Below are 55,596 nucleotides of genomic sequence, written 5' to 3'. Positions count from 1 at the left end.
TAAAGCTCGTTGATTTGGTCGAGTTGGCTTTGTGTCAGAGCCCCGCCATTCACCACCGAATTCTCGAAAACGAGTGCATGCGCCGGTCCGGCGCACATTTCGTTCCGTTCGGACCCTGGAATGAAACCGACGCTGACCAGGGATGTACTGGCAGCGTCGGGCATCGTCCCGGCGGTTCGAGTGGGAATGATACGGAAAGGCGCAGGCGCGCGTTTCCGCGGAAAGCCGCAATTCATGACCAGCCGCACCACACTATCAGTCGTTCGCTTCAGGTCGGCGTTTTCGCTGCCCGGCTTCGATGCGCCGCAACCACCCGGAGAGTATCGCGTCGATCATGACGAGGAAGCCCTCGAAGGGGCTTCCCTGATCGCATGGCGCCGCGTCGCCACCTTCATTCACCTGCCGGCGATCTCCGCCAGCGGAGCCACGCGACAGATGGTGCCGATCGAACCGGCATCGCTCGAAGCCGCACTGGAGCAGGACCAGAGACAATGATGAGAACCACCACCCTGATGCAACGCAACGCACGCCCGGTCCGCCGCGAAGCCGCAACGCATCTCTTTGCCGTCGGACTGGCTGTCCGGCTGAAGGGCGGCTTCGGCACGTTTCCAAAGACCGCGGAAATCTACCGCATCACGGCCACGCTGCCGCCGAGGGGAGACTCGCTGCAATACCGCATCCGCAGCGACGGCGAACTTCATGAACGGGTGGCGACGCAGGACAGTCTCGAACCGGTCGACACGTCGCCCGGTGACACCATAACGCTCATCGAAAGGACGTTCGACCATGTCAAAGGGACAAAAACGCTCGAGCCGGGAGATCAGGAAGCCGAAGCAGGAAAAGGTCCTGCCCAAAGCTGAAAGCGTGTTCGGCACCCAGACCAGGCTTGCCGCCAACATCAGTGCCCCGCGCGGCAAGGGCAAGAACTGACGCGGCGAGACGGGCGATGAAGATCCTGATCGAGTTCTATCGCACCCGGGAAGCGGACGATGCGCATGCCCTGATCGGCCGCGAGACCGTGGAAGCGGCCGACCTCGACGATGCGATCGAAATCGCCAGGCTTCTGGCCAAGACCCTGAACATGCCGCAGCGGCCGGACGCCATGACGATCGCCGACGCGAATGGCGCGGCGCTCTATTCGGGCGCTCTCGCCACGCAAGCGGTCAATGAGGAAAGGCCAGCATCATGAATGCCCGCAACACCGAAACCGATCGGCAGCGCAATGCCGCCGCGCTTCGGATCTGGGAAAACGAGGGTGGCGCGCCGGGACGCGACTTCACGAATCGTCAATATGGCCGCCGCGTCGAAGCGGATCGTTCCTGGACCGTCTATCACGTCTTCACCGGTATTCCGGCGCATGAGGACGGCGTTGCCATGACCGGACTCAACCGGTCGGATGCGACGCGCAGCATGTTGTCCCTCAACCAGCGCAATGCCGAGCGCCGCAGGGCGCGGGTTGCCGCGCCGCCAATTGTCCCGCACGAGACAGCAGCGGGCCAGTCATGACGCTCTCGTTTCCCAACCCCAGCCGCAGCTTTGACGAAACCCGCAACGCCGTCCGCTTCAGTGGCCATGACGGCATGTTCGAAGTGCGCTTCTTCGTCGAGATCGAGGCGCTGGCAAAATCCGACAGCGCCTTGGCCGGGACAGCGGCGTCGGAAACAAAATACCTGTCAGCCTTCGACACCTTGCGATCATCCATCCACAAGGTTGCCGGTAAAGCCTATTCCCGCGACCGCCGCAGTTCCTACACCTTGACTGCCGCCGATTTCCGGTAGGCATGGCACCGTATCAGGAACGTTCTGGTCGTTCAGCGACAACCTCTTTGCCCCTCGACGTGAACTTCGGCGTCTCCTACGATGCCGATCCGCACAAGGTCAGCGAACTGGCGATAGAGGCCGCGATCACAGTCGGCCGGGTCGAGGCCGACCGGAGGCCGGTCTGCTGGCTGACTGACTTCGGCGACTCCTCGCTGAACTTCGTCCTGCGCTCTGGATCCCCGACCCCCAGCAAGGCTGACCAACGCGCGCGGCAAGGTGCTGCTGCGCTGTGGGACACATTCAAGGCAAACGGCATAAGCATCCCTATCCGCATCGCGAGATCATCATGAGAGAGGTGGGCGGGCGCTGAGGGTGCGGGCGCGGTGTTCACGGCCAAGCGGCGGCAGGGACGTCAGGATCGTCGGAGCCGACGGCCTGCCGCCGGTGGCATCGAGGCAGTGGCCAGGGCGGTTGGGCGGCGACCCAATGACTGCTTCGCGCCCACGTCGGTCATTCCGACTGGCTTGACCGCCTACCACAAGCACCACAAGCGGACATTGCTGATGCCACGCTGAGGTCGCGGTTGCGCCAGGTTTAGAACGGGTCGATCAGGTGTTCCGCTAGTCTGCTCCGTCCTTTCTTGCTCGCTCAATGAATTTCCCGGCGACCGCTTTGCCGAGTGCGACACCGGCCTGGTTGTCCATCTCGTAGTGGATGCCGGCCCAGATACGGGAATCTCCGGCCTCTTTGCCCACCTTGCGGATGAAGTCAGCATGGCTGGGAAACAGGTACGCAAGGACCTCGCATCGGGCAGTTGAAAGAGTGGAATGGTTGGACGGATAGCTGGGAAAAGGCGGCACCGCGAACAGAGGACTGATGCTCGGGTCAAGCATGTTCGGGCGCAAGTACCAATATGCGAACTTACCGTCGTTGCTTGCAATGAACGCGTCGAAATGGATTGCTGCGAGCATCGCGTAAGCCCGCGCGGCACGCGGCGGGTTCGAATCTGTCTTGTCCTCGAACATCCACTTGCTGGCATAATCATACCAGTCGGTGAACAGGCCGGATGGGCTCTGCCAATAGAACGCTTTGTAGTTGTTAGGGAATTTTCGCTCAAATTGTCGGACAGCATCCGTCTCGGCCTTTACCGCCTCGGAATGGCAGTCAGGTGGGGCCGGTGGCCTGAATTCATCGGCTGATGCCAACACGATCGGTTTCCAGTTGGGCATCGTTGCATTGCCTGGTTTCTCCCCGACCCACTTGCATGGCCCGGTCGGGACCGTGCCGGTCCAGACTGCGTCGGAGCCATCGGCCTTTGCCCGCGCAATCACCTGTTCAGCCACCCGTCGGCCCAGTTCAAGCCCGGCTGAAGAGTCACTGGGGAACTGAACACCGGCAAGGACACGCGACTGCGCCGCTTCTTCGGCCATTGCTTGGAACGACGACGCCTCGTCCGGAAAGAAATAAGAAAGAACCGTCGCGGCGGCTCCGGCGGCTGCGGCATGCTCCGATGGATAGGAGGGACTCCGCGGCGTAGGCAGCACAACCGACAGTGCCGCATCCGCCTCGCTCGGGCGCGGGCGATTGTAGAAGTACTTCGACTCCCACGCGGCAATGGTGGCGTCGTAGATCGCCATCGTCAAATAGGTATAGACGCGGTGTGCGTTGGGAATCTGCTTGCCTTCGAGAATGCGGTCGTTGACCAGGTCGATCCATCGATAGCCAGGCGAGCCGGCATCCCAGAACGCGATCTTCGCGGCGACCTGCGCATCGTTCTTTGCGATAATATCGCGGAGCTGCTCCAGCTCGGCTGTGGAAGTATCCGGTGGGGGCGGAACTCGGAAGTCCTCGCCCGACGTGATCACCCACGTCTTCCATGTTCCAGCCTTTGGCTCTATCAGATCCGATTGGGCGAAAGCGAAGTTCCCTGACAAAAGGACCACTGCGCAAGCCTTGCATAGGGCGCTAAGCATGTTTGGCCTCCCATGGTTGGTCCCCGGCCCAAAGACGGACGCTTTTCTGGTTTTTACAGCTGCTCCGTCCTAATTTTAGCGATCGCTGATCATAGCGCCGGACACTGCCGGGCAAAAGGGTCAAATATGCGAACAGGGCAGCGTTGTTGGTGACCGCCTTCTTTCTGACTTGAGGCCCGATAGCCGCTGTGACAGCGTCGGCCGGGTCGAGGCCGACCTGCGGCCGGCCTGCTGGCTGACCGACTCCGGCGGTTCCTCGCTGAACTTCGTCCTGCGCTTCTGGATCCACCAGCAAGGCCTGACCAACGTGCGCGGCAAGGTGCTGCTGGCGCTGTGGGACACATTCAAGGCAAACGGCATAAGCATCCCCTATCCGCACCGCGAGATCATCATGAAGGAGGTGGGCGGGCGCTGAGGGTGCGGGGGCGGTGCGAGCCGCCAAGGGGGCAAAGGGCTTCAAGATCATCGGCACCGACGGCCTGCCGGGCCCGGCCGGCGGCATCGAGGCGGTGGCCAAGGGCGGCTGGGCGGGGACCTTCACCTACCCGACCGGCGCCAAGGAAGCGATCGAGATGTCCAAGAAGATCCTGCTCGACTGCGCCACCTCGGTGGAGCCGACAGTGACGGTGGGCACCACGGCGATCACGGCCGAGAATGCCAAGCAGCTGATGGGGAAGTGAGGGGGAAGCAGCGCCCCAGCACTGAGGTTGATACGCAAGGCCCCGGAAGGGGCCTTGTTTTTGGAGACCGCGAAGATAGGCGTCGGACCCGAGCAGCCACGGACTTCTATGGCCATCTCATCGGTATCGGCGGAGCCGCGAATCTGTGTTAAGCCGCCGCTCAACCAACCAAAGGACGACACAGGTGAGCGAACCGACTGTGGCCCAGGCGACCGAAAGCATCTATGCCTCGCTGCGGGCCGACAATGCCGACATCGACGCGCATATCGCGACGCTCAAGGCGGCGCTGGCACGAGAAGGGATGAAACAGGCGGTGTTCGATCCGACCAAATTGGTGCAGAGCAACCGCGCGGGCCGCAAGTTGATGCAGGCCTATTTTCGGCAGCGCGGCGTGAGCGTGACGTTTTCGGATTAGCAGAGCTGCGCCCGTCACGGGCTCGCGCGGCCGGCCGCCTTGCTCGTCAGCGTCAATCACACGTTTCCGCAGCCTCAAGCGCTTCGGCACGGGAAGGTTTGTGCAAATCCGCGATCCGTCGAACGGAAGCGTAGAACCTGGGATAGTCGCCGGAGCACAGATCGAACAAACGAAGGAACGCCGGAACCTGTTCGCCGTAGACAGCAGTCGCGACGAGCTTGGCGTTGTTGATCGCGGCGCTGAACCAGGCGTTGTATCCCCGGTATCCGGCCCATCGCTTGTCGCGCAATTGCCGGTAGCGCGTCCGCAGCCTGTCGATCTCGGCTGCTTTGGCAGCGGCCATCTGCTCCGGGGGACGGGGACTTTCATAGACCTGCCTTAACTCGTCCCGGGTTTTCGACACCAGTCCGAGAAAATCCGCCCTGCGCTTGCGATCGATTTCGTAACTGCGCAATCCGGCGCGATCGCCAACTGCGCGGAGCCATTTCCTTACGCCGGTGGTTTCGACGGCAACCGCGAAAGCCTCGTTGAATGCGGAGTCGTCATCCACATAGATGCGCTGATGCGCCAGTTCGTGAAAGATGAGGCTCGCGAGATAGGTGTCGTCCTGACGGAGCATGGTGCTTAGCAGCGGGTCACTGGACCAGCCCAGCGTGGAATATGCGGTGATGCCCGTGACATAGACGTCTAGCCCCTCTCTATGAAGCTCGACAGCGCTCTCAGTCGCGGATTTCCGAGAAAAGTAACCCCGGTACGGAACGCAGCCGAAGACCGGAAAGCACCATGTTCGTGGCGTCAGGGAGAATTCCGGCGCGGCAAAAACGGCCCAGGTCACAGCGTCCCGACCGACGTCGACATAGCTGCGGTAGCTGTTGTTGTCGGGCAGTGCCAGTTCATCTGTCGCAAACCGGCGTATGGCGCTCGCCGACGTCAACTTGGCGCGCAATGCCTTTGGCGTCGAAGGACCACGGATCAGTTTTCCAACATTTTCGCGCGCCGCCATAATCTGCACATGGCCCCCCAGCGACTGCGCGTAGTAGGAAATGCTTGTGCAACCGGTCGCCACGGACGCCATGATGACAGCGGCAAGCATTCGAAGAACGCGCCTCACTGTTTGCCCACCCCTCGCTCGTCTCCCCATGCAGCAAATGTCTCGATCCCCCGCTCTCAAACAGGCGCACGAATTTTCGTCAAGGTCTGCGGGCGACAGCGGGGCGGAATTTCGACTTTGGCAGGATTGGCAAATGCGGCCATTCGCCTACGATTGACGGAAGTCCACCGCAGGGCGGAGTCGGCGAGATACGGACTGCGGCGTGCCGCCGCCGGGCGCTTACGCTGCGTTTAGCTCCGTCCTGTAAGGATTTTGCAATCCGGGGGGCGCACGCGAATGCTGGACAATTACGAGCTGGACCGGTTTGGCGTGATCCACCAGATCGACGCCACGCCGATCACATACGACAAGCAATACATCTCCTATTACGAGGACTTGAGTGACCGGACCATCAAGCTCGGCTATCAGCGGCTTGGCTGGGTGCTGGGGATTACGGGCGAGATACCGCGGTCGGTGCTGGAGATTGGCTATGGCACCGGCACATTCGTCGAAGCCGCCAAAATTACCGGGGTTGCCGACTGCGCCGGCTGCGACATCACCAAGTTTCCGCTGCCCGAGGGTGTGCGCTTTGTCGATTGGGAGGAGGCGCTTGCCAGCTCCTGGGATCTCGTCGCCATGTTCGACGTGCTCGAGCACATTCCGGATCTGGGTTTCCTCGCCCGCCTTCAGGCACGCCATTTGGCCATCGCCGTCCCTTGCTGCCGCTGGCGTGAGCTCGGCGCCGATGGCGACGCGTGGTTCCGGACGTGGCGGATGCGTCTGCCCAACGAGCATTTGCACCATTTCGACCGTGACTCGCTGGTGGCACTGCTCGCGCATCACGGTTTTGAGTGCGTGACGCTGAATGGATTCGAGGACGGGATCAGGCTGCGGCCGGGCGAAGCGGATCCCAACATTCTGTCCGGCTTTTTCAGAAAGCTATAGGCCGGTTTCCTCCACGGCTGCGGTCAGGCCGTTCGGAAGAGGGGGCTCCGTTCCCGGTCAACCGCGCCAGCGCATCCACAATCAAATCGCAGAACTTGCGATGGTCGAGCTTGATCGACGGCGTCAAGGATAACGCCGAGATTCAGGCCGAGCAGGCGGCCGGCTGGGTGCCGGGCAAAGCCGCCTTTGCCGCCATGCTGCAGGCGCGCCCGGCGCGCCTGAACGCGGGCGGATTTATGGCGTGGTCGTGAACCCGCACTGCTTCTGTTCCATCTCGATCTGCTTCGTGATGCGGATGGCGTTCTGTGCGTAGGCCTCCGTCACGGTGCCGCTGTTCACCGTCTTGTCCTTCAGCGGACTGACGGCTGCGCAGAGGTGGAAAACATGCTCCGTCTCGGACTTCGCGGCTCCGTTTTCCGGCGCGATCCAGTACACGACATCCTGACCAGCGGGGTGTGCCGGATCCTTCGTCGCCGCAGCCACCGCGGCGGAGTCGGTGGCGATCGCCTGCGCCTGGGCGGCAACCTCGGGCGAACAGGCTGTGGTCGGCTGCCCCGCCTTGATCTGGGCCGCGCAGGTGTTCATGTCCTGGGTGTACTGCTCGACCGATGGGGGTTGGAAGCTGACCCCGATCACCGTCGCGAGCACGGCCAGCACAGCGCCGACGCCGCCGGCAACCTTCTTGCTCTTCGGATCCATGTTCTTGTCGGTGAAGATCAGGAGAACCAGCGGCAGGAAGGCAATCAGCGTGATGATCGCGCCGAGCTGGTTCTGGACGAAGAACCTGAACGTCTCGGATGCGCGGGCTGGGTCGTGCCTGTTGGCCGCCTTCCAAAGCAAGTTGCCGGCGATGGCGAAAATGGCGATCCCGACCAGAATGCCGATCAGCAGCGGCAGGTTTCCCTGGTCGAACTTGTGCCGGTAGAGCAAAACAATTCCGGCGATCTCGCCGCCAATGGCAACGATCCACGAGAGCGCGGCGAACAGGCGGAGGCGGGTGGCGCTGGACTTCTGGCCCTGCGTTGCTTGCCAATCCTTGGTAACGTCTGTAGTCGGCTTGTTGTCGGTCATGACCAGGTCCCCCGGTATCGACACTTTTGCAGGACGGCGTCAAATCGAAAAGCGCCCGGCGCAGCGTCATTGAACGAACGTCTTCGTCGCCTGCCTTGGCGACGAAACCGCCACAGCAGACCATATCCCCATCCTTATTGCGCATGAATGGATTCGTCCACACCCACGGCGGCAGGCGCCGATGGCGACGCCGGGTTCCGGACGTGGCGCATGCGTCTTTTGGAAAACTATAGGCCGGTTTCCTCCGCGGTCAGGTCATGCGGAAGAGGGGGTCACACCTTGGCCTTCGTCAGCCTTTCCAGCGCATCCACAATCAAATCGCAAAACTTCGCATGGTCGAGCTTCATCGCCACGGCGTGGACGCTTATCGCCGGCTCGATTTCAAACCGACCGACTACCGTCTTTTCCGTAATGCTTGCATCTGATACCTTCGCTTGGGGGAGCTGTTCCTGCCATGCGCAGCGCTTTTTTTATCCTCATCCTATTGTTTACAGCTGTTTCAGCGGATGCGCTCGCAGATAGACGCGTCGCGCTGGTGATGGGCAATTCCGCGTATCAAAACGTACCCGGACTTCCTAACCCCAAGAACGATGCCAGTGACATGACCGCCAAATTGAAGGATTTGGGTTTCGAGGTAGTGACCGGTCTGGACCTCGACTTGGTCAGGATGCGTGGCACGGTACGTGAATTTATCAAGAAGCTCGATAGGGCCGACATTGCGTTGTTCTACTATTCCGGGCACGGCCTGCAGGTTAACGGCAACAATTACGTCGCACCTGTGGATGCGCACTTGTCGTCTTATGACGACCTCGATTTCGAAACCCTGCCGATGGACCTTGTTCTGGCGGCGATGGAGCGCAGTTCCAAGGTCAATCTTGTCTTCCTCGATGCCTGCCGGGACAACCCGCTCGCCGAGAATCTTGCCCGGTCGATGGGAACACGATCCGGTTCTGTGGGTCGGGGTCTAGCCAAGCTTGGCAGCGGTGTCGGTTCTCTCATCGCATTCGCAACGCAGCCGGGCAACGTGGCATTCGACGGGTCAGGTAGAAACTCTCCCTTCACAACTGCATTGCTCAGGCACCTTGGTACGCCAGGGCAGGATATCACCCGCGACCTCGTCCATGTGCGACGAGATGTGCTCGAAGCGACGTATGGCAAGCAAGTTCCATGGGACAATTCCTCGCTCACGGGCGATGTGGTGTTGAATCCTCTCCCGATTCAGGAGCCGAAGGCGGAATCCGCCCCCACGCCGGTACCCATCGGGCCCGACAATGCGATTGAGATCGCTTATTGGGAAACGATCAAGGACTCGGCGGACAAGAGCTTCTTTCAGGCGTACCTGCAGCAATATCCGAACGGCGCGTTTGCAGCCCTAGCTAAGTTAAAGATCGACGCCATAAACAGTCGTGTCGATGAGCAACGGCAGGCGACTGAAAGACAAAAGGCGGAACAAGATCGCGTGCAAGGCAGACCTGTCGAAAAGTCTTCAGACGACGTCAAGACCGTCGCCAGGCTTGAACATCCCAATCCGGAAGTCCAAGCAGAGAGGTCTTCAGTAGAATCTGAGGGCTCCGGCGAACTTGCTCTTTCCACCCAGAGAGAATTATCCAGAATTGGGTGCCTTACTGGTCAGGTCGACGGGAGGTGGGGGGCCGCCAGCCAGAAAGCTTTGATCAACTATGCGAAGCAGCAAGGGATCAAGCTCGCGTCGGCCGAGCCGACGGGGGACCTACTAAAAAGGCTGAAAGCGATTCGGGCTAGGGTCTGCCCCCTTATTTGTGCTGACGGAATGGAGGCGCGAGAGGGTCGTTGCGAGGGTGCGCGTGCTGCCGGTTTAAATGCTTTCGACGGAAGATGGGCTTTGACGAGACGTGCCACCAATTCGTTGTGCGGGTGGCGGGAGCTTACAGCAGACGTATCGATCAAAAATGGCAGGATTTCTGCCCCATCATGGGAAGGAAAAATCGCGAGCGATGGCACCTTAAGGATAATACATCGCTTTGTTCACGAGGGGAAAAGAGAAAGCAACATTTTGAATGGAAAGATAAAAGGTAATAGCGGTAAGGGGAAATTCTACCACGTAGGAGGGCAGTGTGCGGGTATCCTTGAAATAAGAAAAATGTAAACTACACAGCAAGAATTAATTGTCTCGTGTCCATAAGAGCTTATTGGCGTTGTGCCGCTTCCATTCGACACGGTAGCTCTGGCTCCGGATCCGGCAAGCCCATCCTTGCATGCGGTAGCCCCATCCCTCCCCATCCCATGCACCTCTTGACGTCCCCTCCATCCCGCATGTCCAATACGTCCCATCAGGGAGGATCCCGGTGGAGATCGCCACGGCCGATCAGGTCTTTCACTTCGGCGGCTACACGCTCGACCTCGGCAAGGGCACGCTGCGCCATGCCGACGGGCCGGCGTTCCTGCGGCCGAAAGCCTATGCGGTGCTGACGCTTTTGGCCCGGCATATGGGCCGGGTCGTGCCCAAATCGGAGATCATGGATGCGGTGTGGCCGGGCGTCTACGTCACCGAGGATTCGCTGACGCAGTCGGTCCGCGAGATCCGCAAGGTGCTGGGCGACGACCTCGTGCGCACCGTGTCGAAGCGCGGCTATATGCTGGCGGCCGAGGTCGAGCCGGCGCCCGAGATCGGTTCGCAGCCGATCGTGGCGGTGCTGCGCTTTCGCAACGAGGGTGGCAACCCGGCCGACGATCCGATCGTCGACGGCTTTGCCGAGGATATCATCAACGGCCTGGCGCGCTTCGGCACGGTCACGGTGCTGGCCCGCAATTCCAGCTTCTCCTTCGCCTCCTATGCGCGCTCGGAGTGGCCGCAGATCCGCTCGCGCATCGGCGCCGACTATCTGGTCGAAGGCTCGGTGCGCCGGCAGGGCGATCAGATCCTGGCCGCCGTCAATCTTGTCGACGCGGCCAATGCCAGCCAGCTCTGGGGCGACCGCTACCAGGCCGCCGACAGCGGCTTTTCCGCCATCCAGCAGGATATCGTCGAGGAGATCGTCGGGCGCCTGGCAAGGCGGGTCACCAATGCCGGCCTGCAGCAGGCGTCGCGCAAACCGGTCACCAGCCTTGCCGCCTATGAGCTGGTGCTGCGCGGCGTGGCCCTGGTGCGCGACCCCGCCCAGACCGACATCGAAGGCGCGAGAGCCTTCTTCGAGGCGGCCGTCGCCAAGGACCCGGCCTATGGGCTCGCCCATATCTATGTCGGCCTGACCTGCGCGCTGAAGGGCGAATTCGAAGAGTCCAGCCATGCCGATCTGGTCGAGGCGCGCGAGCATGTCGCCAGGGGGCTGGCGCTGTCGCCCGACCAGGCGACGGGACACCGCATCCAGTCGCTGGTGCGTCTCTACATGCGCGAGCACGATGCGGCCGAGCATCATTTGCGGACCGCGCTCGAGCTCAATCCCTGCGATGCCGACAGCATCGAGCAGATGGGCCTTGTGCTGACCATGCGCGGGCGCCCGTTCGAGGCGCTGGGCTGGCTGGCGCGCTCCATCCGCATCGATCCGATGATCCCGCACTGGTATCAGTTCGACCGCTCGCTGGCGCTCTACATGATGGGCGACTACAAGCCGGCAGCCGAGGCGCTGGAGCTGGCGACACGGCCGACGCCGTGGATCAGGACGCGGCTAGCCGCCTGCTACGCCCAACTCGGCGCAATGGACGAAGCGCGCCGGCAGGCCGCCCTCATCAACGAGGACGACCCCGGTTTCTCGCCGATCGACTATGCGACCAAGGCCATGCCGTTCGAGAGCCCGGCCGACGCCGCTCATCTGGCCGACGGCATCCGGCTGGCGCTTGGCGAGCAGGCGGGTCAATCGACGACCACGACGATATAGCGCCCCTGATAGGCCCGGTAGTAGGTGCCGCCGCAACGCCAGACGGCAAACCCATTGACCTTGGTGCGGACGCAGCCGGTGGGTAACGTGGCGACCCAGGCGGTGGTGTGCCTCAGCACGCGCCATGTGGTGTTGCGCCGCGCGACGCCGGCAGCACTTCGCGGCGTCCAGGGCTGGCCGACTCGGGCCTCGGCCGCGCCGACCAGCGACAGGACCGGCACCGTGCTGCCGATGATCTCGACGGCCGCGAGGCCGATTGCGGCCGCCGCGGCGATCGAGCGGAATTTCTTGATGGATTTCGTAGGCATTTTCTCTCTCCTGATGGTTTTCGAGGTCTAGCGGGATGGCACGGCGAGCCGGGCAGCGCCCGCCAATGCCGCGAGATGGGCGACCACGAACAGGAAATGTGCCGCGGTCGTCGCGTAGCCGACGGCAAGCACGTCGGCGGCGATGAAGAACTGCCAGAACAGAAGGTTTGCGGTTCCGAGCAGCAAATGGACGGCAGCCAGCAAGGCATGCCAGTTGCGCGAATAGGCGACCCGCCACATCGTCACCCCGATGATCAGGGCCAAGCCGTGCGCCTCGATGAAGCCGATGCCGGTGCCGGGTGCATTGGCGAGCAGCGTGGCCTCGGCGCCGACACCGAAGAAGGAGCCGGCGATGTCGGTGGCCAGGCCGCCTGCCGATGCAAGGATCAGGAAGCCGGCGTTGACGCGGATGAGAAGATTTCCAAATGCAGGGGACATTTGTTCAATTCCTTTGAGTTGAGTGGCGGGCAGGGGCCACGGCGGTCGCCCGCCGTGGGTTTGCCGGGATCCCGGCCGCTCAGGCGGCCAGCTTTTGCGGTTCGGCGAGGGCCTCGGCCGGCTCGGCGGTCGCGACGGTTTCCACCGGCGCCTTGATGCGGAACCAGGTGACGTAGAGCGTCGGCAGGAAGACCAGCGTCAGCGCGGTCGCCACCACCAGCCCGCCCATCACCGCATAGGCCATCGGCCCCCAGAACACGGTCGGCGCGATCGGGATCATGCCGAGGATGGCGGCGGCCGCCGTCAGCAGGATCGGCCGCAGCCGGTGCTCGGTGGCGCTGATCACCGCCGCCCACGGCTCCTCGCCGCCGGCGATATGCTCGTCGATCTGCGAGATCAGGATGACCGAGTTGCGGATCACCATGCCGATCAGCGACATCACGCCGAGGATGGCGACGAAGCCCATCGGTGCGCCCGAGATCAGCAGGGCGCCGGCCACGCCGATCAGCGCCAGCGGTGCCGTCAGCAGCACCAGGAACAGGCGCTGGATGCTCATCAGCTGCACCATCAGCACCGTCATCATGATGAACAGCATCAGCGGGAACACCACGAAGATCGAGGCCTGCGCCTTGGCGCTGTCTTCCATCACACCGCCAAGGGCGACATCGTAGCCGGCCGGCAGGTTGGCCTCGAAGGCGGTGATCGGGCTCTCGAGCTGCTTCACCACCGCCGTGGCATCCGCCCCTGGCACCACGTCGGCCTGGACGGTGACCGTCGGCAGGCGGCCGCGGCGCCAGATCAGCGGCGGCTCGGTCTGGTAGGACAGCGTCGCCACCTGTTCGATCGGCACACGCTGTCCGCCGGCAGCGCTGATCGTCAGCGTGCGCAGCGTGTCGATGCTGGCCCGCTCCTCCGGGATGGCCCGCGCCACGACATCGATCAGCCAGGTCCGATCGCGCATCTGCGTGATCCTGGAGCCGGACAGCACCGAGTTGATGGTGTCGGACAGTTGCTGCGAGGAGATGCCCAGCGCCCGCGCCCGGTCCTGGTCGACCTCGACCTTGATGACCTTGGCCGGCTCGTTCCAGTCGTAGTTGATGTTACGCACGCTGGCGTTCTCGCCGATCACTTGCGCGAAGCGCTGCGCGATGTCGCGGGTCTGTTCGGCGTCGGGTCCGCTGACGCGGAACTTCAGCGGCCAGCCGACCGGCGGTCCGAGTTCGAGCGGCGTGACGCGGCTCATGACGTCATCGAAGCCGGTCGACAGCGCCTTTTCCAGCCGCTCGATGACCGCCTGCCTGACGGCATGGCCCTTGGTGACGACCACCGCCTGGGCGAAGAAGTCGTTGGCGAGCTGAGCGTCGAGCGGCAGGTAGAAGCGCACCGCGCCCTGGCCGACATAGAAGCTCCAATGGTCGATGTCGGGATCGGCCTTGAGCAGCGTCTCGACGCGCTCGACGGTCGCCTGCGTTGCCTGCAGCGAGGCGGTGCGCGGCAGCGTCAGGTCGACCATCACTTCCGGCCGGTCCGACTTGGGGAAGAACTCCTGCGGCACCAGGCCCATGGCCAGCACCGACAGCGCGAACAATCCCGCCGTGCCGCCCAGCACCACCCACTTCATGCGCATTGCGAGGTCGAGCATGGCGCGGAAGCCGCGCGAGAAGCGCGAAGTGCCATGGCCGCCATGGCCCTTGAGACGCTCGGGCAGGATCGCCACGCCGGTGAGCGGCGTGAACAGCACCGCGACCACCCACGACACGACCAGCGCGATGCCGACCACCGCAAACAGCGAGAAGCAATATTCGCCGGCGCCGCTCTGGGCAAAGCCGACCGGCACGAAGCCGGCGATGGTGACCAGCGTTCCGGTCAGCATCGGGAAGGCGGTCGACGTGTAGGCATAGGTGGCGGCCGTGATCTTGTCGTGCCCTTCCTCCATCTTCGAGATCATCATCTCGACCGCGATCATGGCATCGTCGACCAGGAGGCCGAGCGCGATGATCAGCGCGCCGAGCGAGATGCGCTGCAGCGAGATGCCGAAATACTGCATCGCGACGAAAGTGATGGCGAGCACCAGCGGGATGGCGACGGCCACCACGATGCCGGGCCGCCAGCCGAGCGCCAGGAAGGAAACGGCGAGCACGATGGCGATCGCCTCGCAGAGGCTCTTGGTGAATTCGCCGACGGATTCTTCCACCACATGCGACTGATCCGCGACCAGCCGCAAATCGACGCCGGCCGGCAATTCACGCTGCATCTCGGCGACCTTGTCCTTGACGTGCTCGCCAAGCGCCAGCGCATCGCCGCCCGATGTCATCGCGATCGCAATGCCGATCGCCGGCTCGCCGTTGAAGCGGAACTGCGGCTGCGCCGGGTCGGAATAGCTGCGCTTGACCTCGGCAACATCGCCCAGGCGGAAGTAGTGACCGTTGGCATAGAAATTGATCGCCTTCAGGCTTTCCTCGGAGGTGAACTCGCCGGTGACGCGGATGGCGATGCGCTCGGGGCCGGCATCGACCGTGCCGCTCGGCGTCAGCGCGTTCTGCGCCTGCAGCGCCTGCGACAGCGAGCCGACATCGAGGCCAAGCGCTGCGACCTTCTGCGTCGAGAATTCCAGATAGATCTTCTCGTCCTGCTGGCCGACCAGATCGACCTTGGCGACATCCGGCACACGCAGGAAGTCGGCGCGCAGGCCGCTTGCCAGATCCTTCAGCTGGCGATGGCTCAAGCCATCCGAACTGAGCGCGTAGATCAGCGAATAGGTGTCGCCGAACTCGTCATTGTAGAACGGGCCCTGGACGCCCGACGGCATGGTCGACTTGATGTCGTCCATCTTCTTGCGGACCTGGTACCAGAGCGGCTGCACCTCGGCGGCGCCGACCGTGTCCTTCAGATTGACGAACACCACGGATTCGCCGGGCTTGGTGTAGCTCTTGACGTAGTCGAGGTTGGGAAGCTCCTCGAGCTTCTTCTCGATGCGGTCGGTGACCTGCTCGACGGTGTCGTCGGTGTCGGCGCCGGGCCACATCGTCTTGATCACCATGGTCTTGATGGTGAAGGGCGGATCTTCCTCCCGCCCCAGCGAGGTGTAGGCCCAAAGCCCGGCAAGTGCTGCCACCACCATCAGATAAAGCACGAAGCTGCGGTGCCGGATGGCCCAGTCGGAGAGGTTGAAAGAGGTCATGGCTCTACTCCCTCAGCCGCAGCGCCTCCGCGCCACGAGCTGTCAAAAAACGATTGGTTGACGAAATGCCGGCCTCAGGCGGCCGACAGCATTCTCAGGTTTTTCGACCGGCTAGCGGCCACTTGCCGCGGTTTGATCGCCAGGGCGGCGACATAGCGTTCGAAGGCCTGCGGGTCCTGCGTGCCGGCGGCCAGCGCGACGTGGCCGTCGGGTCTGACGAGATAGGCGCCGTCGCACTGGAGACCCGCGACCTTCGCCCTGTCCGACCAGGCAAAGACGTGGACGGGAATACCGGTCGCGGCGAGCATCGCCTGGAACGCGGCATTCGCCTCGCCATAGACATGCACCTGCCAGTCGAGCAAATGCAGCGACTCGAAGTTGTCGCCGCTGGCCGTGGCGACATAGGGCAGGCGGTCGCCGCCGTGGATCGCGCCGGCCTTGCCACTGCTGATCGCGCTGGCACGATACTGGATCCGGGTCTGCGAGATCATGCCGAAAAAGGCACGCGATCCGGCAGCCGTCCCAAGAACCACGCGCAGGATCTTCGGCATCAGATAGCGGCGGAACAGGCCGACCAGCCGCGAGCGGCTGGTGGCGACACGGAACACCTTGTCCGTGCTATCGATCAGCAGCCTGGCAAAGGCGATGCGCTCCGGCTCGTAGCTGTCCAGCAGGCGCTTGTCGGCGCGGCCTTGCAGCACCGCCGCCAGCTTCCAGGCGAGGTTGACCGCATCGCCCATGCCGGTATTCATGCCCTGGCCGCCGGCTGGGCTGTGGATGTGGCCGGCGTCGCCGGCAAGGAACACGCGGCCGATGCGGAAGCGCTCGGCGACCCGGTGATGCACGCGATAGGTCGAGAACCAGTTCACCTTGTCCACCGCAATGCCGGTGTCGCGCTCGACATCGGCGCGGATCGCCTCGAAGGTGATCGTCTCGTTCGCTTCGTGCGCCTTCGGCACGACGCCGATCAGCCGCAGCGAGCCGGATTGCCTGACCGGCATGACGATGGCGAAGCCATAGGCGCTGACCGTGGTGTCCATGCCGTTAGGGGTCACCGCGCCGCTGCCATCGACGTCGGCGACGTAGAAGGACTGCTCATAGGTGCCGCCGGGAAAGCCGATGGCCAGCCCATGGCGCACGGCGCTCCGGGCGCCATCGCAGCCGACGAGATAGGCGGCACCGACGGTCTCGGTCGCGCCTTGCTTGTTCAAGGTGGCGACAACCGTGCCGCCCGTGTCCTCGAAGGCGACCAGTTCGGTGTTGCGCTCGACCCTGACACCGGCACGCTCGAGATGCGTGATCAGGATGCGTTCGTGAATGTCCTGCGGCAGCGCGAACGCAAAGGAGTATGGACTGACGCCCTGGCCGAAGTCGCTGAGCGGAAGCCTGGCGGCGACGCCGGCCGGCGTGCGCACGGTGAGCTGCTCGACCCTGACGCCGGCGGCGAGTATGTCGTCGACGATGCCGATCTGGCGGTGGAATTCCAGCGTGCGGGCCTGAACGGCCAACGCGCGCGAGGTTTCGCCCGGGCCTGCATCCTTGTCGAAAATACGCACCTGGACGCCGAGGCGGGTGAGCCACAGCGCAAGCGTCAGTCCGGTTGGCCCGGCGCCGGCAATCAGCACTTGAGTCTGCGAGGCACTCATCTGGTTACTCCTTCGGTGAGGCGAACCTTTTCGTGTTCGCGAAGCCGGTTGACGCCGGCGGTGACGACAATGTCGCCCTCGGCAAGGCCGTCGCTGACGACGACGCGGTCAGTCTCGTAGCGGGCAATGGCGACCGGCTTGAGTTCCACAGTCGAGGACGCGGCCACCACCCAGACGGCGGGCTTGCCGTCCTTGTCGAACAGCGCGCTTCCCGGCAGGACCACGACGGGGGCGCTCATCGTGTTGACGCGGCCGGCGACGCTGCTGCCGAAGCGCATTTCGTCGGGGGTGTCGCGCAGCGAGACCTTGACCTGGAAGGTGCGGGTCGCGACGTCGGCCACCGGTGCGACCTCGCGGATGGCGCCGATTGTCGCGATCGCCGGATTGCTCAGCAGCGAGACCTTGATTTCAAGGGGACGCCTTGCATTTCCGCCGGTCGAGAAGGCTGCCTCGGCGATGGAGAAGACGGCGTCGCGGGCCGCTGGATCGGCGACCCGCGCCACCATCTGCCCGGCGTTGACGACTTGGCCCGCTTCGGCGCCGGTCGCGGTCACCATGCCATCGAAATCGGCATGCAACTCGGTATAGGCGAGCTGGTCCCTGGCCATCTCGAAGCCGATCCTTGCCGATTCAAGCTTGGCCTCGGCCGATCGCAGGCTCTTCAGCGTTGCATCGTGATTGGCCCTTGTTGCAAAGCCCTTGGCGAGAAGTGCCCCGATGCGGGCCTCGGCGGCACTGGCTTCGACCAGAACGGCCTCGGCGGCGGCGACGTCGGCCTTGGCGCTGGCGAGGCGGTTGCGATAGTCCTGGTCTTCGATGCGGGCGAGGACATCGCCCTTCTTCACCATCTGGCCGACCTCTGCTGAGCGCTGCACGAGCTTGCCGGACAGCCGGAAGCCAAGATCGCTTTCGCGCTGCGGCCGGATCTCGCCGATGGCGATGCGCTCGTCGGCCTGCGGGGCAGGCTTCACCGCCATGGCCCGGACAAGCTTGGCTTCGGGCACGTGCGGTTCGACCGCCGCGGCCTCGCCCTTTGCGCCATACCAGACGACTGCGGCGGCGCAGGCAAGTGCTGCCAAGGATGCGGCGACGAGACGATGCTTTCCGCGCCTGTTGTGCAAGAGTGTCATGTTGTCTCCTTACCCGATGTTGCGGCCTGCGCCGGGCAAGGGCGCGTTAGCCGAAGATCCCATTGGCCGGAGAAGAACCGGGGCGATCATTAAGTTTGATCCCAGGGACCGGCGCCCGTCTTGACCAGCACGATCCTATTCGCCTTTTCGGGCCCTGAAATCCCGATCGGGTTCTGAAAGTTTTCCGATGTTTTGGCGCCAGCCCCCCAAGACGCCGGGCCTGTCGATATGCCTGGACATCGAGGGAAAGAGGAAACGTCGGCCGCTGGTGTTGACAGCATATGGCAGCGCTTGTTACGTAATGTTATTACATATGCAGCCTACCGAAGGCGAACCGATGCCTGCAATCAAAAAACCATTGCGGCGCGATCAGGGGAAACCTACGGTAGAAAAATGATGGTCCCCGAGCCGAAAGGCGAGGGGTGAAAAGGGAACACGGTGAGACCCGCTTTCGGGTCGAGGCCGTGGCTGCCCCCGCAACTGTAAGCGGCGAGCAACATCCGCAAATGCCACTGGCCGGCAAGGCTGGGAAGGCAGGATGAAGCCGAGACCCGCGAGCCAGGAGACCTGCCATCAGCACGAGTTGACCGGACGGGGTGTGCCGGGAGGAGACGTAGCCATCGGTCTGTCGTCCGATCGGCCCAGCTTCCTTCCGTCGCCAGTTTTGGAAAGTGACGGAAATTTGGAAGCCTCCATCCATCGCATCATCGTGTGCCCGCTTTGCCGCGATTCAACCGGGCTGGCTCGCATCCCCGCTTCGAGGCCGGGGCTGAGCCGATGATGCTGCTCGAAGCCCGCGACGTGAGCGCGACGGCGAATGGCCGCCGCCTGGTGAATGGGGTAAGCCTGTCGGTTGCGTCAGGCGATCGCCTGGCCATCATCGGTCCCAACGGCGCCGGCAAGACCACGCTTTTGCGCATGCTGTGCGGCGCGCTGCAGCCAAGCACCGGCGAGATGCGTCTGTCGGGGCGCCGTCTCGACCGGATCACGCCGGCCGAGCGGGCGCTCAACATGGCGGCCGTCGGCCAGACCGACCAGCCAGATCCGCGGCTCGCCTTGATCGACTATGTCGAGCTTGGCCGCGTCCCGCATGCCGGCATGAGGCGCCTGCGCGAAGATCGCGACATCGTCGTCGACGCGCTGCGCCGGACGGGGCTGCTGCCGCTGCTCGGCCGCAGCATCGGCTCGCTCTCCGGCGGCGAGCGTCAGCGCGCGCAACTGGCTAGAGCCTTCGCCCAGGAGCCAAAGATACTGTTCCTCGACGAGCCGACCAACCATCTGGATCCGCGCGCCCGCGGCGAGCTGCTCGAACTGGTCGCCGGCTTCGGCATGTGCGTGGTCGCGGTGCTGCACGATCTCGCGCTGGTGGCGCCCTTCGCCACCCGGGTCGCGGTGATGAACGACGCCCGGCTGCATGCGCTGGCGCCGCCGCGCGAGGCGCTGACCCAGCAGCTCATCCGCGACGTGTTCGGCATAGATGTCTTCCGCCTGCGCCATCCGACCGAAGACCGCGAACTCACCGTCTTCGACGTTCCCAACCGCGCCGCCTCGCCATCCTGAACGGACATTTCCTCAACCAAGGAGCCACCTCGTGAAACGCCTCGCCCTCTCTCTTGCCTTTTCGCTCGTCGCTTCGGTGGCCTTTGCCTTCCCGGTCACCGTCGACAGCTGCGGCAAGAAGCTCTCCTTCGATGGGCCGCCGAAGCGCGCCGTCATCCATGATCTCAACATGGCCGAGATGGCCTTCGCGCTGAAGCTGCAGCCATCGATCGTCGGCCTGACCGGCATCACCGGCTGGTACAAGGTCGGTCCCGAATTCAAGCAAGGCTCGATCCCCGAACTGGCGCCAAAGTATCCGACGCTGGAGAACCTCGTTGCCGTCGAGCCCGATTTCTTTTTCGCCGGCTGGTACTACGGCATGAAGCCGGGCGGCGAGGTGACGCCCGACACGCTCGCCCCGCACGGCATCAAGACGCTGGTGCTGACCGAAAGCTGCGTCCATCTCGACAAGGACCGTCCCGCCGCCTCGATGGACCTGCTCTACGGCGACGTCGAAAAGCTGGGCAAGATCTTCGGTAAGGAGGCTGAGGCCGACAAGCTTGTTTCGGGCTGGAAGGCGCAACTGGCAGCGATCATCGCCAAGGTCGGCAGCACCAAGGGCACGCGGGTGTTCCTCTACGATTCCGGCGAGGACAAGCCGTTCACCGCCGGCAAGTTCGCCGTACCGAACGCCATGATCACCGCTGCCGGCGGCGACAACGTCATGGCCGACATGGAGATGAGCTGGGGCACGACGGATTGGGAGACGGTGGCGGCGCGCAATCCGCAATTCCTCATCCTGCTCGATTACCAGGATGGCGGCGGCTACAAGAAATTGCTCGACTTCCTGAAGGCGCATCCGGCGATGAAGGAGACCGACGCGGTCAAGAACGAGCGCTTTGTAGCACTGCGCTATGCCGAACTGACACCAGGACCCGCCAACATCGAGGCGATCGGCAAGATCGCCAAAGCGATGCATCCGGAAGCATTTTGAGCTTGCGGCCGAAGTCCTTTCCTTTCGTGATGATAGCGGGCGCGGCAGCGCTCGCTTTGCTGTCGATCGCCTATGGCTCGACGGTGATCGCGCTGCCCGATGTCATCGGCGCCCTGGCGCATGCAGTCGGTCTCGACGCGCACGCCGTGTCCGGTCCGGTCGGCAAGATCGTCGTCGACCTCCGGCTGCCGCGCACACTGCTGGCGATCGCGATCGGCGCCGGGCTGGGTGTCGTCGGCGTATTGCTGCAGACAGTGACCCGCAACGATCTCGCCGATCCATTCCTGTTCGGTCTCTCCTCTGGCGCTGCCGCCGGCGCCGTCTCCGTCATCACCGTCTTCGGCGACAGTTTCGGCATCTGGACCCTGCCGGTCGCCGCCTTCACCGGCGGCATGCTGGCAGCCGCCGTGGTGCTGTTGCTGGTGTCGCGGGTCAAGGGACAGGGGCCTGAGCGGCTGATCCTTGCCGGGCTTGCTGTCTCCTTCATGTTCACCGCGCTCACCAACTATCTCGTTTTCGCGGGCGACCAGCGCGCCGCCCATTCGGTGCTGTTCTGGACGATGGGTGGGCTCGGTCTGGCGCGCTGGGACAATATCGGGCTGGCAGCACTTGGCGCCGGCATCATCCTTGCCTACGGGCTGTGGAACCACCGCCGGTTCGACGCCTTCCTCGCCGGTGAAAACGCCGCCGAAAGCCTCGGCGTGCCGGTGGCGCGCATGCGCCGCACGACCTTTTTCGTCGCCGCCCTGTCTACCGCGATCCTGGTCTCGGTCGCCGGCGTCATCGGCTTCGTCGGCCTGATGATCCCACATCTCTGCCGTCCATTGGCGGGACCGTTGCATCTGCGCCTGATCGCAAGCTCGGCGCTCTTCGGCGCGGTGCTGCTTTTGGCCAGCGATCTTCTCGCCCGCACGCTGCTGCCGCCGCAGGAACTGCCTATCGGCATCATCACCAGCTCGCTCGGCGCCTTCTTCGTCGTCACCATGCTGATCCGCAACCGCCTGTGACGGGATACCGGGCCACAAGCGATGGTCTCCGCTCTCGATCACGGCGTCGTGACCGTATTGCATGGCTGACCACGTTGAATCGTAAGCACGCTTATTATATATGCCGCTCATGGTTTCCGACGGCATCGACAGATTGGGATTTTTGATCCACGACGTGCAGCGCCTGATGCGCAAGCGCTTCGAGGCGCGCGCCAGCGGCTTCGGCCTGTCCTCGGCGCAATGGCGGCTTCTGGTCCGCGTCGCCAAGGAAGAGGGTGTCGCGCAGGCACGGCTCGCCGAGCTTCTCGAAATCGAGCCGATCAGCGTCTCGCGCCTGGTCGACCGGATGGAGGAGGGCGGCTGGATCGAGCGCCGTTCCGACGCGACCGACCGCCGCGTGCGCATGATCTTCCCGACCACCAAGGCAAGCGAGGCCTATAACCACGTCAAGAGCCTGGCCGGTGAGGTCTACGAGGAATCGCTGGTCGGCGTTTCGCCGGAAGATCGCCGCGTCCTGGTCAGGGCGCTGGACACCATCGTGCAGAATCTTGCGGACGGCGAGGCGTCGTCCCTGGAAAAAGTCAGGAATACGGAAGGCGCAGCAGCATGAACGCGGCAGCCAAGATAGACGAAAAGATCACCGAACTGGAAATGGAGGCGCCGGCGCAGCCGGCGACGGCGCCCGTGGCAGTCGCGCCTCCGGTGCAGCCGGCGCCGGTCGCGCCGCAGAAGAAGCGACGCCTCGGCCGCCCCCTGTTGATGATCGCGCTGCCCGCGGCGCTGATTGCCGGCGGCAGCTATGTCTGGGTGACCGGCGGCCGTTACCAGGAAACCGAGAACGCCAATCTGGAGCAGGCCAAAGTGTCGATCGCCTCGGATACTGCGGGCCGCATCGTGACGGTCGACATAGCCGACAACCAGCTCGTCAAGCAGGGCGACGTGCTGTTCGCCATCGATCCCGAGCCCTACCGGATCGCGCTCGCCCAGGCTGACGCGGCGGTGGCCGGCGCGCGCCTCAACGTCGAGCAGTTGCGCGCCGCCTACAGTCAGTCGATGGCGCAGGAGAAGTCCGACACCAGCGAGGTCGATTTCGCGCAGTCGCAATATGACCGCGCCGCCGATCTCGCCCAGAAGGGCATCAACGCCAAGTCGTCTCTCGATCAGGCCAAGAACGATCTCGACAAGGCCAAGCAGCAGCTGGCGGTCGCCGAACAGGGCATCATCAGCGCCAAGGCAGCACTTGGCGGCAATCCCGACATCGAGACCGACAAGCATCCGACCGTGATGGCCGCACTCGCCGCGCGCGACAAGGCCGCCTATGACCTGGCGCAGACCACCGTCAGGGCACCCGCCGATGGTGTCATCAGCCAGGCCTCGTCGTTCAAAGTCGGCCAATATGTCGGCTCCGGCACGCCGCTGTTCTCGCTGGTCGAGACCGGCGACACCTGGATCGATGCCAATTTCAAGGAAACCCAGCTCACCAACATGAAGCCGGGCCAGAAGGCCGAGATCGTCGTCGACACCTATCCCGGCAAGACCTTCGAGGCGACCGTCAAGGCGATCGGTGCCGGCACAGGCGCCGAGTTCTCGCTGCTGCCGGCCCAGAATGCCACAGGCAACTGGGTCAAGGTCACCCAGCGCATTCCGGTGCGCCTGGAACTGACCGACCCCGACGCCAAGATGGCGCTACGCACCGGCATGAGCGTGACCGCCACCGTCGACACCGGTGTGGCGCGCGGGCTGCCGAAGATCTTCGGCCACGCCACGGCTGGCGAGGCGCAATAGCTGGATTCGTGCGCGGCGGCGGAAGCTGCCTCGCGAATGTTTGTGAAAGGTCTGCCGGGACTGCCGGCATGACAAGCAAAAGACAGGAGACAGGCCGGCGGGGCGAAGGACGAGGATTGCGGCGGCACTGCCAGCCAGCCTCGACATTCGGCATCGGACCCTCGGTCCACAGGGTTCCGGGCGGCTGGCGCCCGCGAAATTCGAGACGCTCTGGTCGATGTAACCCCCACATCGATGGTCGCGTCCCACCGCGATGAGGGTCTCTCGACACGGGAAGGCCTCGCCGCCCGGAAACCTTGTCTAACACGTTTTTGCTACACTGGAAGTTCCGCATCATGAGCACCCCAGAAGCCTTCAAGGAAGTGCCGCACCGCGGTCTGATCACGGTTGCGCTCATGCTGGCGACGGTCATGCAGGCGCTCGACACCACGATCGCCAACGTTGCGCTGCCGACCATGACCGGCGATCTCGGCGCTTCGCCGGACAACATCAACTGGGTGCTGACGTCCTACATCGTGGCCGCCGCGATCATGACGCCGGTCACCGGCTGGCTGGCTGACCGGCTCGGCCGCAAGGAACTGTTCCTGACGGCGGTGGTCGGCTTCACCATCTTCTCCATGCTGTGCGGACTGGCGTGGAGCCTGGAGACGATGGTGTTCTTCCGGCTGATGCAAGGCGTGTTCGGCGCCGCGATCGTGCCGCTGTCGCAGACCTTCCTGCTCGACATCAACCCGAAGGAACGCCACGGTCAGGCGATGGCCATTTGGGGCGCCGGCATCATGCTGGGGCCGATCCTGGGCCCGACGCTCGGCGGCTGGCTGACCGAGAATTTCAACTGGCGCTGGGTGTTCTTCATCAACCTGCCGGTCGGCATCGCCGCCTTCCTTGGCATGGCCGCCTACTTGCCTTCCGTTGCCCGGCGGATACGCAGCTTCGATATCTTTGGTTTCGCCATGATCTCGCTCGGTGTCGGCGCGCTGCAGCTGATGCTCGATCGCGGCGGCGAGGTCGACTGGTTTTCCTCGGTCGAGATCTGGATCGAGCTCGGCCTCTCGCTGACCGGCTTCTGGGTGTTCATCATTCACACGGTGACAGCGGAACATCCCTTCATCGACCCCAAGATCTTCCTCGACCGCAATTTCGTGACCGGGCTGGCGTTCATCTTCGTCATGGGCGTGCTCATCTTGGCCAGCATGTCGCTGCTGCCGCCAATGCTGTCGACCATTTTCGACTATCCGACCATGACCATCGGTGTCGTCATAGGTCCCCGCGGTATCGGCACGATGATTTCGATGCTTTTGGTCGGCCGCATCATGCACATGGTCGATGCCCGCATCCTGGTCGTCATCGGCTTCCTTTTGACCGCGCAGTCGCTCCACACCATGGCGAGTTTCACGCCGCAGATGGACAATTGGCTCATCCTCAGCTCAGGCATCATCCAGGGCCTGGGAATGGGAATGGTGTTCGTGCCGCTGTCGACCGTGGCTTTTGCCACGCTCGATGCACGCTACCGCACCGATGCCACGGCGCTGTTCAGCCTGGTCCGCAATCTCGGTTCGTCGATCGGCGTGTCGGTGGTGACGGTTCTCCTGGTGCGCAACACGCAGGTCAACCACAGCGAGCTCTCGGCCTTCATCAACCCGTTCAATCCCAATCTCTGGACGGCCTCGCCGGCAGCAGCAGGCGGCGATCCGACGGCGCTTTCGGAGATGGACGGACTGGTCAATATACAAGCGATGATGATCTCTTACGTCAATGACTTCAAGCTGCTGATGATGATGACGCTGCTTGCCGTCCCGTTCGTCTTCCTGCTGCGCAAGCCAAAGGCAGGACCGGCCGCCGGCGGCGCACCCGCCGCGCATATGGACTGAGCTCTCAGGTGGCAGCAGTGCGGGAGCGCCTTCGCCCGAAGGTCGTTACTTGCCCAGCACCAGGCTCCAGTAGCGCAGGCTGGAGTCGCGGCCGTCGCGCACATAGGCGAGGCCGAAGCGGGTGAAGCGCGGGTCGAGCATGTTGCGCCGGTGGCCGGGCGAATGCACCCAGATGTCGAACAGTTTCTCAAGGTCGAAGCGGCCTTCGGCGATGTTTTCGGCGGCCGCACCGGCAATGCCGTTGCCCCTGACGCGCGAGGAAAAGCTCTTGCCCCAACCGGTGGTGTGGCTCATGCGGCGCGCCCCTGCCATGTAGCCGGCCTGCTGCAGGGCCGCCTGTTCGAGCTGCGTATCGGGAACCAGCGGACCGAGCCCGGCCGAAGCCCGAATGCCGGCCAGTGTGCCGGTGGCGGAAGAGGAGGCGCCAGCGCCTTCCCCGGTCGGCTGCGAAACGGTGCTGCAGGCCGCGAAGCCGACCAACGCAGCTAGGCCGGCTCCCTTTAGCAGCAGGCGCCTGCTCAGTTTCGATTGGGCTTGGTGATTGTCGATGTTCGCAATGGTCATGCCCGCCTGAGATAAGCGCGATCATGGCTTTTGCCGGGCAGGGTGGTGAAAATCTTGGTTCTAGAGCAATTCCAGGAAATGTGTGAAACGGTTTTCGGTCCGGAGTTGCGTCAAAACAAAGAGATAGAGCGGTTCTGCGTTTCCGTGAACGGTGAACCGCTCTAGGCAGCCGTATCGAGATTTGTTTCCGAGATTGGAGAACGGCCGGTCCGGTCGTCTTCCGTATGCACCCACCACGAGCCAAGCGCATCGATCAGCGGCACGAGCCTGCGGCCAGGCTCCGTAAGGTCGTAGTCGACGCGCAGCGGATAGCCCGGATGCGCTGTCCGCCGCACGATGCCGGCGTCCTCCAGCTTGCGCAGCTCCAACGCCAGGATGCGGTGCGACACGGTCGGATTGTCGCGCCTCAAGTCGCTGAAGCGTTTGGTGCCGTCCTTCAGATAATAGAGCAGCAAGGTCGGCCAGCGGCCGCTGAGCACGCGCATGGTCTCTTCGATCGGGCAGCGCGAGACGACGTCTTTCATGGGGGGCCTGTGGCGGGCTGGTTACAGAATAGTGCGTAATTTACATGGGGCTGCCAGCGTTTAGGGTCAAGTTTCGCTGCGCAGCGAAATCCCCTAAATGATGGAAGAAACAACAATGGAACCTATCCTCCTTTACGGCTTCCCGGCGGGAAGTTCGATGGGGCTCGTCGCTGCGTTTGAACGCGTCGGGCAACCCTACCGGCTGTGTCGCGTCGACATGCTGGCCGAGATGAAAAACGATGCCTACGCCAGCATCAACGGCCGGCAGGAAACGCCGGTCCTGATCACCGACGAAGGCAAGGTGCTCACCGAAACAATGGCCGTTGCCGCATGGCTTGAAGCCCGCGACAGTGAGCGCCGCATCAGCTTCGAGCCGCACACACGCCGGAAGCCGACCGCATGCACCAGCTCATGGCTTTCGTGAACACCGGCTTCACCGCCGCATTCAGCCCGCTCTGGGTGGCGCTGGAAATGGCGTCGCCCGATCCGGTGCTGCAGGCGACCTTGCGCGATTTCGGCCGCAAGGCGGTGACCGAGCGCCACGACCGGCTAGAGGCCATGATCACCGATACCGACTACCTGGTCGGCGACCGGTTGACGCTGGCCGACACCACGCTGATCGGCGTGGCGCGTTGGGCCGAGTACCACGAGGCGATCGACGGTGCCGCCTATCCGAAGCTCGCCGCCTTGCGCCGCCGCATCGAGGCCGATCCGGCCGTACGATACGCTCAAGCCGTCGAGGATGGCGAAAAGCCTGTCGGCTCGGGCGCCTGCCTGGGGCATGTCCCCCTGGCCGAGGTGATCGAACGCTTCGCGGCCTAGAACCGTCAGCCGGGCGGCGTCGGCGCTTGGCGCCGCCCCTCCGACAACCGCCTGTAAGGCGGCATCCGGGCAGCGCGTTGAAATCGCTACCCGCGCGGCGCGAAATATTCGCTCATTTCGCGAGCGTGATGAGGCGGCCGGCATACATCTCGCGATCTCCGAGCAGGGCCGCACAGTCCGTTCTGACGGAGGAGTTTCCCGTCATCTGCACGGTCTTGCCGACAAGCCTCAGACAGTCGCCCTGGCCGCTCATGTCGGAGTTTCCGGCATAGGAAATGGGCGCGTCGGGCGCATAGACGAATCCGCTGATTATGGAATTTGCGGCGCCATTCAGCGTCAGGGCGGAGGTGTTCCCGTGGTCCTGGAAAATGGTGATGCCGGCATAGGGGCCGCTGGTCGGCGGGGAAAGGTTCACCTGCTCATTGGCGTTTATGTAGATCTGCGCGCCCTCCATGAGGAACAGGATCACGCCCTGGCCGGTCAGGCTGCCGTTGCCCCCTGGCTTTATGGTGGTGCCGCGCAGGATGTAGGCGCCCGGGTCCAGCGTGATGTTTCCCGACAATGTCTTGTCGCAATAGGTGCCGGGCGACAGCGTGTAGGTTTTGCCATTCGGGACGGGCAGGCACAATGTGTAGGGGGGAGGGACGACGTCGGCCAGAGGATCGATGGACGCATATTGATCTTCGAGCGGCGTTCCGCAGGTGAGACTGGCGTTGGGCAGCGAAAGCCCGGAAGTGCCGCCGACGGTCGAGACGCAACCCGCAGAAACCAGCGCGGAACCGCCTCTGTTGACGGAATCGGACGCATCCGAGTTTGACGCGATCACGCAGCTGCTCATCGAGACATTGGTCGAGCCCTGCAGGTTCACGGCGGCGGATGCATGCGGATCGAGCGCCAGCACGCAGGCCTGCGCGCCGGGCTCTATCTTGACCGAGGCCGAGCGGTGCGCCTGCCAGGAGGCCGAGCCGCTGATGAAGCCTGGGCGGCTGATGCTGGACGAAAGCGAGATGTAATAAGCGCCCGAGCCCCCGCTGGCGGTTGCTGAAAAGGCCGAGACGCTGCCCGAATATTTCTCCTGGTCGACGTCGCGCAGGTTGGCCGCGAAGAATGTCAGCCCTAGCTCCTGGACTTCGCCAGCCGTCATGTCGGGAGAGTACTTCGTGCCGACGGCAAGCCCAGCCGCGTCCAGCGAGTTCTGCAACTGCGCGGCGTCGTCGCTCGTGCCCACGAGATCGATGGCGCCGGCCACGCCAATCATGACCGGCAGCATCGCTATCGCGGTCGCTATGGCAAAGTTGCCGCGCTCCGATAACCAGAAGCCTCTGAACGTGAACATTGCCCCTTGCCCAAGCTTGCCTGCCTTATGTGGTACGCTAGGGGAATCTACGGTCCATTTAAGAAAACACTAAAATGCCGAATGCTAAAATGCCGCTCAATGGTTGACCAAAAAAGGCCTGCCAGCACGGTCAAGCGACAAGAGCCGAACAGCGCGCTGCCGCTTTTGAGCAGCGGAACCATCCGTTCATCGCTTGGCGGTTTCCGATCTCAGCGTTGTGCGTCGGTCGCCATCCTGAGCGCCAGCGCTGCCAGCACGGTGCCCATCATCCAGCGTTGGACGACCAGCCATAGCGGCCGTCCGGCGAGGAAGGTGGCGATAGAGCCGGCTGTCACCGCGATGATGGCGTTGACGGTGAGGCTGATCGAAATCTGCGTGACGCCGAGCACCAGCAGCTGCGACAGCACATGGCCCTTGCCGGGATTGATGAACTGCGGCAGCAACGACAGGTAAAGCACCGCCACTTTCGGGTTGAGGAGATTGGTCATCAGCCCCATGGCGAACAGCTTGCGCGGCCTGTCCTTCGGCAGTTCGCGCACCTGGAACGGCGAGCGCCCGCCGGGCCTCACCGCCTGCCAGGCAAGCCACAGCAGATAGAGCGCGCCGGCAAGGCGCAGCGCGTCATAGGCGAAGGGCACGGCAAGCAACAGCGCGGTGATGCCGAAGGCGGCGGACAGCACATAGAACAGGAAGCCGAGCGCCACGCCGCCAAGCGAGATCAGCCCGGCCTTTGGTCCTTGCGAGAGCGAGCGCGAGATCAGGTAGATCATATTCGGCCCGGGCGTCAGCACCATGCCGAGGCAGACCAGCGCAAAGGCAAGATGATTGGCGGCGTCGGGCATCAGGGGCGTCTCCGGGTGGTGGCGGGAACACTCACCATGTGCCTTCAACAACCGCAAGGGCATGATGAGAGGGAGTGGTTGCGCCAGCGCTGACAATTGGCGAAAGCGGCGAAGCCGCCTCTAACTGACCACGCGCAGGTTCGACAGCTCGTTGGCGATTTCCTTGAAATTGTCCGACAGCGTGGCGCCGGTCGCATTCCAGAACAGCTTGGCCGGCTTGCTGGCGTCTGTCGGGTCCTTGCGGAAGCGCGAGTCGGACGAGCAGGTCTTCAGCGCTTCCATCGCCTTGACGTCGCCGGCGTCCGTCGACGACATGTCGAGCGCAACCGTCATCACCATGATGTTGGCCGCCTTGGCGTTGTTGCACAGCGTCGCCATCTGCTCGTTGAGCGCTTTGGTGTAATTGCTCGAAGTGTAGTTGAACTGGCCAACGTCGCTCGACGTGCCGCCGAACAGCCGGGTCACCGCCGTGCCGTAATAGGCGAGGCCGGTATAGCCATAGGCGGCATAGGTCGACTTGTTGCCGGCCGGATCGCTGCTTACCGTCGAATAGGTGTTCTCACCGTCGGTGAGCACGATGACGACCTTGTCGTTGCCGCGCTCCGTCTCCAGCCGCCCTTCGGTGAAGGGTTCGGTGCTCGACACGGTGCGCCAGCCCCAGGCCATGCCTTCCGGCACGTTGGTGTTGCCGTTGGGCGCCATCAGGTCGATCGCCGCCTTGATCGCCGTCAGCCCTTCCGGCTTGGTGACGTCGGTCAGCGGCGTGATCGGCGTTGTAGTGCAGCTGTAATTGGGGCCGGCGCCCTTCGACAGCACCGGCGCATCGATCGGCCGCGGCTGGAAATACTTGGCCATGTTGGACTGCCGCGTCTTGCCGGTGGTGCTTGTCGGATCGTCGTTCCACCAGCTGTTTGCAGCGCCATAGGTGACAGGCTTCGCCTCATCCGGATCCTGCGTCAGGTACCAATGGTTGCCCGGCTCGTCCGGAGCGAACATCGGCACGAACATGGTGGCCGGATCGCCGACGCTCGTGCCGGTGTTGTTGGGGCCGCCGGAGGCCGGCTCGTCATTGACATTGTAAGGGTAGGGCCGGACCTCGACGCAGCCCTGCCAGATGGCGAACGGGCCGTAAGTGTCGTTGTAGTCGTATTCATCGTGGCTGCGCTTGCAGGTGTGGTTCGACCGGTACTCGTCGCAGACGACACGCTTGCTGCCGACGACGCGCTCGTGGCTGGTCACCACCTTCATGTCGCGGTAGAGCGAGAACCGGGTCAGCATCTGACCTTCTTCCTCGCCCCAGCCGGCGCCCTTCTTGTACCAGATACCGTTGATCTTCTGGGCATATTTGTCCGCGGCATTGAGCGTCGACCAGTCGAAATTCTCGTTGTGGACCGGCGACAGCCCATAGGCGTCGATCCACGAGGCATTGTCGTTGTCCGGCCCGACATTGACCGAGGCGGCGAAGGGCACGAGACTGAACTGGACCGGCTTGTCGATCTGCTTGATCGCTGCCGCCTGCAAGGCCAGCGTGTCGACGAGCTGCTTTGCGGCCTGCTTGAGCAGATCGATGCGCTTTTGCCCCGAACCGGTGCCGGCCGTGCTCATCGAGCCGGAATTGTCGAGCACCATGGCGACTTCCAGCGTGTTCTTCAGCCGGACCTCCGAGCAGACGGAATAGTCGACATCGGTGGAGGTTTTGCCGATCAGCATCGCCGCCGCCGGAAGAAAATGGGGTTTGTACACCAGCGCCGCGCAGAGCTTCACCAGGCCGCCGCCGGTCGTGCTGCTGGGCAGCGTGACGTCGAGTGTCGTGTTGGCCGGATCGACACTGCCGAGGTTGGCCCTGAAGAAGTCCAGCGCATAAACCTTCAACTGGTCGTCGGTGGCGCCTTCGGCGAGGCGGCGGGCGGTGGCGAAGTTGGCGGCGTCGAGCGCGTTCACCACCCTCTGCTTTTCGTTGGTCATGCCCGCAAAGTCGACGGCCAACGCCACGCCGCCCATCAACGGCACCATGGCGAGCACGGTCATGAGGGCATAGTTGCCGCGCCGGTCGCGGCAGAAGTCACGCCAGAGTTCACGCATTTTATGTAAGGAGCCCTTGCTTTGATGGCCAGCCGATCAGCTGACGATGCGTAGGTTCGACAGTTCGTCGGCGATTTCCTTGAAGCTCTGAGACAAGGTGGCTCCTGTCGCATTCCAATATAGCTTGGCCGGCTTGGTGGTATCGGTCGGGTCTTTGCGGAACCGCGAGTCTGATGCACAGGCCTTGAGCGCCGTAATCGCCTTTTTTTCGCTCGCCTTTGATTCGACGAGGTCGAGCGAGACGGTCATGACGAGAATGTTCGAGGCCTTCGCATTGGCGCAAAGCGTCTGCATCTGCTCGTCCAGGGCTGCCGTATAGTTGGAATCCGTATACGTAGTCTTCCCAACGTCGGTGCTGGTGTTCATGAACAACCGCGTCACGCTTCCCGATCCGGGATATGTTAGCCCGGTGAAGCCGTAAGCGGCATAGGTCGACTCGTTGTTGGCATAAAGACTGTCGCTGATGGCGCTGTATGTGTTGGCGCCGTCAGTCAGCACGATCACCACCTTGTCATTACCTTTTTCGGTGTTTGGCCGGCCTTCCGTAAAGGGCTCGTTGCTCGAAACGGCTCGCCAGCCCCAGGCAAGGCCTTCCGGGACGTTGGTATTGCCGGTCGGCGCCATGGCGTCGATAGCGTCATCAAGTTGCTTTTTCTCGGCGGCTACGGTGACGTCCTTCAGCGGCGTGATCGGATTGGTCGTGCAAGCCGCGTTCGGACCGTCGCCCGACGAAGCAGAGGCAGAACCATAAGGCTTGATCAGGAAATATTTTCGCATGTCCGACTGCCGCTGCCTGGCCGTCGGGTTGGCTGGGTCGTAAGGCCAGTCGGCCCACCAATTGTTGCTGTAGCCGTAAGACACGCTGCTGACATCGTTGGTGTCGTCGCGGTTGAAATCGCGCCAGAGAGTCCCGGCCTCATCCGGCGCGAACATCGGCACGAACAAAGTTGCCGGATTGGCGGTATCCGGCGTCGTATCGTCATCATTGTAAGGATACGGCCTCGCTTCCACGCAGCCTTGCCAACTGGCATAGCGGCTGGTCGTGTAGATATACTGCGGATCGGTCCAATGGCCCTCGGTACATTTGTTTTTCTTGTTGTAAACACCGCATATGTACTGCTGGGAGTTGGGCACCTCCTCGCGGCCAGACTCGACGGTCATGTCGGCGTAGAGGCTGAAACGGGTCAGAGGCTCGTCCTTGCCGTCCCCCCAGCCATCCCCGCGCTTGTACCAGACGCCATTGCTTTTTTCGGCATACTTATTCGAATCGTTGCTGGAGGTCATCTTCGTCCAGTCGAAATCTTCGTGCTGGATTGGCGAGATGCCGTCCTGGTCCATCCAGCTATCCCCATCATGCGTCGGGCCGACATTGACCGAGGCTGAGAAAGGCACCACAGAGAACTGCACAGGTTTCGTGACCTGCTTCATCTGCTGGGCCTGCAGTGCAAGCGAATCGATCAGCTGCTTGGAGGCCGCCTTTAGCAGATCTATGCGTTTCTGCCCGGTGCCGGACCCAAGTGTGCTCATCGAGCCGGAATTGTCGAGCACCAACGCAACCTCTAGCGTGTTTTTGAGTCGAACTTCCGACCTTGCGGTAATGTTGACCTCGGTGTTGCTCGAAGCTTTGCCGATCAGCATCGCGGCCGCAGGCAGGAAGTATGGATGATACTTCAGGGCAGCCTGAAGGACGAGCGTGCCGCCGCCGGTGTTGGTGCTGGGCAGCGTGACGGTCAGCGTCGTATTGGTGGGCTTGACGTGGTTCAGATTGGCTTCGAAGAAGCTCTTGGCGTAGGCCTTGACGGCATCATCGGTCGCGCCGGAGACGATCTGCCGGGCCGTGGCAATACCGGCCGCGTCGAGCGCGTTCATCGTCTCCTGCCGCTGCCGCACCAGTTCCGCATAGTCGACGGCGAGCGCTACGCCGCCCATCAGCGGCACCATGGTGATGACGGTCATCAAGGCATAATTGCCGCGCCTGTCGCGCACAAACCTGCGGAACATTGTCTTTAGCTCCCGCTAATATACGACCATAGTCGCAATCGATCTACGACCATGGTCACAGATCGTTAAATTTCACGTTGCTCGAAAGCATCAAGGTCGCGCCGCCTTTTTGACTGCGCGTTAACCCTGTGGTGCCGGATCAGCCTTCGAGGCGGTGATGCCGCGCCCCTGACCGCCAGCCCCACCGCCGATGGCGAAAGCTGATGACAGGACGGAGCGCTTCCGCTAATGCGGGACCGGCTGCGGCGGACCGTCGGCGGCGGCCATCGCAACGAACGACTGGGAAAACGGCATGGCGGATTCGCCCGACATCATCGGCTCGCTCGCGGATTTGTCGGCGGCCTATGCGGCCATCCTCTGCGACGTCTGGGGCGTGGTGCACAATGGCGAATGGCATTTCCCGGCTGCGGCCGCGGCGCTGGCCGCGGCGCGCGCGGCGAAGCTGCCGGTCGTGCTGATCACCAATTCTCCGCGCCGCAGCGCCGACGTGGTGGCGCAGATGAACGCGATAGGTGTCCCGCAGACCGCCTATGACCGCGTCGTCACCTCCGGCGACGTCACCCGCGACCTGATCGCCGAGGGTCCCAGAAAGATCTTTCATATCGGCGCCGACCGCGATTTCACCCTATATGACGGCCTCGACGTCGATCTTGTCGAGGAGTTCGAGGCCTCCGGCGTGGTCTGCACCGGCCTGTTCGACGACGAGGTGGAGAAGCCCGAGGACTACGCCGAGCTGCTGCGACGGCTGCGGGCCAGGAACCTGCCTTTCATCTGCGCCAATCCCGACATCATGGTCGAGCGCGGCGAGCGCATGATCTGGTGTGCCGGCGCGCTGGCCCGCGACTATGCCCAGCTCGGCGGACGCACGCTGATCGCCGGCAAACCCTACGCGCCGGTCTATGACGTCGCGATGCGCGAGGTCGCCCACATGCTCGGCCATCCCGTCGAGCGCTCCCAGGTGCTGGCCATTGGCGACGGCATGATGACCGACATAAAGGGCGCGGCCGACAACGGTTTCGACGTGCTCTATGTCTCCGGTGGCATCCATGCGCGCGACTATGGCGATCCGCTGCAGCCAGATCCCGCCAGGCTCGCGGCCTTTCTCGAAAAGCATGGCTATCGGCCTGTCGCGGTCATTCCGAGACTGCAGTAGGGGAGAAGGATCGCCCCGATGACGGAAGCCTCAAGATGACCGAAGCCTTCGAACGCGTTTCCGCAACATCGCCGCTGCCGGCTCATTTGCGTGGCGGCGTGGTGGCGATCGGCAATTTCGACGGCGTCCATCGCGGTCACCAGGCGGTGCTTGACCGCGCGCTCGCCGAAGCGCGGCGGCGCGGCGCGCCGCCTTTGGTGCTGAGCTTCGAGCCGCATCCGCGAAAGGTGTTCAGGCCCGATATCCCGCTGTTCGTGCTGACGCCGCCGCCGATGAAGGCGCGGCTCCTGTCGCATCTGGGCTTCGCCGCTCTGGTCGAACAGCCGTTCACGCGCGAGTTTGCTTCGCTGTCGGCAGAAGCCTTCGTGACCGGTATTCTGGAAGAAAACCTCGGCATAACCCATGCCGTCACCGGCTTCGACTTCCACTTCGGCAAGGACCGCCAGGGCGGCCCCGCCTTCCTGATGGCCGCCGGTGAGCGCCATGGTTTTGGCGTTACGCTGGTCGATGCGTTTCGCGACGAGGGCGCCGAGGTGGTGTCGTCGAGCCGCATCCGCGCTCTCCTGTGCGAGGGCGCTGTCGCCGAGGCAGCAGGCCTGCTCGGCTATCGCTTCACCGTCGAGAGCGAAGTGATCGGTGGCCAGCGGCTCGGCCGGACGCTGGGCTTCCCGACAGCCAATATGAGGCTTTCGCCGGAAGCCACTCTGAAGGAAGGCATTTATGCCGTCCGCTTCCGCCGTGCCGACGGTTCGCTGCATGACGGCGTCGCCAGCTTCGGCCGCCGGCCGACTGTCGACGACAATGGCGCGCCGCTGCTGGAAACCTTTGTCTTCGATTTCTCCGGCGATCTCTATGGCGAGACCTGCGAGGTGTCGTTCTTCAGCTTCCTGCGCACAGAGGTGAAGTTCGACGGGCTCGACGCGCTGGTCGTGCAGATGAAGCGCGACGAGGCCGAGGCGAGGGCGCTGCTTGCCGGCGTCAGGCCGCTTTCGGAGCTGGATAGCGCGATCGCTTTTTGACGGTTTTCAAGACTCGCGGTCGAAAACAGCCGAGAAATACGACGGACTGTGAAGCGGTTCATTGAGGGCCGCCGTCAACGCGCCCAATGCTCCTTGATGAAAATCCACACTTTTGTGTGGAGCGCGGTGCTGCTTTGCTCCGGTATGTTCATCCTGTGCGATGGCTTAAGCGCGCATTGGGGCAAGACCGGCAACAACCGCAGCCTGACCATCGTCATGGCGTTGCGCCATTGTCCTACTCGGCCTTCGCTTTCATCGACACGCGCATGAACCTGGCGGTGACGGGAGCACTGGTCAACACCATCGTCGTGGTCGGCGCCCCGCTTGTCGTCGTCCTTATCTTCAAGGAGGAACTCTCCTCGATGCAATATCTTGGGATCGCGCTGGCCGTCATTTCGATGACGCTGCTCAATCTGGCGTGACCTACCTCTTCAGCGCCAGACCGATGGCAATGAAGCTCCAGCCCTGGAAGACGAGATCGATGGCCAGGAACATGCCGAGCACCCAGAGGCTGTTGACCGGCCAGCCCATGGCAATGACCAGACCCGCCAGCGCGCTGATGACGCCGGCCGCGACCAGCCATCCCCAACCTCTCTCCGGCCGGTGGTTGTAGCCGACCCAGGCCCTGAGCACACCCGATGCGACGAGCGCGATCGCCAGCAAGAAGGTCAGCACCGTCGAACCTAAAATCGGATTGTCGAAGGCGAAAAAGCCGGCAACCGCATAGAGCAGGCCGCTGAGCAGCCAGTAGAAGAAACGGCCCCAGGTCTTGACGCCGAACGCATGGATGATCTCGATCGCGCCGCCCAACAGCATCAACCATCCCACGACATAGACCGAAGCAACGGTGGCGATGAACAGATTACCGAAGGCGATGCCGCCGAAGATCAGCAGCAAGACGCCCAGCGCCACGAACCACCCCCATTTGTCCCGCGTCCGGCCAATCGCGTCTTTCAGGGCATCGCCTTGCAAGGTCATGGCTGCATCTCCTCGGGGGACTCGCCGCGCATCAAGCTGCGTGGAGGTTAACGCCGATGACCTTGCCCGTCTAGCGAGCAGGCTGCCGGCGGCCACACCCAACCATGTTGCATGGGGTCGTTTGTCGAGGGGCCGACCGCTCGTAGCTCAACCGGTGGGTTTACATCGGCAGCCGGGCCCCTAGTTTTAGAGTTCCGTACCGCGCACCTTAGTGCGTGGATGTTCGAAAAACGGGACCGTGAAACTCTGGCCGGTCCCTCAAAAACTCCCAAAAGGACGACTGCCATGACACAGGCCAAGAATGGCGACACCGTGCGCATCAATTATACTGGACGTCTGGCCGACGGCACTCAATTCGATGCTTCCGGCGGCGAACCGCTGCAATTCACACTAGGTGAAGGGCAAGTGATCCCCGGCCTTGAAACCCATGTCGAGGGCATGGAGGTCGGCGCGAAAAGCACGGTCACCGTTCCCGCCGAAGCAGCCTATGGCCCCCACCGCCCTGAAGCGGTCATGACCATCGACCGCGCCCGCGTGCCGGACAACATCAATGTCGATATCGGTACTCGATTGCAGGTCAGGACCCGCGAGGGGCGCCCCATGCCGGTAACGGTCGTCGGCGTGAACGACGCCAGCGTCAAGCTCGACGGCAATCATCCGTTGGCCGGAAAGGATCTGGTGTTCGACGTTGAGCTGGTCGAGATCGTTCAGGCGGCGTAGGGCATCCATGCGGCCAAGGCCGTGGTGACTATGATTTCAGGTGACGGCCCGCCGCCGTCCCATGACGAGTAACCGACTATTTGACTTTCAGCGCGTCCAGCCACTGGGTGACGCGCTCGATAGTCTGGCGCTCTTGGGGCGCCTGCATGGAGAACCCTTCCATCAGGCGCGCCTGAGGTGCGTGGCTGGCCAGAACGGCCTGGCTGTTGCCGAGTCCGAAGCCGCCATGCGTGATAAACGGAATGATGGTCTTACCCGCAAGGTCGTGGACTGCCAGGAAAGTGCGGATTACGGGCGGCGCGGTTTCGCCCCAGATGGGGAACCCCAGGAACACCGTCGCATAGGATGCGGTGTTCGGAAGCTGCTCCTTGAGCGGCGGCCGGTCGCCGCGATCGCGCTCCTGCCGCGCCTGCTCGACAGTTTCGAAATAATCGGCCGGGTAGGGTCTCGCCGGCGCGATCTCGAAGAGATCGGCCGGCAGCGCCCGGCTGAGCTGTCCGGCGATGACACGGGTGTTGCCGCTCCGCGAAAAGAACGCCACCAGCGACTTGCCGTCCGAGCGGGGCGCCGCTCCGGTCTGCGTGACCGATGCGCTTCCGGCAGCGAGCGGCAGCAGCAGGGATGACATGAGGATTTTCCGCCTCGTCGGCTTTTGAGCATCGGTCATGGTGCAGATCCCGATCAGAGCCCGGTCATCTTGAGCGCGGCTTCGGGCAGGCGTTCGCCTTGGACCTCGATCTTCGCCAGGGCGTCGGCGAGTTCCTGCAGATCCTGCACGGTCAGCGTCACGTCGACCGCGCCAAGGTTCTCCTCAAGACGGTGACGTTTGGTGGTACCCGGAATCGGCACGATCCAGGGCTTCTGCGCGAGCAGCCAGGCGAGTGCGACCTGGGCGGGCGTCGCGCCTTTGTGCTCGGCCACGCCTTTCACGACATCGACCAGGGCCATGTTGGCCTTGCGCGCCTCCGGCGAGAAGCGTGGCACGTTGCGGAAGTCGGCCGGGTCGAACTTGGTATTCTCGTCGATCTTGCCGGTCAGGAACCCCGCGCCCAATGGGCTGAACGGCACGAAACCGATGCCAAGCTCGTCACAGACCGGCAACAATTCCGCTTCGACGCCCCGGTAGAATAGCGAGTACTCGTTCTGCACCGCTGTGACCGGCTGGACTGCGTGCGCGCGGCGGATGGTCTGGACGCCCGCTTCAGAAAGCCCCCAATTGTTGACCTTGCCCTGGGCGATCAGGTCCTTGATAGCGCCGGCGACGTCCTCGATCGGAACGTTCGGATCGACCCTGTGCTGGTAGAACAGGTCGATACGGTCGGTTTTCAAGCGCTTGAGGCTAGCGTCCGCGACACGCTTGATGTGCTCGGGCCGGCTGTTGGTACCGCCGGTGGGGGCACCGGTCTCAAGATCGATATCAAACCCGAATTTTGTGGCAATGACGACCTGGTCGCGGATCGGCGAGAGCGCCTCGCCGAGGAGCTCCTCATTGGCGAAAGGCCCATAGGCCTCGGCCGTGTCGAACAGCGTCACGCCCCGCTCGTGCGCGAGGCGCACGAGCCCGATCATCTCCGCCTTGTTGGCTGGCGGCCCGTAAGCGGAGGTCATGCTCATGCAACCCAGGCCGACGGCGGAGACCTGCAGGTCTCCAAGTGTTCTAGTTTTCATGACGAACTTCCATGCGATCGTGGTGTGAGACTGTCGGCTCAGCTCTTTTCCGGCGCTTCGACGCCTGAATAGATCAGCACGGCGTCGGGAAGGCGCGCGCCCTGAACCTGGATTGCGCCGGCCGCGGCGTTGAGTTCCGCAAGCTCCTCGGGCGTGAACTGGACCGAAGCCGCGCCGATATTTTCGAGCAGGTGCGGCATCTGGGTCGTCCCGGGTATGGGAACGATCCACGGCTTCTGCGCCATCAGCCAGGCGAGCGCGATCTGCGCGGCAGTAGCTTGCTTGCGCTTGGCCCAGCTCTTGACCAGCTCGACGAGCGCCAGATTGTGTGGCAGGTTCTCCGCCGAGAACCGGCCCTCGATCTTGCGGATATCGCCCTCCGCGAACCGCGTCCTGGCGTCGATGGCACTGGTCAGGAAGCCTACGCCAAGTGGACTCCATGGGACGAAGCCGATGCCCAGTTCTTCGCAGAGCGGAAGCACTTCGCTTTCCGGCCCGCGCCATAGCATTGAGTATTCACTCTGGACGGCGGTGACCGGCAATGCGGCGTGGGCGCGGCGGAGGGTGTTCAGTCCCATCTCGGACAGCCCCCAGTGCGTGACCTTGCCCTGGTCCATGAGATCCTTGACAGCGCCGGCGACGTCTTCGATCGGCACGTCCGGGTCGACCCGATGCTGGTAGAGCAGGTCAACGCGATCGGTGCGCAGGCGCTTGAGCATGCCCTCGACCGCCAGCTTTATGCGGTCCGGGGGTCGGCTGTTCAGCCCCGGGCGCCGCTCGCCCGTTTCCAGGTCGATGTTCCAACCAAACTTCGAGGTGATCACGACGCGGTCGCGAAACGGCGCTACTCCCTCGCCAAGGATCCGCTCGACCTCATGCGGGCCGTAGGCCTCGGCGGCGTCGAAGAAAGTGACACCTCGATCGAACGCGGTTCGGATAATATTGATCATCTCGGGTCGGGTCGGGATCGTCGTCTGATAGGTCCGGCTCATGTTCTGGACGCCGATGCCGAGGCTGGAGACTTCCAGCCAGCCCAGCTTCCGCCGCCCGCTCAGTGCCGCGGTGCTGTTGACGCCTGTCGCTTGAGCGCTCTCCTGGGCTGGCGCCTGAGAACCGCTGGCCAAGAGAAGCGGCGTCGCCGCGAAACTTCCCGCCGCGCCCAGAAAGCCACGGCGCCCCATCCTCAAAATCCCTTCATCTGCCATGCCTGGTCTCCTTCTCCGTTGATGCTGCGAAGAAGATAGGGGATGCGGCATCATGCGATAACCTGCTATAATCCGCATGAGCCTGTTAGCTGGACTAACAAATACATCATGCAGAATTTCAACGATCTCGCCGCATTTGCGACCGTCGCCCGGGAACGGAGCTTCACGCGTGCGGCAGCCAGGTTGGGGGTGTCGCCCTCGGCACTCAGTCAGACCATCCGCAACCTTGAGGAGCGGGTCGGGCTCAGGCTTCTGACCCGGACCACGCGCAGCGTGGCACCGACCGAAGCCGGTGATCGCCTTTTGCGCACCGTGGGCCCGAGGTTCGAGGAAATCGAGGCAGAACTGGCCACCTTGAACGCGCTGCGCGAGAAACCGGCCGGGACAGTCCGCATCACCACCGGTGAGCACCCGGCGATTTCCGTACTGCAGCCCGCCCTCAAGCGCTTCCTGCCGGACTATCCCGACGTCCAGGTTGAAATCATCGTCGACTACGGCCTGACGGATATCGTCGCCGAAGGCTATGATGCCGGCGTCCGCATGGGCGAGCAGGTGGCGAAGGACATGGTGGCAGTCCGTATCGGGCCGGACATTCGCATGGCCGTGGTCGGTTCGCGAGAATACTTCGAACGCTTCCCGGTTCCGCAAACCCCGCAGGACCTCACCGCGCACAAATGCATCAACATGCGGCTGCCGACTTACGGCGGGCTGTTCCCGTGGGGTCTCGAGAAAGACGGCCGCGAGGTGAAGGTGCGGGGCGACGGCCAGCTGGTCTTCAACAATCTTGGCATGCGCTTGAGTTCGGCGCTGGACGGGTTGGGGGTCGCCTACATGCCTGAGGACCAGGTGCTTCCGTACGTTGCGGAGGGGCGGCTTATCCGGGTGCTGGAGGAATGGTGCCCGTACTTCCCCGGCTATCATCTGTACTATCCAAGCCGGCGTCACACGTCGCCGGCTCTATCCCTATTGATAGACGTCCTGCGTCACCGGGGCAGCTGATCAAGTGCTGCGTTGTCCGGCTGCAGCCAATGCGTGCTGCGATCACGGCGCCTCGTTCAATTGGCTGCAATGTCAAAACATTCCGGTCCGATGTTACGGATATTAAGCCAAAGTTTACCGAACCGGCGCCATGGCTTGAACGCTGCCGGGTGTTCTCTCCAGTGTGTTTCGCGTATGGGGTGATGATGCGTATTGTCCGGGCGATTCCGCTTTTTCTGGCCACCTTGTTGGCTGTGCCCACTGCCAAGGCGGGCGAGGGCGCCTTCGGCTGGCTCTCCGGCGACTGGTACCTGACGCTCGGCGCCACGGGCCTGGTCGCGCCGGATTTCGAGGGCGGCAAAAAATACATGCTCAGCGCCCAGCCGATCATCTCGCTCGGCAAGGCCGGCCCCCAGGCTCGCTTCACCTCGCGCAACGACAACATCTCGCTGGCGCTGATCGACGATGGCAGCGTGCGGGCCGGCCTGACCGGAAAAATCCTGTTTTCCCGCGACAGCGACGATGAGCTGAAAGGCCTCGACCCCGTGCGCTGGGGTGGCGAGGCCGGCGGCTTCTTCGAATTCTATCCGCTGGACTGGGTACGCGCCCGAGCCGAGCTCAGGCACGGCATCCGCGCGCACAACGGCTTTGTCGCCGACATCGCCGCCGACGCCTTTTATGATGTAACGCCCACAGTCCGCATTTCGGGCGGGCCACGCATTTCCTTCGCCTCGGCGGACTATTTCGACGCATATTACGGCGTCAACGCCACGGAGGCGGCGGCGTCGGGCTTGAGCGAATACCATCCAGGCGGCGGTCTGAAGTCGACCGGTCTGGGCGGCGCGGTGACCTGGAAGGTGACCGAGCCGATGACGGCCAGCCTGTTCGGCGAATATTCGCGCCTGATGGGCCCGGCGGCCGATTCCAGCCTGGTCAAGGAGCGCGGCGACCGCAACCAGTTCACGGTCGGCGTGTCGACCACCTATCGCTTCGACTTTTCGATGTAGCGATTTGAACTGCGTGCTTTATTCCTGACGCCTAATCCGCTAAAAGCCCGGCCATGACGAGCTTTTCGCGCTTTTTTGCGATCGCGATACGAATTACGAGCCCGGTGTTCCGGGTGGCCTGAGAGCCGCCGGAGCCGCCGGGAATGTTGCGCGCGGCCTCTCGCGCTTTTCCAGATCATCAACGCATGTCGCCCAAAAGTGGGTCCGGTTTTGGGAAAACGATATGCGTCAAAGCGAAGACTTCAACGCCCGAGCTCCTTTTGCCGCCGGGCAGTGCACATGGCAGATCGATGACCGACACCCCAATGACCGATACCGCTGAAACGATCGACTATTCCAAGACGCTTTACCTGCCGCAGACGGATTTCCCGATGCGCGCCGGCTTGCCCGAAAAAGAGCCGCTGCTGGTCAAGCGCTGGCAGGACATGGACCTCTACACCAAGCTAAGGCAGGACGCCGCCGGCCGCACCAAATACGTGCTGCACGACGGCCCGCCCTATGCCAACGGCAACATCCATATCGGCCATGCGCTGAACAAGATCCTCAAGGACGTCATCACCCGCTCGTTCCAGATGCGCGGCTACGACTCGAACTATGTGCCCGGCTGGGACTGTCACGGCCTGCCGATCGAATGGAAGATCGAGGAGCAGTACCGCGCCAAGGGCAAGAACAAGGACGAGGTGCCGGTCAACGAATTCCGCAAGGAATGCCGGGAATTCGCCGCGCACTGGATCTCGGTGCAGGGCGGCGAGTTCCAGCGGCTCGGCGTCGTCGGTGACTTCAAGAACCCCTATACGACGATGGCTTTCCATGCCGAGGCGCGCATCGCCGGCGAATTGTTGAAGTTCGCCATGTCGGGCCAGCTCTACCGCGGCTCCAAGCCGGTGATGTGGAGCGTGGTCGAGCGCACCGCGCTGGCAGAGGCCGAGGTCGAATACCAGGACTACGAGAGCGACATGATCTGGGTGAAATTCCCGGTCGCAAGCCTTGCCCGCCCGGTCTCCGGCACTGAAGGTGAACAGCCGGCGGCATTGTCCGAATCCTCGCTGGACCTGCTCGAAGCCCATGTCGTGATCTGGACGACGACGCCCTGGACCATCCCAGGCAACCGCGCCGTCAGCTATTCGCCGCGCGTCGCCTATGGGCTCTATGAGGTCACGGCGGCGGAGAACGCGTTCGGCCCGCAGCCCGGCGAAAAGCTGATCTTTGCCGACGCACTCGGCGAAGACTCGGCGGCCAAGGCCAAGATCACCTTGAATCGCCTTCACAACGTCTCGGCCGATCAGCTTGAAAGCCTTACGCTTTCGCACCCCTTCAGGGGGCTTGGCGGCGGCTACGAATACCCCGTGCCGATGATCGCCGGCGAACATGTCACCGACGATGCCGGCACCGGCTTCGTGCACACCGCGCCCAGCCACGGCCGCGAGGACTTCGACGCCTGGACGGATGCGGTTGCCGAGCTGCTCAAGCGTGGCATCGACACGGCGATCCCGTTCCCTGTCGATGATGCCGGCTTCTTCACCAAGGACGCGCCGGGCTTCGGGCCGGACCGCGAGGGCGGTGCGGCGCGCGTCATCGACGACAATGGCAAGAAGGGCAACGCCAACCAGGCCGTCATCGATGAACTGATCAAGCGCAACGAGCTGTTCGCGCGCGGCCGGCTGAAGCACAGCTACCCGCATTCGTGGCGATCGAAGAAGCCGATCATCTTCCGCAACACGCCGCAATGGTTCGTCTATATGGACAAGGAACTCGGCGACGGCACGACGCTGCGCAGCCGTGCGCTGAAGGCGATCGACGACACGCGCTTTGTGCCGGCGGCCGGCCAGAACCGCATCCGCGCCATGATCGAGGAGCGCCCGGACTGGGTGCTGTCGCGCCAGCGCGCCTGGGGCGTGCCGATCGCCGTCTTCGCCGACGTGGACGGCAATGTGCTGAAGGACGAGGCGGTCAATCAGCGCATCATGGACGCTTTCGAGACGGAAGGCGCCGACGCCTGGTTCGCGGCCGGCGCCAAGGAGCGTTTCCTCGGCAATCACGATGCCGCGAAATGGCATCAGGTGATGGACATCCTCGACGTCTGGTTCGACTCGGGTTCGACCCATGTCTTCACACTCGAGGATCGCCCGGACCTGAAATGGCCGGCCGACGTCTATCTCGAAGGCTCCGACCAGCATCGCGGCTGGTTCCACTCCTCGCTGCTCGAAAGCTGCGGCACCAGGGGCAGGGCGCCCTACGACACCGTCGTCACCCATGGTTTCACCATGGATGAGGAAGGACGAAAGATGTCGAAGTCGCTCGGCAACACTGTCGTGCCGCAAGACGTCATCAAGCAGTCCGGCGCCGATATCTTGCGGCTCTGGGTGGTGACGACCGACTACTGGGAAGACCAGCGGCTCGGCAAGAACGTGCTGCAGACCAACATCGACGCCTACCGCAAGCTCAGGAACACCATCCGCTGGATGCTGGGTACGCTCGCCCATGACGATGGCGAGGAGGTGCCGTTGGAGAAGATGCCGGAGCTGGAGCGGCTTATGCTGCACCGGCTGGCCGAACTGGATGAAGTGGTGCGCCAGGGCTACGACGCCTTCGAGTTCAAGCGCATCACCCGCACGCTGCTCGACTTCATGGTGGTCGAACTGTCGGCCTTCTATTTCGACATCCGCAAGGACGCGCTTTATTGCGACGCGCCATCCAGTGTGAAGCGGAAGGCCTCGGTACAGGTCGTGCGCCATTTGTTTGACTGCCTGGTCAAATGGCTGGCGCCGATGCTGCCCTTCACCATGGAGGAGGCCTGGCTCGACCGTCACCCCGACGCCGTTTCGGTGCATCTCGACCAGTTCCCGCAGATCCCGGAGACCTGGGGGAACGAGCCGCTGGCAGAAAAATGGCGCAAGGTAAGGCAGGTTCGCCGCGTCGTCACCGGCGCGCTCGAGATCGCGCGTGCCCAGAAGGTCATAGGTTCCTCGCTCGAGGCGGTGCCAGTCGTCACAATCGACGATGCGACGCTCGAAGCGGCGATATCGGACGTCGACATGGCCGAGATGGCGATCACCAGCGACCTCGTCATTACCCATGGCAAAGCGACTGACGGGGCTTTTACGCTGGACGACGTCAAGGGTGTCGCCGTGGTGGTGGAGAAGGCCGAGGACCGTGGCTTGGTCAAATGCGCCCGTTCCTGGCGCTACACCGCCGATGTCGGGCAGGACCAGGCATTCCCAGATGTCTCGGCGCGCGATGCGGCTGTCCTGCATGAGCTGAAGGCGCTCGGGCGTTTATGATGCATGTCGCCCAAAAGTGTGTAGCGGTTTTGGGAAAAACGACATGCACCATCAAATATAAGCCGGTGCACAAATGCCACGCCGGGCGGTCCTTTGCCGCCCGTGCGTTGCCCTTAACGAGCGGTTGAGATAAACACGCGAAACTCCGGACGACAAATTGTCGCCGGATTTCCGTCGCAAGTGCTTGAGTGATGGGGACCGGACCTTTGGCCGGCGGCGATCGAGAGGCTGTCTAAGTGGGACTTTTTGGCATGACCGAGAGAACTTACGCGCGCGTTGCGCTGCTAGCGCCGCTTGTCGTATCAGGCCTCGCTCTGTCCGGCTGCATGGGCTCGCCCACCTACGGAACCGACAAGACCGCGGGCGAGCAGCTTGCCGGCGACCTGTCCAGCGCCTTTTCGATCTCGCCGAAGCGGGGTGAAAAGATCGACTACAAGCCGCGTCCTGAGCTGGTGAAGCCGGCACCGGGACAGAAGGAAAACCTGCCGCCGCCGCAGGAGAGCATCGAGACGGCGAGTGCCGACTGGCCCGAATCGCCCGAGGCGCGCCGCGCCCGCCTGCGTGCCGACGCCACCGCCCACCAGGACGATCCGGCCTACCAGTCGCAGATCGTCGACGACGTGCAGACCGATCCGGTGGCGGTGAAGAAGGCCATGGCGGATTCGGCCTCCAGCCACCCGCCGCGCTGGTCGCCGGCGGATTCGGACAAAGGCCGCGCCGCCGAGATCCAGCGCCGTGTGGCCGAAGGCAAGCAGGGCGATCCCAACACCCGCAAATATCTGAGCGAGCCGCCTCTGGACTATCGCGTCGCCGCCTCCACCGCGCCGCAGGGCGATATCGGCGAAGACGAATACAAGAAGGAACGCCGCCTCAAGAAGGAGGCGGCCGCCAAGAGCAAGTCCGGCGGCATGTTCGACTGGCTGCCGTGGTGAGAGCCTAGAGCCTAGCCAAAAGCCCAGAGCCTCTAGGTTTCGCGTCGCCCCCTGAAAAAATCCTTCAGCAGCAAGGCCGCATCGTTTTCGGCCATGCCTGGATAGATGTCGGGCGTGTGGTGGCAAGTGGGCGACGCAAAGAAGCGCACGCCGTTGACCACGGCGCCGCCCTTTTCGTCGGCAGCGCCGAAATAAAGCCGGCGCAGCCTGGCGAAGGAGATGGCGCCGGCACACATGGCGCAAGGTTCCAGCGTCACATAGAGATCGTGACCGGTCAGCCGCTCGCTGGAGAGCTTGCGGCAAGCCTCGCGGATCGCCAGCATCTCGGCGTGCGCCGTCGGGTCGGCATGCTCACGGGTGCGGTTGCCGGCGCTGGCAACGACCGTGTCGCCGCTGGCGATGACCGCGCCGACCGGCACTTCGCCGCGCGAGGCGGCTGCTTCGGCCTCCCTTAACGCCAGCGCCATGAAATCCGGCCGCTTCACGCGGGTTTCCATCCCGATTATCTCCTCGCCACTCAGGCGTGATCCTGTTATTGAGCGCATAACCTCGAAAATCGGACTCGGTTTTCGGAAATGATCATGCGCCAAATCAAAAGTGCTACAGCGTCCTTTGCGCGCCCGAAAGGATGCGCCACGCTGTAGCAGCGCAAACAGGCAAAGGCCACATGGACGACAACGACAAGAAATTCCGGCCCAAAAAGGGTACGGGCAAAAGCGGCCCGAGAGCCGCGGCGCCGCGCGGCCGCGACGGTGCCGCCGGCAAGGGCGGCAAGCCGTCCTTCGGTGCCAAGAAACCTTACGCGCCGCGTGGCGATCGGCCGATGGCCGCCGAAGGCGAACGTCCGAAGCGCGATTTCAAAAGTGGCGACCGGCCGTTCAGCAAGGGTCCGCGCCCCGAAGGCAAGCCCTATGAGAAGCGCGAGGGGCCGCGCAAGCCCTACGCGCCGCGCGGCGACCGGCCGATGGCCGCCGAAGGCGAACGTCCGAAGCGCGATTTCAAAAGTGGCGACCGGCCGTTCAGCAAGGGGCCGCGCCCCGAAGGCAAGCCCTATGAGAAGCGCGAAGGCCCGCGCAAGCCCTACGCGCCACGTGGCGATCGGCCGATCGCCGCCGAAGGCGAACGTCCGAAACGCGATTTCAAAAGCGGCGAGCGGCCGTTCAGCAAGGGGCCACGCCCCGAAGGCAAGCCTTATGAAAAGCGCGAAGGTCCTCGCAAGCCCTACGCGCCGCGTGGCGACCGGCCGATGGCCAGCGAGGCCGAGGGCGGCGAGCGTCGATTCGAGCGCCCGAGTTTCGGCGATCGTCCAAAGCGCGATTTCAGCGACCGCCCAAAGCGCGACTTCGCCGATCGGCCGAAGCGCGATTTCGGCGGCGATCGGTCGCGCGGGTCGCGCACTGGCTCGTCGGGTGGCGGCTTCAAGCCGCGCCCGCGTCCCGCCGAGGCGGCGGAGGAAGCCGGCGAGCGCATCGCCAAGCGGCTGGCCCGTGCCGGCCTTGCCTCTCGCCGTGACGCCGAGGAGCTGATCGCGGCCGGGCGCGTCAAGGTCAATGGCCGGGCTCTGACCTCGCCGGCCTTCAACGTCATGCCCGGCGACATCATCCATCTCGACGGAATGGAGATCCCGCCGATCGAGCGCACCAGGCTGTTCCTGTTCCACAAGCCGGCCGGCGTCGTCACCACCAACCGCGACCCCGAGGGGCGCAAGACCGTGTTCGACGTGCTGCCGGCCGACCTGCCCAGGCTGATGACCATCGGCCGCCTCGACATCAACACCGAAGGCCTGCTGCTGCTGACCAATGATGGCGGCCTGTCGCGGGTGCTCGAACTGCCCGCCACCGGCTGGCTGCGGCGCTACCGCGTGCGCGTCCACGGCAAGGTCGAGGAAAGCGTGCTCGCCGGTCTGCGCGAAGGCATCGCCGTCGACGGCGTCTTTTACGGCGCCATCGAGGCGAGCCTCGACCGCGAGCAGGGCTCGAACGCCTGGCTGACCATCGGATTGCGCGAAGGCAAGAACCGCGAGGTAAAAAACATCCTCGGTTCGCTCGGCCTCGACGTGACCCGGCTGATCCGCATTTCCTACGGTCCGTTCCAGCTCGAGGACCTGCCGGAGGGCCATGTGCTGGAGATCAAGGGCCGCGTGCTGCGCGACCAGCTCGGCGAGCGCCTGGTCGAAGAGTCGGGTGCCAATTTCGACGCCGAGATCACAAAACCATTTTCCAACAAGCCGGTGCGGCGGACCGAGCCGCGCCCGGAGGAGGTCGAGCGGCCGAAATTTGCGCGCGACGGCGTTGATCGACGCCCGATCGGCGAGGGCGGGTTGATCAAGAACCGCAAGCGCCGCGAAGGCAGCCGCGACGAGGCGCTGGGCAAGCTGTCGACAAGTCCCGACAGAGGCTCCGGGCCGGAAAAGAGCTTTGGCGAGCGCGGCCCCAGGCCCGAGCGTGGCTTTGGCGACAAACCGCGTGGCGGCTTCGACGACAAATCCCGTGGCGGCTTTGGCGACAGGCCTCGCGGTGCATTTGGAGGCAAGCCGGGGGGCGGCAAGAAATCAGAACGCGAGCAGCGGCCGATCGAGCCGCCGGGCCAGCGCAAGGCCAATGTCTGGATGGCGCCGGGTTCGCGTCCGATCGGCAAGGGCAGGGCGGAAGCCGATGCCGCCAAGGCGGCAGAGGCCAAGGCGCGCAAGGCCTCGTTCAAGCCGTCCTATGGCAAACCGGCTGGCGCAAAGCCGTTCGGCAAGCCACGTGGCGAGCGTCCGGACGGCGGCAAGGGCGGTGACCGGCCGCGCGGCGGTGCCAAGGGTCCCAGAACGAGATGAGGCCCAGACTTAAATGAGAATCGTCGGTGGTGAGTTTCGCGGGCGTCCGCTGGCGACGCCGCGCGATCATGCCATCCGACCGACCACCGACCGCACCCGCGAGGCGGTGTTCAACGTGCTGGCGCACCGCTTTGCCGACAAGCTCGCAGGCGCGCGCGTGCTCGACCTTTTCGCCGGCACCGGCGCACTCGGCCTCGAGGCGCTGTCGCGCGGTGCGTCCTACGGCGTCTTCATCGAGGAATCGGCCGAAGGGCGCGGCCTGATCCGCACCAATGTCGAGACCTTTGGGCTCACCGGCCGCACCAAGATTTTCCGCCGCGACGCCACGGCTTTGGGGGAGGCGGGCACGCTTTCGGCTTTCGGCCTGGTCTTCGCCGATCCCCCCTACGGCAAGGGCCTTGGCGAACGCGCGCTCCGCTCGGCCAAGGCGGGCGGCTGGCTTTTGCCTGGCGCGCTCTGTGTGATCGAGGAGGTGGCATCGGCACCCTTCGAGCCAGGGCCAGGGTTCGCGGTGGTCGACGAGCGTGGCTATGGCGAAACGGTGATCCGGTTCATCGAGGCTGGGTGAGTGAAGCTCCCCCTTCTCCCACAAGGGGAAAAGGAAGAGGCGCCGCCTCGAAAATGACGAACAATTCACTTTGCCTCGTCCATGAACCCCGCCTATCGTCCCGCCATGATAACCGGAGCCATCGATGACACCTCATACTGAATGGCTGCGGAGCGCGGTGCTCGCCACCGCGCTGGCCCTGGCCGGTCCCGCGCTCGCTGCCGACGATGGCAAGGTCACCAATTTCCTGCTTAACAACGGCATGGAGGTGGTCGTCATTCCGGATCACCGCGCCCCGATTGTCACCCATATGGTGTGGTACAAGATCGGCAGCGCCGATGAGCCGCCCGGCAAATCGGGCATCGCGCATTTCTTCGAGCATTTGATGTTCAAGGCGACGACCAACCACGCCGCCGGCGAGTTCGACCGTGCCATCTCGGCCATCGGCGGCTCCAACAACGCCTTCACCTCTTACGACTACACCGCCTTCCACGAGACGGTGGCGCCGTCGGCGCTTGGCGAGATGATGAGCTTCGAGGCCGACCGCATGCGCAACCTCATCCTCACCGACGATGTCATCAAGACCGAGCGCGATGTCATCCTGGAAGAGCGCCGCTCGCGCATCGACAGCAGCCCGCAGGCGGTGCTCGACGAGGAGGTCGACGCCACGCTGTGGCAGAACCAGCCCTACCGCATTCCGGTGATCGGCTGGATGCAGGAGATGGAAAAGCTGAACCGTACCGACGCCATCGCCTTCTATGACAAATACTACCGGCCCAACAACGCCGTGCTGATCGTCGCCGGCGATGTCGAGCCGGACATGGTGAAGGCGCTGGCCGAAAAGACCTACGGCAAGGTCGCGCGGGGCCCGGACCTGCCGCCGCGCATCCGCCCGGTCGAGCCGGAGCAGAACACCAAGCGCACGGTGACGCTGGCCGATGCGCGCGTTTCCGTGCCGAGCTTTTCGACGCAATGGGTGGTGCCGTCCTATCGCACCGCGCAGCCTGGCGAGGCCGAGGCGCTCGATCTGCTGGCCGAGATCCTTGGCGGGGGCAACCGCAGCCGGCTCTACCAGCAGCTTGTAGTAAAGCAGGGCATCGCCGGGGAAGCCGGCGCCTGGTTCCAGGGCACCATGCTCGACGCCACCAACTTCACCGTCTACGGCTCGCCGCGCGGCGACGCCAAGCTCAGCGATGTCGAGGCGGCGGTCGATGCCGAGATCGCCCGCATCGCCAAGGACGGCGTCACGCCGGACGAGTTGGAGAAGGCCAAGGACCGCTATGTCCGCTCGGTGATCTTCGCCCGCGACAAGCAGGACGACATGGCCAACATGTATGGCTCGACGCTCGCCACCGGCGGCAATGTCAAGGATATCGAGGAATGGCCGGACCGCATCCGCAAGGTCAGCGCCGACGAGGTCAAGGCGGTGGCAGTGCGCTATCTGGTGCTGGACCATTCGACGACCGGGTATCTCTTGCCGCAGCAACAGGCGGGGAATTGATTTGATGACGAGCATGAGCACCACGTGGATGCGCGCCTTTCCTTCTCCCACAAGGGCAGAAGGAAGAGCGCTGAACGCCCTCTCCACTCTGCTCCTCTCCGTCCTTTTCCTCATCTTGCCGGCTCTGGCCGCGCGGGCGATGGACATCCAGGAAGTCAAATCGCCCAAGGGCATCACGGCCTGGCTGGTCGAGGACCATTCGGTGCCGATCGTCACTATCCGCTTCGTCTTCGACGGCGGGTCCACACAGGATCCGGCCGGCAAGGAAGGGCTCGCCAATCTGATGACCGGCCTGTTCGACGAGGGCGCCGGCGACTTTGACAGCGAGGCCTTCCAGGTGAAGCTCGACGATGCAGGCGCCGAAATGGGTTTCGATGCGCAGCGCGACGGCACCTATGGCTCGATGCGCATGCTTTCCGAACAGAAGGACGCCGCCTTCGACCTTTTGACGCTCGCGGTCAACAGGCCGCGCTTCGACCAGGCGCCGATCGACCGCATCCGCGCCCAGATCCTGTCCGGCATCATCGCCAATGAGCGCGACCCCAACGCCATCGCCCAGCGCAAATGGCTGCGCGCGATCTATGGCGAGCATCCCTATGCCCGGCCGGACGAGGGCACCACGCAGAGCATCGCCACCATCACGCCCGACGATATCAGGGCTTTCTACAAGGCCAGTTTCGCCCGCGACGGCCTGCATGTCGCCGTGGTCGGCGACATCGATGCCGCGACTTTGAAAGGCAAGCTCGACCAGGTCTTCGGCGACCTGCCGCAAAAACAGACGCTTGCCCCGGTCGCCGACACCGCCCTGAAACTCGGCCAGCAGGTGGAGGTGAATTACGACCTGCCGCAGACCTCGCTGCAGCTCGCTTTTCCCGGCGTGCAGCGCAACGCGCCGGATTTCTTCGCCGCGGTCCTGATGAACGAGATCCTCGGCGGCGGCACCTTCACTTCGCGCCTCTACGATGAGGTGCGCGAAAAGCGGGGGCTGGCCTATGGCGTCGATTCCAGCCTCGTCGACCACCAGCATTCCAACGCGCTGATCGTCACCACGGCGACGCGTTCGGACCGCGCCACCGAGACGCTCGGCATTGTGCGTGACGTGTTGAAGAAGATGGTAGAGGAGGGGCCGACCGAGGCCGAACTGGAGGCGACCAAGAAATACATGATCGGCGCCTATGCCATCAACAATCTGGATTCCTCCAGCGCCATCGCCGCGACACTTGTGGAACTCCAGCTGGACAAGCTCGGCATCGACTACATGCAGCGCCGCGCGGCGCTGATCGATGCGGTGACGCTCGATCAGGTCAAGGCGGCGGCGAAGAAGCTGCTGTCGGCCGAGCCGGCAATCATGATTGTCGGGCCGGCTTTGGGAGGCAAGGGATGACCCCCACCTTCGGTGTTGCCTTTGGCGGTGGCGGCGCGCGCGGGCTGGCGCATATCCATGCCATTGAGGCGCTGGACGAGCTCGGCATCAAGCCGGTCGCCATCGCCGGCTCCTCGATCGGAGCCATCATGGGCGCCGGCATGGCCTCGGGCATGGCCGGCAAGGATATCCACGATTATGCCCGCTCGATCCTCAGCCGCCGCGCCGAGGTGGCGACGCGCATGTGGCGGGCGCGCCCGGGCACCCTCGCCGAGGCGATGCAGGGCGGCATCCGCGTCAGCCAGTTCAACATCGAGCGCATCCTGAAAGCCTTCCTGCCCGACGCCATCCCCGAAACCTTTGCCGAGCTGAAGATCCCGCTGCAAGTAACGGCGACCGACTATTTCGGCCACAAGCTCGCCGTGTTCGACGATGGCGACCTGCATTCGGCATTGGCAGCTTCGGCCGCCATCCCTGCCGTGTTCCGCCCGGTGACGCGTGACGGAAGGGTGCTGATCGACGGCGGTATCTACAATCCGGTGCCATTCGATCTCATCGAAAAGGCTGCTGACATCATCATCGCCATCGACGTCGTCGGCGCGCCGAGCGAGATCGAGCGCAAGCATCCGACCACGGTCGACCTGATGTTCGGCGCCACGCAATTGATGATGCAGTCGATCATCGCCAACAAGCTGAAGCAGTGCCCGCCCGACATTCTGGTCCGCCCGGCGGTGTCGAAATACCGCGTGCTCGACTTCATGAAGATCGACGCTCTGATGAACGAAACCGTCGATATCAAGGACGAGCTGAAGCGCGAGATCGAGAAGGTGGTGGAGGGGCGGTCGCGCGACGACAAGCCGAAGCCCAACAGGCGCGCTGCCCGAACGTGATGCCGGCGGATTACGGCTCGATCGAACGGTTCAGGACTAGCGCCCCGGCGTGGCTCTCGCACGCCGCTGCCTGTGGCATTTGCCGCACGCCCGGACAGATCGCCGCCAGGCCTTCCATCGTCAGCACGTCCGGGATCCTCGTGCGGCTGACGCACAGCGCGCCGTCCACCCCCCACGCGGCTTCGAACGCCATACCCGGCGCGGCCTCGTCCTGCTGTATGCCGTTCCTGTCGTAGATGACGATCGGCGTGCCGTTGCGCGTATGGCCGATACCGTCGCCGCAATAATCGGCGCGGATCATGCGGGTGCATGCCTGATGATGATCCCAGAGCGGCGTTCCATCCAGCAATTTCTCCCAGGGCCGATAGCCGAATCGCGCGCATTTGGCCTGGGCGCCGCCGGTGCAGGTAATGCTGAAGGCCGTGTCGGACGGCACATGGCGGCCGTCCTGCGTCCAGGTGCCGGCGAGCGGGAAACCCATGCGCCGGCCTTCGATGTCGGGTTCGCAGATGTTGCGCCACCCGCCTGTCGCCGCGTCGCGGGTCGACATGGTGTAGAGCATGATCGCGCCATCCGGGTTCCTCGGATCGGTCTCGACCGCATCGATGCGCAGCGGCATCCGGTCCTTTCCGTCACCGAGCGTCAGAATGGCGCCGACGAGATCGTCTTGAGGGACTATGTGGCCGTCTCCGGTCGTCACCTCGAACCTCGTGCCGATCACGGAGATCGAGCGGATCGCCTGTCCGGTTCCCGCCGCGACCGGTGGCGCCACGGCAATGCTGAAAATGGCCGAGACGGCCGCGATGGTTGAATAGCGGCCAACATTGGCGAGGCGGGTTCTGTGGGGTGACATTGTTGGCTCCTGCCGGCATGTCTTGCGAGCGCCGTTGGTGAGGCGCGGTGTTTTTCGGCGACTGACGAAGGAACGGAAGGCGCGAAGCCATCCGTTCCATTGTCAAAGGACTCTTGGACTCTAACGCCGCGGCGTAGGGGTCGGCCGGTCACGTCCGACTCCAGCGCCGCCGCCAGTGCCGTGCTGGCTGGACGGCAGGCCGTTGCTTTTCTTGCCGGCGATCGAGTGCTGGACATTGCCCTTCTGGACAGCCGGCAGATTGCGGTCGTTCGGGTCGATAATGGAACCGCCGCGGTGCTGGACAGCCGGCAGATTGCGATCGTTGGGATCGACGACGGAGCCGCCGGCCGGAGCAAGGCTTTTCGCAAGAACGATGCCGTCGGCTTGCACGCCGTTCAGCGCACGCACTCCGAGGCCATGCGTGAAAATCGCGTTGCTGGTCAGCGAATTGCTCGTAAGCGAATTACTGGTCAGCGAGTTGGTCTTCAGGCCGTTCAGCGATTTGCCATTCGAGCCTTCTGGGCCCGCGGCGCTGGCCGGGGTGACGAGGCAGGCCATTGCCGAGGCAGCGGCCAGGTAAGTCTTGAGGCGATTCATCGTGATTTCCTTTGTCGTTTTCAGCGGAGCCTTCCCGCCGGGTGCGCTCCATGGCGCGGTTTCTCGCTGCCGGCTGTTTCAGGCGAATGCCGAATTCGGCCGTTTTGTTTCGATTGTTGCGATCGCCCCGGGACCGAACGTCCGCCCGTTATCCGCAAACGATGACAATGGAGGCGCGCGAGCCGCGCAACGACACAAACGAAACCTTCCGACGGCAAATCGGCAAATCCGAGCAACATCGCTGCG

General features: G+C 63.7%; 55 protein-coding genes, 1 pseudogene and 1 riboswitch (1 of these 57 cut by a window edge). Of the genes and pseudogenes, 35 read left to right on the top strand and 21 right to left on the bottom strand.

The features are described 5' to 3' along the window. The first annotated feature begins 234 nt into the window (after nt 1-234). From AC04SI_RS21065 to AC04SI_RS21040, 6 genes are all read left to right on the top strand, one after another. Nucleotides 235-495 carry a hypothetical protein gene (locus AC04SI_RS21065; RefSeq protein WP_404284223.1) on the top strand — a complete coding sequence of 87 codons (261 nt, stop codon included), beginning with the start codon at nt 235-237 and terminating at the stop codon, nt 493-495. After that, nucleotides 495-860, top strand: a complete 366-nt coding sequence (locus tag AC04SI_RS21060) for a hypothetical protein (protein ID WP_404284221.1) — start codon at nt 495-497, stop codon at nt 858-860. The genes AC04SI_RS21065 and AC04SI_RS21060 overlap by 1 nt, the downstream gene beginning before the upstream one ends. Nucleotides 861-946: 86 nt before the next feature. Beyond that, a complete protein-coding gene (locus AC04SI_RS21055) occupies nt 947-1,189 on the top strand; it encodes a hypothetical protein (RefSeq protein WP_404284220.1) in 243 nt (80 codons plus the stop codon). Further along, nucleotides 1,186-1,506, top strand: coding sequence for a hypothetical protein (locus tag AC04SI_RS21050; protein ID WP_404284219.1), 321 nt, complete (start codon nt 1,186-1,188; stop codon nt 1,504-1,506). Before AC04SI_RS21055 ends, AC04SI_RS21050 begins: the two co-directional genes overlap by 4 nt. After that, nucleotides 1,503-1,778, top strand: a complete 276-nt coding sequence (locus AC04SI_RS21045; RefSeq protein WP_404284218.1) for a DUF1488 family protein — start codon at nt 1,503-1,505, stop codon at nt 1,776-1,778. Before AC04SI_RS21050 ends, AC04SI_RS21045 begins: the two co-directional genes overlap by 4 nt. 2 nt (nt 1,779-1,780) lie before the next feature. After that, a complete protein-coding gene (locus AC04SI_RS21040; RefSeq protein WP_488474817.1) occupies nt 1,781-2,110 on the top strand; it encodes a hypothetical protein in 330 nt (109 codons plus the stop codon). Between the two features lie 270 nt (nt 2,111-2,380). Here AC04SI_RS21040 and AC04SI_RS21035 read toward each other — a convergent pair whose 3' ends face one another. Beyond that, nucleotides 2,381-3,625 carry a phosphatase PAP2 family protein gene (locus AC04SI_RS21035; RefSeq protein WP_488474816.1) on the bottom strand — a complete coding sequence of 415 codons (1,245 nt, stop codon included), beginning with the start codon at nt 3,623-3,625 and terminating at the stop codon, nt 2,381-2,383. Nucleotides 3,626-3,926: 301 nt separating this feature from the next. Here AC04SI_RS21035 and AC04SI_RS21030 point away from each other — a divergent pair. The 3 genes and pseudogenes from AC04SI_RS21030 to AC04SI_RS21020 form a co-directional block, all read left to right on the top strand. After that, nucleotides 3,927-4,148, top strand: a pseudogene (locus AC04SI_RS21030) (mechanosensitive ion channel family protein); the annotation flags it as partial. Between the two features lie 13 nt (nt 4,149-4,161). Continuing rightward, complete coding sequence (locus AC04SI_RS21025; protein WP_404284216.1) at nt 4,162-4,413, top strand: type 1 periplasmic-binding domain-containing protein; 252 nt, start codon at nt 4,162-4,164, stop codon at nt 4,411-4,413. A 184-nt stretch (nt 4,414-4,597) separates the two neighbouring features. Next, entirely contained in the window at nt 4,598-4,828 is a 231-nt protein-coding gene (locus tag AC04SI_RS21020; RefSeq protein WP_488474815.1) for a hypothetical protein, read from the top strand. A gap of 52 nt (nt 4,829-4,880) precedes the next feature. Here AC04SI_RS21020 and AC04SI_RS21015 read toward each other — a convergent pair whose 3' ends face one another. Next, nucleotides 4,881-5,921 carry an aminopeptidase gene (locus tag AC04SI_RS21015; protein ID WP_488474814.1) on the bottom strand — a complete coding sequence of 347 codons (1,041 nt, stop codon included), beginning with the start codon at nt 5,919-5,921 and terminating at the stop codon, nt 4,881-4,883. A gap of 294 nt (nt 5,922-6,215) precedes the next feature. Here AC04SI_RS21015 and AC04SI_RS21010 point away from each other — a divergent pair, with 294 nt between their 5' ends. Together AC04SI_RS21010 and AC04SI_RS21005 are read left to right on the top strand one after the other, a co-directional pair. Continuing rightward, on the top strand, nt 6,216-6,863 hold the full coding sequence (locus tag AC04SI_RS21010; RefSeq protein WP_488474813.1) for a class I SAM-dependent methyltransferase: 648 nt from the start codon (nt 6,216-6,218) through the stop codon (nt 6,861-6,863). A gap of 110 nt (nt 6,864-6,973) precedes the next feature. Next, complete coding sequence (locus tag AC04SI_RS21005) at nt 6,974-7,114, top strand: hypothetical protein (protein WP_404284211.1); 141 nt, start codon at nt 6,974-6,976, stop codon at nt 7,112-7,114. Here AC04SI_RS21005 and AC04SI_RS21000 read toward each other — a convergent pair. Continuing rightward, nucleotides 7,098-7,934 (bottom strand): succinate dehydrogenase/fumarate reductase transmembrane subunit, encoded by an 837-nt coding sequence (locus AC04SI_RS21000; protein WP_404284209.1) that lies wholly within the window; start codon nt 7,932-7,934, stop codon nt 7,098-7,100. The genes AC04SI_RS21005 and AC04SI_RS21000 overlap by 17 nt on opposite strands. A gap of 454 nt (nt 7,935-8,388) precedes the next feature. On the opposite strand from AC04SI_RS21000, the gene AC04SI_RS20995 reads away from it, so the two are divergent. After that, complete coding sequence (locus tag AC04SI_RS20995) at nt 8,389-10,059, top strand: caspase family protein (protein WP_404284208.1); 1,671 nt, start codon at nt 8,389-8,391, stop codon at nt 10,057-10,059. 199 nt (nt 10,060-10,258) lie between these two features. Beyond that, complete coding sequence (locus AC04SI_RS20990) at nt 10,259-11,788, top strand: winged helix-turn-helix domain-containing tetratricopeptide repeat protein (protein WP_404284206.1); 1,530 nt, start codon at nt 10,259-10,261, stop codon at nt 11,786-11,788. Here AC04SI_RS20990 and AC04SI_RS20985 read toward each other — a convergent pair. The 5 genes from AC04SI_RS20985 to AC04SI_RS20965 form a co-directional block, all read right to left on the bottom strand. Then, nucleotides 11,764-12,096: a hypothetical protein gene (locus AC04SI_RS20985; protein WP_404284205.1), complete on the bottom strand. Its 333-nt coding sequence runs from the start codon at nt 12,094-12,096 to the stop codon at nt 11,764-11,766. The genes AC04SI_RS20990 and AC04SI_RS20985 overlap by 25 nt on opposite strands. 27 nt (nt 12,097-12,123) lie before the next feature. Further along, nucleotides 12,124-12,534, bottom strand: coding sequence for a hypothetical protein (locus tag AC04SI_RS20980; RefSeq protein ID WP_404284204.1), 411 nt, complete (start codon nt 12,532-12,534; stop codon nt 12,124-12,126). 79 nt (nt 12,535-12,613) lie between these two features. After that, nucleotides 12,614-15,715, bottom strand: a complete 3,102-nt coding sequence (locus AC04SI_RS20975; protein ID WP_404284202.1) for an efflux RND transporter permease subunit — start codon at nt 15,713-15,715, stop codon at nt 12,614-12,616. 74 nt (nt 15,716-15,789) lie between these two features. Continuing rightward, entirely contained in the window at nt 15,790-17,361 is a 1,572-nt protein-coding gene (locus AC04SI_RS20970; RefSeq protein ID WP_404284201.1) for an FAD-dependent monooxygenase, read from the bottom strand. After that, on the bottom strand, nt 17,358-18,491 hold the full coding sequence (locus tag AC04SI_RS20965; protein ID WP_404284200.1) for an efflux RND transporter periplasmic adaptor subunit: 1,134 nt from the start codon (nt 18,489-18,491) through the stop codon (nt 17,358-17,360). Before AC04SI_RS20965 ends, AC04SI_RS20970 begins: the two co-directional genes overlap by 4 nt. 380 nt (nt 18,492-18,871) lie before the next feature. Further along, nucleotides 18,872-19,080, top strand: a riboswitch (cobalamin riboswitch). A gap of 188 nt (nt 19,081-19,268) precedes the next feature. On the opposite strand from AC04SI_RS20965, the gene AC04SI_RS20960 reads away from it, so the two are divergent. The 6 genes from AC04SI_RS20960 to AC04SI_RS20935 all read left to right on the top strand — a co-directional run bounded on the left by AC04SI_RS20960 (nt 19,269) and on the right by AC04SI_RS20935 (nt 25,666). Then, entirely contained in the window at nt 19,269-20,051 is a 783-nt protein-coding gene (locus AC04SI_RS20960; RefSeq protein WP_488474812.1) for an ABC transporter ATP-binding protein, read from the top strand. Between the two features lie 31 nt (nt 20,052-20,082). Beyond that, nucleotides 20,083-21,024: an ABC transporter substrate-binding protein gene (locus AC04SI_RS20955; RefSeq protein WP_488474811.1), complete on the top strand. Its 942-nt coding sequence runs from the start codon at nt 20,083-20,085 to the stop codon at nt 21,022-21,024. Nucleotides 21,025-21,053: 29 nt separating this feature from the next. Beyond that, nucleotides 21,054-22,031 (top strand): FecCD family ABC transporter permease, encoded by a 978-nt coding sequence (locus AC04SI_RS20950; RefSeq protein ID WP_488474820.1) that lies wholly within the window; start codon nt 21,054-21,056, stop codon nt 22,029-22,031. Nucleotides 22,032-22,140: 109 nt separating this feature from the next. Then, complete coding sequence (locus tag AC04SI_RS20945) at nt 22,141-22,620, top strand: MarR family winged helix-turn-helix transcriptional regulator (protein ID WP_404284225.1); 480 nt, start codon at nt 22,141-22,143, stop codon at nt 22,618-22,620. Further along, nucleotides 22,617-23,795: an HlyD family secretion protein gene (locus AC04SI_RS20940; RefSeq protein WP_404284195.1), complete on the top strand. Its 1,179-nt coding sequence runs from the start codon at nt 22,617-22,619 to the stop codon at nt 23,793-23,795. Before AC04SI_RS20945 ends, AC04SI_RS20940 begins: the two co-directional genes overlap by 4 nt. A gap of 335 nt (nt 23,796-24,130) precedes the next feature. Then, nucleotides 24,131-25,666, top strand: a complete 1,536-nt coding sequence (locus AC04SI_RS20935; RefSeq protein WP_488474810.1) for a DHA2 family efflux MFS transporter permease subunit — start codon at nt 24,131-24,133, stop codon at nt 25,664-25,666. A 45-nt stretch (nt 25,667-25,711) separates the two neighbouring features. Here AC04SI_RS20935 and AC04SI_RS20930 read toward each other — a convergent pair whose 3' ends face one another. Both AC04SI_RS20930 and AC04SI_RS20925 read right to left on the bottom strand, forming a co-directional pair. Next, a complete protein-coding gene (locus AC04SI_RS20930) occupies nt 25,712-26,230 on the bottom strand; it encodes a CAP domain-containing protein (protein ID WP_404284192.1) in 519 nt (172 codons plus the stop codon). Between the two features lie 161 nt (nt 26,231-26,391). Beyond that, entirely contained in the window at nt 26,392-26,754 is a 363-nt protein-coding gene (locus AC04SI_RS20925) for a winged helix-turn-helix transcriptional regulator (RefSeq protein ID WP_404284190.1), read from the bottom strand. A gap of 97 nt (nt 26,755-26,851) precedes the next feature. On the opposite strand from AC04SI_RS20925, the gene AC04SI_RS20920 reads away from it, so the two are divergent. Together AC04SI_RS20920 and AC04SI_RS20915 are read left to right on the top strand one after the other, a co-directional pair. Then, entirely contained in the window at nt 26,852-27,178 is a 327-nt protein-coding gene (locus AC04SI_RS20920) for a glutathione S-transferase N-terminal domain-containing protein (protein ID WP_404284188.1), read from the top strand. Continuing rightward, nucleotides 27,154-27,576: a glutathione binding-like protein gene (locus tag AC04SI_RS20915; RefSeq protein WP_404284186.1), complete on the top strand. Its 423-nt coding sequence runs from the start codon at nt 27,154-27,156 to the stop codon at nt 27,574-27,576. Before AC04SI_RS20920 ends, AC04SI_RS20915 begins: the two co-directional genes overlap by 25 nt. A 112-nt stretch (nt 27,577-27,688) precedes the next feature. On the opposite strand, the gene AC04SI_RS20910 is transcribed toward AC04SI_RS20915, so the two are convergent. The 4 genes from AC04SI_RS20910 to AC04SI_RS20895 all read right to left on the bottom strand — a co-directional run bounded on the left by AC04SI_RS20910 (nt 27,689) and on the right by AC04SI_RS20895 (nt 33,837). Then, complete coding sequence (locus tag AC04SI_RS20910; RefSeq protein ID WP_488474809.1) at nt 27,689-28,912, bottom strand: TadE/TadG family type IV pilus assembly protein; 1,224 nt, start codon at nt 28,910-28,912, stop codon at nt 27,689-27,691. Between the two features lie 209 nt (nt 28,913-29,121). Continuing rightward, entirely contained in the window at nt 29,122-29,754 is a 633-nt protein-coding gene (locus tag AC04SI_RS20905; protein ID WP_404284183.1) for a LysE family translocator, read from the bottom strand. A gap of 120 nt (nt 29,755-29,874) precedes the next feature. Beyond that, nucleotides 29,875-31,836 carry a TadE/TadG family type IV pilus assembly protein gene (locus AC04SI_RS20900; protein WP_488474808.1) on the bottom strand — a complete coding sequence of 654 codons (1,962 nt, stop codon included), beginning with the start codon at nt 31,834-31,836 and terminating at the stop codon, nt 29,875-29,877. Between the two features lie 36 nt (nt 31,837-31,872). Then, the gene (locus tag AC04SI_RS20895) at nt 31,873-33,837 is read right to left on the bottom strand and encodes a pilus assembly protein TadG-related protein (RefSeq protein WP_488474807.1); all 1,965 of its coding nucleotides are present in this window, start codon (nt 33,835-33,837) and stop codon (nt 31,873-31,875) included. 292 nt (nt 33,838-34,129) lie between these two features. Between AC04SI_RS20895 and AC04SI_RS20890 the strand changes: the two genes are divergently transcribed. The 3 genes from AC04SI_RS20890 to AC04SI_RS20880 all read left to right on the top strand — a co-directional run bounded on the left by AC04SI_RS20890 (nt 34,130) and on the right by AC04SI_RS20880 (nt 36,431). Beyond that, nucleotides 34,130-34,990: a TIGR01459 family HAD-type hydrolase gene (locus tag AC04SI_RS20890; protein WP_404284178.1), complete on the top strand. Its 861-nt coding sequence runs from the start codon at nt 34,130-34,132 to the stop codon at nt 34,988-34,990. A gap of 35 nt (nt 34,991-35,025) precedes the next feature. After that, nucleotides 35,026-36,009 carry a bifunctional riboflavin kinase/FAD synthetase gene (locus AC04SI_RS20885; RefSeq protein WP_404284177.1) on the top strand — a complete coding sequence of 328 codons (984 nt, stop codon included), beginning with the start codon at nt 35,026-35,028 and terminating at the stop codon, nt 36,007-36,009. A 230-nt stretch (nt 36,010-36,239) separates the two neighbouring features. Continuing rightward, on the top strand, nt 36,240-36,431 hold the full coding sequence (locus AC04SI_RS20880) for a hypothetical protein (RefSeq protein ID WP_404284176.1): 192 nt from the start codon (nt 36,240-36,242) through the stop codon (nt 36,429-36,431). Between the two features lies 1 nt (nt 36,432). Here the strand turns inward: AC04SI_RS20880 and AC04SI_RS20875 are convergent, their stop codons facing one another. After that, the gene (locus tag AC04SI_RS20875) at nt 36,433-36,987 is read right to left on the bottom strand and encodes an HdeD family acid-resistance protein (protein ID WP_404284174.1); all 555 of its coding nucleotides are present in this window, start codon (nt 36,985-36,987) and stop codon (nt 36,433-36,435) included. A gap of 285 nt (nt 36,988-37,272) precedes the next feature. Here AC04SI_RS20875 and AC04SI_RS20870 point away from each other — a divergent pair, with 285 nt between their 5' ends. After that, a complete protein-coding gene (locus tag AC04SI_RS20870) occupies nt 37,273-37,707 on the top strand; it encodes an FKBP-type peptidyl-prolyl cis-trans isomerase (protein WP_214470250.1) in 435 nt (144 codons plus the stop codon). Nucleotides 37,708-37,783: 76 nt separating this feature from the next. Here AC04SI_RS20870 and AC04SI_RS20865 read toward each other — a convergent pair whose 3' ends face one another. Genes AC04SI_RS20865 through AC04SI_RS20855 form a run of 3 tightly spaced genes read right to left on the bottom strand, consistent with a single transcriptional unit; the run spans nt 37,784 to nt 40,580 of the window. Next, the gene (locus AC04SI_RS20865) at nt 37,784-38,335 is read right to left on the bottom strand and encodes a flavodoxin (RefSeq protein ID WP_488474806.1); all 552 of its coding nucleotides are present in this window, start codon (nt 38,333-38,335) and stop codon (nt 37,784-37,786) included. Nucleotides 38,336-38,388: 53 nt separating this feature from the next. Then, nucleotides 38,389-39,375 carry an aldo/keto reductase gene (locus AC04SI_RS20860; RefSeq protein ID WP_488474805.1) on the bottom strand — a complete coding sequence of 329 codons (987 nt, stop codon included), beginning with the start codon at nt 39,373-39,375 and terminating at the stop codon, nt 38,389-38,391. A 38-nt stretch (nt 39,376-39,413) separates the two neighbouring features. Further along, on the bottom strand, nt 39,414-40,580 hold the full coding sequence (locus tag AC04SI_RS20855) for an aldo/keto reductase (RefSeq protein ID WP_488474804.1): 1,167 nt from the start codon (nt 40,578-40,580) through the stop codon (nt 39,414-39,416). A gap of 108 nt (nt 40,581-40,688) precedes the next feature. On the opposite strand from AC04SI_RS20855, the gene AC04SI_RS20850 reads away from it, so the two are divergent. From AC04SI_RS20850 to AC04SI_RS20835, 4 genes are all read left to right on the top strand, one after another. Then, nucleotides 40,689-41,579, top strand: coding sequence for a LysR family transcriptional regulator (locus AC04SI_RS20850; RefSeq protein WP_404275931.1), 891 nt, complete (start codon nt 40,689-40,691; stop codon nt 41,577-41,579). A gap of 185 nt (nt 41,580-41,764) precedes the next feature. Further along, nucleotides 41,765-42,565, top strand: coding sequence for a MipA/OmpV family protein (locus tag AC04SI_RS20845; RefSeq protein WP_404275943.1), 801 nt, complete (start codon nt 41,765-41,767; stop codon nt 42,563-42,565). Between the two features lie 305 nt (nt 42,566-42,870). Continuing rightward, a complete protein-coding gene (ileS, locus tag AC04SI_RS20840; protein WP_404275941.1) occupies nt 42,871-45,846 on the top strand; it encodes an isoleucine--tRNA ligase in 2,976 nt (991 codons plus the stop codon). 251 nt (nt 45,847-46,097) lie between these two features. Then, the gene (locus AC04SI_RS20835) at nt 46,098-46,778 is read left to right on the top strand and encodes a hypothetical protein (RefSeq protein ID WP_404275929.1); all 681 of its coding nucleotides are present in this window, start codon (nt 46,098-46,100) and stop codon (nt 46,776-46,778) included. A 32-nt stretch (nt 46,779-46,810) separates the two neighbouring features. On the opposite strand, the gene AC04SI_RS20830 is transcribed toward AC04SI_RS20835, so the two are convergent. Then, nucleotides 46,811-47,263 (bottom strand): nucleoside deaminase, encoded by a 453-nt coding sequence (locus tag AC04SI_RS20830; protein ID WP_404275939.1) that lies wholly within the window; start codon nt 47,261-47,263, stop codon nt 46,811-46,813. A 182-nt stretch (nt 47,264-47,445) separates the two neighbouring features. Here AC04SI_RS20830 and AC04SI_RS20825 point away from each other — a divergent pair, with 182 nt between their 5' ends. From AC04SI_RS20825 to AC04SI_RS20805, 5 genes are all read left to right on the top strand, one after another. Beyond that, nucleotides 47,446-49,599: a pseudouridine synthase gene (locus tag AC04SI_RS20825; RefSeq protein ID WP_404275928.1), complete on the top strand. Its 2,154-nt coding sequence runs from the start codon at nt 47,446-47,448 to the stop codon at nt 49,597-49,599. Between the two features lie 13 nt (nt 49,600-49,612). Continuing rightward, on the top strand, nt 49,613-50,167 hold the full coding sequence (gene rsmD, locus AC04SI_RS20820; RefSeq protein WP_404275926.1) for a 16S rRNA (guanine(966)-N(2))-methyltransferase RsmD: 555 nt from the start codon (nt 49,613-49,615) through the stop codon (nt 50,165-50,167). A gap of 124 nt (nt 50,168-50,291) precedes the next feature. Beyond that, a complete protein-coding gene (locus AC04SI_RS20815; protein WP_404275925.1) occupies nt 50,292-51,647 on the top strand; it encodes a M16 family metallopeptidase in 1,356 nt (451 codons plus the stop codon). Between the two features lie 4 nt (nt 51,648-51,651). Continuing rightward, the gene (locus AC04SI_RS20810; protein WP_488474803.1) at nt 51,652-53,031 is read left to right on the top strand and encodes a M16 family metallopeptidase; all 1,380 of its coding nucleotides are present in this window, start codon (nt 51,652-51,654) and stop codon (nt 53,029-53,031) included. Beyond that, nucleotides 53,028-53,900 (top strand): patatin-like phospholipase family protein, encoded by an 873-nt coding sequence (locus AC04SI_RS20805; protein ID WP_488474802.1) that lies wholly within the window; start codon nt 53,028-53,030, stop codon nt 53,898-53,900. The genes AC04SI_RS20810 and AC04SI_RS20805 overlap by 4 nt, the downstream gene beginning before the upstream one ends. Nucleotides 53,901-53,910: 10 nt before the next feature. On the opposite strand, the gene AC04SI_RS20800 is transcribed toward AC04SI_RS20805, so the two are convergent. Beyond that, on the bottom strand, nt 53,911-54,753 hold the full coding sequence (locus AC04SI_RS20800; RefSeq protein WP_404275919.1) for an ADYC domain-containing protein: 843 nt from the start codon (nt 54,751-54,753) through the stop codon (nt 53,911-53,913). A gap of 120 nt (nt 54,754-54,873) precedes the next feature. Beyond that, nucleotides 54,874-55,350, bottom strand: a complete 477-nt coding sequence (locus AC04SI_RS20795; RefSeq protein ID WP_404275918.1) for a hypothetical protein — start codon at nt 55,348-55,350, stop codon at nt 54,874-54,876. 1 nt (nt 55,351) lies between these two features. On the opposite strand from AC04SI_RS20795, the gene AC04SI_RS20790 reads away from it, so the two are divergent. Beyond that, on the top strand, nt 55,352-55,596 hold the beginning of the coding sequence (locus AC04SI_RS20790) for a hypothetical protein (protein WP_404275916.1). The gene runs 769 nt beyond the window's last position; the window shows 245 of its 1,014 coding nt (coding positions 1-245); it begins with the start codon at nt 55,352-55,354; its stop codon lies beyond the right edge, outside the window.

The organism is Mesorhizobium sp. CNPSo 4689 (genome assembly GCF_057784325.1).
This window is presented reverse-complemented; position numbering and strand designations above follow the sequence as displayed.

Coding starts and splice junctions, on each gene's coding strand:
- AC04SI_RS21065 (WP_404284223.1), top strand. CDS start 235: ATGACCAGCCGCACCACACTATCAGTCGTTCGCTTCAGGTCGGCGTTT.
- AC04SI_RS21060 (WP_404284221.1), top strand. CDS start 495: ATGAGAACCACCACCCTGATGCAACGCAACGCACGCCCGGTCCGCCGC.
- AC04SI_RS21055 (WP_404284220.1), top strand. CDS start 947: ATGAAGATCCTGATCGAGTTCTATCGCACCCGGGAAGCGGACGATGCG.
- AC04SI_RS21050 (WP_404284219.1), top strand. CDS start 1,186: ATGAATGCCCGCAACACCGAAACCGATCGGCAGCGCAATGCCGCCGCG.
- AC04SI_RS21045 (WP_404284218.1), top strand. CDS start 1,503: ATGACGCTCTCGTTTCCCAACCCCAGCCGCAGCTTTGACGAAACCCGC.
- AC04SI_RS21040 (WP_488474817.1), top strand. CDS start 1,781: ATGGCACCGTATCAGGAACGTTCTGGTCGTTCAGCGACAACCTCTTTG.
- AC04SI_RS21015 (WP_488474814.1), bottom strand. CDS start 5,921: ATGCTTGCCGCTGTCATCATGGCGTCCGTGGCGACCGGTTGCACAAGC.
- AC04SI_RS21010 (WP_488474813.1), top strand. CDS start 6,216: ATGCTGGACAATTACGAGCTGGACCGGTTTGGCGTGATCCACCAGATC.
- AC04SI_RS21000 (WP_404284209.1), bottom strand. CDS start 7,934: ATGACCGACAACAAGCCGACTACAGACGTTACCAAGGATTGGCAAGCA.
- AC04SI_RS20995 (WP_404284208.1), top strand. CDS start 8,389: ATGCGCAGCGCTTTTTTTATCCTCATCCTATTGTTTACAGCTGTTTCA.
- AC04SI_RS20985 (WP_404284205.1), bottom strand. CDS start 12,096: ATGCCTACGAAATCCATCAAGAAATTCCGCTCGATCGCCGCGGCGGCC.
- AC04SI_RS20980 (WP_404284204.1), bottom strand. CDS start 12,534: ATGTCCCCTGCATTTGGAAATCTTCTCATCCGCGTCAACGCCGGCTTC.
- AC04SI_RS20975 (WP_404284202.1), bottom strand. CDS start 15,715: ATGACCTCTTTCAACCTCTCCGACTGGGCCATCCGGCACCGCAGCTTC.
- AC04SI_RS20970 (WP_404284201.1), bottom strand. CDS start 17,361: ATGAGTGCCTCGCAGACTCAAGTGCTGATTGCCGGCGCCGGGCCAACC.
- AC04SI_RS20965 (WP_404284200.1), bottom strand. CDS start 18,491: ATGACACTCTTGCACAACAGGCGCGGAAAGCATCGTCTCGTCGCCGCA.
- AC04SI_RS20960 (WP_488474812.1), top strand. CDS start 19,269: ATGATGCTGCTCGAAGCCCGCGACGTGAGCGCGACGGCGAATGGCCGC.
- AC04SI_RS20950 (WP_488474820.1), top strand. CDS start 21,054: ATGATAGCGGGCGCGGCAGCGCTCGCTTTGCTGTCGATCGCCTATGGC.
- AC04SI_RS20945 (WP_404284225.1), top strand. CDS start 22,141: ATGGTTTCCGACGGCATCGACAGATTGGGATTTTTGATCCACGACGTG.
- AC04SI_RS20940 (WP_404284195.1), top strand. CDS start 22,617: ATGAACGCGGCAGCCAAGATAGACGAAAAGATCACCGAACTGGAAATG.
- AC04SI_RS20935 (WP_488474810.1), top strand. CDS start 24,131: ATGAGCACCCCAGAAGCCTTCAAGGAAGTGCCGCACCGCGGTCTGATC.
- AC04SI_RS20930 (WP_404284192.1), bottom strand. CDS start 26,230: ATGACCATTGCGAACATCGACAATCACCAAGCCCAATCGAAACTGAGC.
- AC04SI_RS20925 (WP_404284190.1), bottom strand. CDS start 26,754: ATGAAAGACGTCGTCTCGCGCTGCCCGATCGAAGAGACCATGCGCGTG.
- AC04SI_RS20920 (WP_404284188.1), top strand. CDS start 26,852: ATGATGGAAGAAACAACAATGGAACCTATCCTCCTTTACGGCTTCCCG.
- AC04SI_RS20915 (WP_404284186.1), top strand. CDS start 27,154: ATGCACCAGCTCATGGCTTTCGTGAACACCGGCTTCACCGCCGCATTC.
- AC04SI_RS20910 (WP_488474809.1), bottom strand. CDS start 28,912: ATGTTCACGTTCAGAGGCTTCTGGTTATCGGAGCGCGGCAACTTTGCC.
- AC04SI_RS20905 (WP_404284183.1), bottom strand. CDS start 29,754: ATGCCCGACGCCGCCAATCATCTTGCCTTTGCGCTGGTCTGCCTCGGC.
- AC04SI_RS20900 (WP_488474808.1), bottom strand. CDS start 31,836: ATGCGTGAACTCTGGCGTGACTTCTGCCGCGACCGGCGCGGCAACTAT.
- AC04SI_RS20895 (WP_488474807.1), bottom strand. CDS start 33,837: ATGTTCCGCAGGTTTGTGCGCGACAGGCGCGGCAATTATGCCTTGATG.
- AC04SI_RS20890 (WP_404284178.1), top strand. CDS start 34,130: ATGGCGGATTCGCCCGACATCATCGGCTCGCTCGCGGATTTGTCGGCG.
- AC04SI_RS20885 (WP_404284177.1), top strand. CDS start 35,026: ATGACCGAAGCCTTCGAACGCGTTTCCGCAACATCGCCGCTGCCGGCT.
- AC04SI_RS20875 (WP_404284174.1), bottom strand. CDS start 36,987: ATGACCTTGCAAGGCGATGCCCTGAAAGACGCGATTGGCCGGACGCGG.
- AC04SI_RS20870 (WP_214470250.1), top strand. CDS start 37,273: ATGACACAGGCCAAGAATGGCGACACCGTGCGCATCAATTATACTGGA.
- AC04SI_RS20865 (WP_488474806.1), bottom strand. CDS start 38,335: ATGTCATCCCTGCTGCTGCCGCTCGCTGCCGGAAGCGCATCGGTCACG.
- AC04SI_RS20860 (WP_488474805.1), bottom strand. CDS start 39,375: ATGAAAACTAGAACACTTGGAGACCTGCAGGTCTCCGCCGTCGGCCTG.
- AC04SI_RS20855 (WP_488474804.1), bottom strand. CDS start 40,580: ATGGCAGATGAAGGGATTTTGAGGATGGGGCGCCGTGGCTTTCTGGGC.
- AC04SI_RS20850 (WP_404275931.1), top strand. CDS start 40,689: ATGCAGAATTTCAACGATCTCGCCGCATTTGCGACCGTCGCCCGGGAA.
- AC04SI_RS20845 (WP_404275943.1), top strand. CDS start 41,765: ATGCGTATTGTCCGGGCGATTCCGCTTTTTCTGGCCACCTTGTTGGCT.
- ileS (WP_404275941.1), top strand. CDS start 42,871: ATGACCGATACCGCTGAAACGATCGACTATTCCAAGACGCTTTACCTG.
- AC04SI_RS20835 (WP_404275929.1), top strand. CDS start 46,098: ATGACCGAGAGAACTTACGCGCGCGTTGCGCTGCTAGCGCCGCTTGTC.
- AC04SI_RS20825 (WP_404275928.1), top strand. CDS start 47,446: ATGGACGACAACGACAAGAAATTCCGGCCCAAAAAGGGTACGGGCAAA.
- rsmD (WP_404275926.1), top strand. CDS start 49,613: ATGAGAATCGTCGGTGGTGAGTTTCGCGGGCGTCCGCTGGCGACGCCG.
- AC04SI_RS20815 (WP_404275925.1), top strand. CDS start 50,292: ATGACACCTCATACTGAATGGCTGCGGAGCGCGGTGCTCGCCACCGCG.
- AC04SI_RS20810 (WP_488474803.1), top strand. CDS start 51,652: ATGACGAGCATGAGCACCACGTGGATGCGCGCCTTTCCTTCTCCCACA.
- AC04SI_RS20805 (WP_488474802.1), top strand. CDS start 53,028: ATGACCCCCACCTTCGGTGTTGCCTTTGGCGGTGGCGGCGCGCGCGGG.
- AC04SI_RS20800 (WP_404275919.1), bottom strand. CDS start 54,753: ATGTCACCCCACAGAACCCGCCTCGCCAATGTTGGCCGCTATTCAACC.
- AC04SI_RS20795 (WP_404275918.1), bottom strand. CDS start 55,350: ATGAATCGCCTCAAGACTTACCTGGCCGCTGCCTCGGCAATGGCCTGC.